The organism is Luteithermobacter gelatinilyticus (assembly GCF_005849285.1).
GTDB lineage: Bacteria > Pseudomonadota > Alphaproteobacteria > Sphingomonadales > Emcibacteraceae > Luteithermobacter > Luteithermobacter gelatinilyticus.
Genome location: NZ_CP040517.1, coordinates 1515861 through 1572186 on the forward strand (window position 1 = coordinate 1515861; position 56326 = coordinate 1572186).

Consider the following 56326-nt stretch of genomic DNA (forward strand, 5'->3'; position numbering starts at 1 on the left):
TGTCTGCGGGATGTCGTCTTTAGAGTGAATTGAGCCAATCTATTCACAATTCATTCTATATCGACACCCTTATATCGGCACCGGGGGACAGCCCCGGGGTCAGCTCTGGCGACGATTGGCCTTACGATCCAGAAAAACACTGAGATAGAAGCCGGCAAAAATGAAAAACTGCCCCGTCACCTGATAGGGTTGCAGGCGGTCGCCAAGAATTACATAACTCAGGAGTGCTACAAAAATCGGCATCATATAGAAAAAAGTCGCTGCGACCTGGGGACCAACAACGGCGACACCATTGTTCCAGAAATAAAAGGCAATAATGGACGGGAAAATCCCCATATAAAGAATGATGCCAATATTTTGCGTATTCAGCTCAATTCCCCCACAACAAGAAATTCCACTATATAAAAAGGCACCATCAAAGCGAGGCCGGCCACCACCAATACTGTCAGAAATGCCAGTGGTGGCAGCTCGGTCAGGGGATTTTTGATCAGTAGAACGCTGTAAAGTCCCCAGCAAAAGACAGCAAGCAACATCCAGAGGTTGCCAGGACTGGCTCCTATTGAAAGAAGATTGCCGGGTGTTCCCTGGCTGAGCAGAATCATGATGCCGATAAATGCCACGGCCAGACCGGCAAGCTGGTGGCGGCTTGGTTTTTTTCCCAAAACCAGCCAAGCTAGGAAAAATGTGGCAACCGGGCTGAAGGTCTGGATCATGTTGAGACTGATGACTGCGGCGGAATGCGCGCTAAGATACAACAAGGCATTAAAAATGCTGATCGACAGCGCCGCTTGAAACAGGACATATTTCCAGGCCCGAAGAATGGCCTGTTTGTGCTCCAGCAAAGTTCGATAGGTCAGAGGCAGAAGGATCAGTGCTGCTACCCCCCAGCGCCAGAAATTTCCGGTGATGGGCGGAATAGTGTTGTTCATCAGACTGGCTGCGATATAATTACCGGCCCAGCACAGGATTGTGGTGGTCAGCCCTAAATAGGCGGTAAGACGAAGTGACATGGATCGTATCAGTGTTGAGTATTTTGAGAAGATGTCGAGCTAACGGTGGCTTTTTCCAGCGCTTCGGCAGCTTCGCCATAAATCCTCCCTTCCAGGGAAAGCTCAAGAAAGCGTATATAATCCTTCTCGTTGGTGATTTTTTCGCGGGCCACGGAAATGATTTCCAGAGAAGACGATGCCTCAAGCTGATATGTCTGGATAAGCGTGAGCATTTCCGCGCTGATTCTGTCCAGCTCCTGGCGGATGGCGGTGAGGGTAAGTTCACTGGCTTTCAGCATGCTGCAATCCCGTCACATATATGGAACACATAAGTCCGCGTTCCCGGAAGTTTTGATTTTATTTACATTTTTCCGCTAAATATATTCATAACCAACCAAAAAGGCTGGGACATGTATAAACCAGGCATTCATTAATGACAACGTCGTTATCATTCCGGACACTGAGTGAAAAGCTGTCTCTGCTGGAAGAGCAAGGGAAGGGGGGGCACCCCTTCGACACCAAAGCCATACTGCTCAGACAACTGGCCTTTCTGGAAAAAGCCATGCTGCCTGCCGCGGTCAGCAGCCTGGTAATTGGTGTAATTTTTCTCAGCATTATCGCGCCGAGGGCTGACACTGTGGTGCTGGCGGTCTGGTATGCATGTCTGGTTCTCGCAGTGGTTCCCCGGTTTTTTCTGTCGCTTCTGAGGACCCGTTTCAGTTTTGAAAAGAAACCCTATTTTTGGCTGGGGATCTGCATCACCTCTTTCTCTCTTTCGGGGTGGTGTGGGGAAGTTCGCTGATTTTTGCACAAGAACCCGAGCCTGCCGCCAATTTTTACCTGGTTCTTGCCATGCTAGCCGGCCTCGGATGTGTGGCCGTGATCGCGGGGGCGGCACACAAATTCGTCATCTGGGCCTTTTTGGGGGCGATTTCCCTGCCGACCCTGGGGTTTATTTTTGCAACACCTTATGTTCCCTCATTGGCTATGGGATTGTCGGTTGTCATTTATGTTCTGGTGATTGGATATTGCGGGCATTTGGTTAATGACCTGTTGGTGAAAACGCTGACGCTGCAATATAAAAACCAGAAACTGAACCATGAAATTTCCGCGCTTTTGAACGACCATTATGAATCCCTGGAAAGCTTGCGGTTTCTGGTCAACCGCATGGGCTCCGGCGTTGCCATGTTTGATCAGAAAAATAACCTGGTCACCTGGAACAAGGCCTATGAAGATATTTTTGGCTATCCGAAAGACTTTCTTCAGCCAGGTGTTCCCTTGCGGGAATTGCTGGAATGGTATCTTAGCCGATTCGACAAAAACAAAGTCGAGATCAAAGCAGAAATCGCAAAAATCCTTGAAAAGCTAGATCGCGGCCGAAAGAAAAAATTCCTGAACACTGAATTTGATCTGCCGGATGGACGAATATATGATTTAAGAATAGATTATCTGCCCGATGGGGAAACCATTTACAGCTTCTCCGATGTCACGCATCGGGCCAAGGCCAGCACAGATGCGCTGGTTAAGATGACACAGCTTGATCCCCTGACCAGCATGCCCAACCGTTTGATGTTCCGGCGGGAGCTGAAAAAAAGACTGTTGCGTTCGGAAACAACGGGACGGCCCATCGCCATTCTTCTGGTCAATATAGACACCTTTAAGACCATTAACGAGATGTACGGCCATGCCACGGGGGACCGGGTCATCGTCCAGATGGGAGAAAAGTTGTGTTCGTTGGCAGAGCAAGACGATTTTGTTGCCCGCTTTGGTGGTGATGAATTTGCTGTGATTACGCAGCGCCTTACCACAAAGGACAAAGTCCTGGAATATGCTCGACAGGTGCAAAACAGCTTTCGTCAACCGATGAAACTTGGGGGGAAAGAAATCATTCTCGAACTTTCCATCGGGGCCACTCTCTATCCGGACGATCAGGGAAGCCCCGATCAACTGGTCCGCAATGCGGGCATTGCTTTAGGTAAGGCAAAACAGGAAGGCGGAACTGCCATCGTGATGTTCAATTGGCATATGCAGGAAGAACTGAAAGACAAAACCACGCTGGTGACGGATATCCGCACCAGTATGGAAACCAGTCAGTTTGTTCTGCATTACCAACCCCAGATTGACCTGAAAAGCCGGCAGATATGCGGGGTTGAGGCCCTGATGAGGTGGAATCATCCGCAACGCGGTTGGATTTCGCCGGGAGAGTTTATCCCGCTTGCGGAATGGTCAAAACAGATTATCCCGTTGACTGAACAACTTTTGCCGGAAGCCTGCATCCAGGCCCAGGTCTGGGCCGCACAGAGAATAAAGCCGGTGCCGATTTCCGTGAATATTTCCCCAATGCATTTTCATGATAAGGGATTTGTGGACTTCGTGCGTGAATGTCTTGAGGAAGCTTCTTTGGCGCCGGAACTTCTGGAGTTGGAGATTACCGAAGGTATTGTGATGAGCAAAACCGAAGATGTGATGTCCACATTGCGGGGGTTATCGGAGCTCGGGGTCCGGTTGTCCATTGATGATTTTGGCACCGGGTATTCATCCCTGACTTATCTGCGCCGCTTGCCCATCAGTAAACTCAAGATAGATCAGGCATTTGTGCGCGACATGATACAGGAAAAAGAAGCCCAGTCTGTTATTGAAGCCATCATCCGGCTGGGGCACAGTTTTAATCTTGAAGTGATTGCCGAGGGCATCGAAACGGCCGAGCAGCTTAAGATGCTTGCTGCCATGAACTGTGATCAGGCGCAGGGATTTTATATTGGACGCCCGCTTTCCGCGGCCGATATAACCGAATGGATCAGAACACATTCCGGATGAAACCATTTCCCACTGATGCGCGAGCAGGGGCGTTCGTGCAGGGCAGACCAGGACTGACCTAGATCAATTTTTTTGCTGACGCATATCAAGGTTTGTTTCTTCTGAAACTGTTAAGACTCACTCATTAACAGTAAGAGAGGAAACACCTAATGAAAAAATCTATCCTGAAGACGGCCGGCATTGCCGGAGCAACTCTGATCTGTCTGATGTCTTCAACTGCAATTGCCAAGGAAGCCGGGGACTGGCTGGTCCGGGCCCGCGGTGTTCTAGTCACGCCTGATGCCGGGGGCACCACGTCCATTGGTGGTGAGGTGGATATTGACAACAGCGTCGTGCCGGAACTGGATTTTACTTATTTCATCACGGACAATATCGGTGTCGAACTTATTTTGGCGACCACTAAGCATAACCCGGTGGTCAAGAACTCTGATCTTGGTGAAGTTCCCTTGGGCAGTGTGTGGTTGTTACCGCCGACGCTGACTTTCCAATATCATTTCGCTCCCAAAGAAGCCTTTAGCCCTTATGTGGGGGCTGGTGTGAATTATACATTTTTCTACAGCGAGGACACCTCCGAGGCTTTGGAAGGGCTTGGCATGACCAAAATCAATTATGATGACGGGTTTGGATTTGCCCTTCAGGCCGGTTTTGATTATGCCATCAACGAAAAATGGTCCTTTAACGTGGACGTTAAAAAGGTCTGGCTGAATACAGAAGTTTCTATTGCCAATGGCGCCGTTACAGCAGCGGATGTGGACATTAATCCGTGGCTGATCGGGGTCGGCTTCGGCTACAGTTTCTAAGAAACTTTGGTGACAGACGGGAGAAGGAATTTACTTTGCCTGGCAAAAGCGATAAACTTGTCCCGTCAACCTGATGAGAAAGGACTGCCAGGGGTGATAGTGAGAAGACCACCACGAGCGAGAATTCCGGATCCCGGTCCCGAGCTTATGTCCTTTCTTGTGTCAAAAAGCAACAATCAGCGCCTTCCTTTCGAGGAAGGCGTTTTTTGTTGTGTCTTCTCGCCTTTTCCTGTCCAACAAGATGAATGGAGACTGTAATGGGTAAAAGAGCCAGGCGTATGCGCAAAACTTCTGAGCATCAGAATATTCATAGCTCAAATATCCGACCTTTGTATCGGGAAGCGGCCTGGGACCCGCTCGATTCTGAGGAACAGTCGCGAGACAAGAGATACATTCGCAAAATAAAACCTCAAAGCGACAACCAGCAGCAGCTTCTGGAAGCAATTGACAGCTACAATGTTGTGATGGCGATCGGACCGGCTGGGACGGGAAAAACCTATCTGGCGGTGGCCAAGGGTGTAGAAGCACTGGAAGCCGGAGAGGTTAATAAAATCATTCTGTGCCGCCCCGCAGTGGAAGCGGGAGAAAGTCTGGGATATCTGCCGGGCGCGGTGGATGAAAAACTCGCGCCCTATTTGCGGCCGCTATATGATGCGCTGAGCGACCGCATGGGACTCAGAAAACTGAAAAAATATCTCCATGACGGCACCATCGAAATTGCTCCGGTCGCCTATATGCGCGGCAGAACCCTGAACAATGCCTATATCGTGGTGGATGAAGCGCAGAATTGCACCTATGGCCAGATCAAAATGTTACTGACCCGTTTGGGGTGGCAATCCACCATGGTTATGACAGGCGACCCGGGCCAGACAGATCTGCTTAACGGCCTGTCCGGACTTGCGGATATTGCCAATAAACTGGCCGGACTGGATGACGTGGCGGTGATCCGGCTGAAAGACAAGGATATCGTCCGTCATCCGCTGGTTGCGGCCATGTTAACCGTAATCTGACGAAAGAGGCAGAAGGCTTTCACGGGCGTTCACATATTCACGTCGTAATTGTTCAACAAGGGCCGCCGTGGTGGGAGCGTCCTTGATGCTCCCTAGTCCCTGGCCGGCGCCCCAGATATCACGCCAGGCTTTGGCCTTGCTGCCGCCACCACTGCCAAAATTCATTGTGTTCTTATCGGCTTCCGGCAGGTCGTCCGGGTCAAGGCCCGCCGCATGGATACTGGGTTTCAGATAATTCCCATGGACGCCGGTAAACAGGGAGGAATACACAATATCCTGCGCGTAATGGTCAATTAACATCTTCTTATAGGCCGGGTCAGCATTGGCTTCTTGGGTAGCGATGAACCGTGTGCCCATATAGGCGAGGTCAGCGCCCATTGCCTGGGCTGCCAGAATACTGCGCCCTGTGGAAATGGCGCCAGCCAGAAGAATCGTGCCGTCAAAAAATTCCCGAACCTCCTGGACCAGCGCAAAAGGGCTTAAGGTACCGGCATGTCCGCCAGCGCCTGCGCAGACCAGGATCAGCCCGTCAACCCCTGCCTCAGCAGCTTTGCGGGCGTGACGCAAACTGATCACATCATGAAACACCAGCCCCCCATATTCATGCACCGGGCCGACGATTTTGTTCGGCGCCATCAGACTGGTAATAATGATCGGCACTTCATGTTTGATACAGAGATCCAGGTCATGCGCCAGCCGGTCATTGGAATGGTGTATGATCTGATTTACGGCAAATGGTGCAACCTTTTTGTCCGGGTTGTCACGTTGATAATCCGCCAGTTCTCTTTTGATGCGCCACAGCCAGTCATCCAGCATTTCCTTGGGCCGGGCATTCAAAGCCGGGAAGGATCCGACGATTCCGGCTTTGCATTGCTCAATCACTAGATCCGGGTTGGAAATGATAAACATGGGGGAGCCGATCACGGGGAGTGTTAGGCTGTTTTCAAGGATTTTCGGTAACGCCATAAAAATCTCCATATATCTTAAAGATATATTAGAGGCAAATAAAAGATATGTCAATATGGCTCGCCCGGGGCATCCTCAAAAGGAAGGAGGGGACGAGTTTGGTTTAATTTTTGTTATTTTTTAGAAGCTGAATGGTTTCTTTGGCCCATTCAATATTCATGCGGGTTCCTTTGATGCCATAGTTAAGGGTTGCGCTAAGGTAGGTCATGCTGGTGACAGGTTGATTTGTTTGATCTGGCAAGGTCCGGTGGAAGCCCTCAAACATTTCAAGACGTTGTTTTTCATGTTCAAGAAAGTCTTGCAGATGTTTCAGGCTGGTTTCTACCCCGACATTATGGCCGAAAAATAGTTTGAGAAGGAGTTCGTTTCTATAGCCGCCATAATCGGCATTCTGTTTGATCCAGTCGGCCAATACGGCGCGTCCTTTGTCCGTGATGGCATAGCGCTGACGTTTGCGGGAGGAATGGGGGTCGGGGGGAAGTTTTTCTGCATATCCATCTTCAGCCAGTTTTTTCAGCATGGGGTAAATCTGGCCATAACTTTCGCTCCAGAAAAAACCAACACTTTTTTCAATGGCTTTTTTGATGTCATAGCCGGAACGGGGTTTGCTGGCAAGGAAACCCAAGATAGCGTAAACGGTTCTGCTTTTTCTTGTATTCATGAAACATCCGATTTTTCTAGAAAAATAACGCAATCACAATCAAAGAACAAACAGAACCGTCCGTCGGCGAATTCTTAAGGACGGGAAAATGTGAATATTCCGGAAAATATCATATTAATGTCACTTAAGATAAATCTGTCGGTCACAAATCAGGGATAGTTCTTTCCGTGATGAATAATATTCAATGTTTCAAAGGAAAGGTCCCATGACGTCTATCATTCCCCATTTGCTTCAGGATGACGAAGCCGCCTCACGTGTTGCCCGAGTTTTGTTACGCCATGTCAGGCCCCGAACCAAAGATGAGGCCCTGCATCTTCTGGACAGCAAACTGGGGGTTTATTTACAGGACAGAACCTCCCTGTCAAAGGAAGTTGATCAATATTTCAGGCCGTAACCCGATTGAGGATTGATCAACTTCCCAACAGACCGTTATGAGTTATCCTGCCCCGGTTCCAAAAGTCGATGCAGATGAACCACCACATATTTTGTCATGGCGTCATCTACACTGGCCTGGCTGGCACCTTTCCAGGCTTCTTTGGCCTTTTGATAGTTTGGAAAAATGCCAACAATATCCAGTTTGCTGGTATCTACAAATTCCAGACCTTCCGGGTCCTTGACTTTTCCCCGAACACAAGATGCAACAATTGTTCTGACATACCTTCACCTTCGTGTTGAATACACTTGTCATGCGCGCAGCTTTTCCAAAAATTCGGAATCCGGCTATGGCGCTCTTGTTTTATTTCGGTTATTTTCTAGAGTAAATGATGATGAGATTGACCCTAGAATAACGCACCGCCTTCAATAGCCTGTATCAGGATAATTCGCAATATGTCAAAAGCACCGTATACCACCGTTTTGATTTCCATTGTCAGCCCGGATCAGGTTGGTCTGATTGCTGCCGTTGCCGGACGGCTGTTTGAACTCGGGGTTAACCTGGCTGACACATCATTTGCCCAGTTAGGGGAGGGATGTGAATTTTCCTGCGTGGCGGAAATTCCGCTTGAGTTGTCGAGCCGGCAGCTTCAACAGGAATTACAATCTCTGGACTGTCTTGGAAACGCCGATGTGCTGGTGACGGATTTCCGATTCTCCACCGATAAGAATGAGGGTTGTGAAGTCACCCATATTATAGATGTCAGTGGTGGCGATCAGCCGGGGTTGGTGGCGCGTCTTGCAGAAGCCTTTATCGACTATGATGCCAATGTGGTCCATATGCATTCCACGCGCCGTTCCGCTCCGGAAGGCAAAGGAACCTATCATACCACCTTTGCCATATCTGTGGACAAAGCACGTGAGGAAGCCTGTCTGGCGGCCATATACAATACGGCAAGCCAGCTCCAACTGACCTGCCGTCATGAAACAGTGCAATAAACCTGGGCCATAAACCTGGAAATGGGGGTCAATCCAGTCTTTTTTTCTGGTTCATGTCGGGGGCTTCGACTTTATGCACTTCCTCTTCTTCGTCAGTATCCAGTTTGCCTTCAATAATGTCTTTCATATACTGGTTGAGGCCACTCATTCCGCTGTCCAGAACCCGTGAGGTAAAGTCATCACGCTGGGTACGGGCCATACTGATTCCTTCAATTTTAATGTCCAGAATTTTGTACCCACTGTCCCCATAGGGGCGAACCCGCCAGTCCACATCAAAGGTTTCGTTTTTGTCGTCAATCACCTGGCTACGGATAAACAAATCCTTGCTGCCGTGAGGAATGATCCGGCCGATGACAATATCTTTGGTTTCCAGCTTGCTCAGCCGTGTGGCATACACTTTGATCAAAAATTCTGGGAACAAATCATGATAAGTCTGAAGCTCCTGCGGTGTGGCTTTTTTCCGATGTCGGCCAAGCACCAGTTGACCGATCTTGTCAACGGCAAAACCATCATGCAGTATTTCCCTGAAATGCTGCTCTCTCTCTTCCTGTGGCATATCTGCATCACGCATGACTTCCAGAGCCCGCGCTGTGATATTTTCGATAAACCGGAGCGCTTCCTGCTGGTTGGCCGCATCCTGATTGTCTGTATTCTCAGCAAAAGCTTTGTGAGCGACAAAAAACGCAATCACCACAAACAGGGAAGACAGAGCGAAACCGATCCCTGTCCGAAAAGGAGAGGCTGTGGCAGTTTTGACCTTTGCCCGCTGAAGACGCATTTAATAAATCCTTCCCGTATATTGAGACTGAAGTATCCCGTCAAATCATGACCGAATGATGGCATATCATGTATGAGTTGGTGAGCAATATTCAAGAGAGTCAGAAAAAAGAACACAGCAAAAAGGGTTCCCTTAATGCTGGAACCCTTTTGCCGTTCAGAGATGTTTTGGACTGATTTAATCACTCAGGGATTTCAGATAAGCAATGACATCATCCCGTTCTTTTTCCCGTCTCAGGCCCGGAAAGGCCATTTTGGTTTTGGGAATAACTTTACGGGGGCTTTCCAGGTATTTATGCAGGTTTTCTTCTGTCCAGACTAAGTCGGAAGAAGCCATGGAAGAGGAATATTTATATCCTTCCACGGCGCCAGCTTTACGGCCCACTACGCCATAAAGGTTGGGACCGACCCTGTTTTTGCCGCCTTTATCTACGGTATGACAAGCCTGGCATTTCCGGAATACTTTCTTGCCGGCTGCCGCATCGCCTTCGGCATGCGCCACAGGCACAAGCGCAAGCGGGGAAAGAGCCGCGATAAGAACAAAACGAACTAATAATTTCATGATTGAGGTCCTTTCTTAAAAATACGCAACAATAACTCAGGCCTTGTTTCCCACGGGAGAGAGTTCTCCGCTTCTAATCCGATCCAGGAAAGAATTCAGTTCTTGTTTGACGACGGGCGCCAGGAGCACGACGCCAATCACATTGGGAATCGACATGGCGAAGATGGCTGCGTCGGAAAAATCGACGATTTTGCCCAAAGGCATCGTGGCACCAATGACCGTGACGATACAAAAGATGATTTTATACGTCATATCCATGGATTTGGTCCGTCCGAACAAGAATGTCCAGGATTTGAGGCCATAATATGACCAGGTAATCATCGTGGAAAAAGCAAATAACAGCGAGGCGACAGCCAGCACAATGGGGAACCAGTCAATAACGGTTGCAAAGGCATTGGATGTCAAGACCACCCCATTGGCATCACCGGCCTGATAGACGCCGGTAATCACAATCACAAGTGCCGTGGTTGTACAGACAATCACTGTGTCAATAAACGGCTCCAGCAAAGCCACAAGCCCTTCGGTGACAGGATATTCCGTCTTTACGGCGGAATGGGCAATGGGGGCGGACCCCACGCCGGCCTCGTTGGAGAATGTCGCCCGGCGCATTCCCTGGATCATCACCCCGATAATTCCGCCATACCCGGCTTCTGGTGTGAAGGCCCCTGCCAAAATAGTGGCGATGGCGTCGGGGATCAGGGCATTGAACTTGAACATAATGGCAAAAGCGGCCAGCATGTAAATGGCACACATTAGCGGAACAAGTTTGGATGTGACTGAGGCGATAGAGCGAATGCCGCCGATAATCACCACGGCCACCAGGCTCGCAACAACAACGCCAAATAGCCAGCGGTACTCGCTTAGCGGGCTGTTTTCACCACCGGTAATATTGATAAATTGTTCCAGGGCCTGGCTGATCTGAAAAATATTACCGCCCCCAAACGATCCGAAAATGCAGAACACAGAAAAAAGCCCGGCCAGGAAAAGTCCTATTTTGGGAAATCCTTTTTCGGCCAGGCCTTTTTTCAGATAGTACATCGGGCCGCCATAGACCACCCCCTGAGCATCAATTTCACGGTATTTCACCCCCAGCGTACATTCCGTGAATTTGGATGACATGCCCAGAAGCCCGACCACGATCATCCAGAATGTGGCCCCGGGCCCGCCCAGGCTGATGGCCACAGCCACCCCGCCAATATTGCCAAGCCCCACGGTGCCTGATAGGGCGGCGGAAAGTGCCTGAAAATGGCTGACTTCGCCGGCATCCTCTTTCTTGGTGTAAAGTCCCCGGACAATCCTGAGGGACAAGGCAAATCCGCGGATATTGATAAAGCGAAAATAAAGTGTGAAAAAAATCGCCGCTGAAAACAGCCAGACTACGATAACGGGTAGATCATTGCCGGCGATGGTGATGGAACTGAAAATCAGACTGGAAAACGTGTCGGTAAACGGGGCTACAGCGTTGTTGATTGACTGGTCAAACTCCCTAAAATCCAGTGCGAGAGCCGGCAGCACGCTAAACAGATACAAAACCGGGCTCATAATCAATAGTAATGTTTTTTTCATTGAATAGTCTTTCTCATCCCCTGATATTTTTCTGATTAATGACAGATGTTATAGCGCAAATTAACGTGAGTTTAACCACTTTTGTTGAAAATGTGACAAAGTAAAGCGCTAGGAACAACTTATTTTGCTTTCAATCTCTTGTGATGATGCATCGTGTATTTTCTAAAGGGCTGAAAACAAATATCTTTCATTAATAAAGGCGTGAGTTTCAATGACGACCAATCTGACCAATGCTGACGTGCGCAAACTGCTTGAGGATCCATCTGCGGAAAATCGTGCCGAAGCAGCCCAGAAAGTAAGCACCCATTTTTCCTCCGGCAAGATGACAGAGGCCGAAAGAAAAATTGCTGAAGACATCTTCAAGCTTATGGTTAAGGATGCGGAAATTCGGGTGCGTCAGGCCCTTTCTGCCAGCCTGAAGGATAACCCGGATATTCCCCGTGATGTGGCGGTCACACTGGCCAGCGACGTGGAAGAAGTGTCGCTGCCGATCCTGGAATTTTCAGAGGTTCTGACAGATGAGGACCTGATGGAACTGGTGGCCGGCAGCAGCGCCGAACGGCAGAAGGCTATTGCTCGGCGCAATAATCTGTCTGCGGATGTGGCGGATGCCATAGTTGAAAACAGTGACGACGAAGAGGTGGTGGCAACTCTCGTTGGAAATGAAACCGCGGCGCTGCGGGAAAACACCATGGAAAAAGTGCTGGACAAGTTCGGCGAAAGCGAAAAGGTCAACACGCCGCTGGCCCAGCGCGGCCAGCTTCCGTTGAAAGTCGCCGAACGGCTGGTTTATCTGGTGTCGGAAAAAGTTCGGGATCATTTGATGACCCATCATGAAATGTCGCCAGACATGGCAATGGATCTGCTGCTGAGCGCCCGGGAACGGGCAACCATCAGCCTTCTTGGCGATGGTGCCGATGTGATGGATGTGCGCCAGCTTGTTGATCAGCTTTATGACAATGGCCGTCTTACTCATACGTTGATCCTGCGGGCCCTGTGTATGGGCGATCTGGTGTTTTTCGAGGCGGCGATGGCCAAGTTGTGCCGTATCCCCGTCAGCAACGCCTATAAACTTATCCACGACCGGGGAGATCTCGGACTGAATGCCGTCTTCAAGCAAGCCAAAATGCCCGAAGGTTTGCATCCTCTGATCAGAGCGGCTCTTGACGTGGCAAAGGATATGTCTGTGAGTGCCGGTGAAGACAGAGAACGTTTCCGCAGCCGGATGATTGAGCGGGTTCTCACCTATTGCGAAAACGATGTGGACCCGGAAAATCTGGATTATTTTATCACCAAACTTGGAAATTCGGGAGCATCAGAAGCGGCCTGATGTTTTAAGACCGATTGCAAACAAGAAAAATCCCGCTGGTGAAAAGCGGGATTTTTTGTTCAAGAACCAGGAGAAAGTCAGGGTAGTTTCTTGATAAGGGCTCTGCTGCGCTCAGGACAGACGCCCAAGAGCCTGGGCAAGGGCCAGGTAAACTTTCCCCGCATCAGAAGAAATAAGGGCCACGCTGAAGGCTGCATTAGCGCTGTTGCCCATGACTCTGGACATCAGGTCCTCAAAGGTTTCAATATATTCCTGCACATGATGACGGAAGTCCGGCTCTGCCTTGCATTTCTCAGCAATTCTGGTGACGGTTTTTTTGTCAGCAACCTTTTTCAGACGACGCAAGAAAGCGTTTTTGTCACCGTTCACATAAAGTTTCCATAACTCGTCTGTTTCTTCTTCTTCAAGATAGCGCCCGATATCAATGGCGGCAGACTGAAGCTGTTCCATCACTCGTGAGGCAAGGGGGGCAAAACCACTGCTGGTTCTCTGCCCCAGCCGTTTTTCAATATTTTCGGCATCAGCAATAATGCTTTTGCTGGACATTTGTATGGCATTGATCAGTTGTTGGAAGTTCTGATTATGCTGATCAATGGCCTTGTTGGTTTCATCCGCCGCCTCAATAGCACTGGCAGAGGCCAGATAAATGCTCTCGGAAGCATGCATCAGCTCGTCGGCAAGGCGTTTGATGTTGCCTTCCGCGGTATCTGACACTTGATGATTTTCCTGCTCCAGAGTCTTGATGCGCGCAACAAGATCGTTCAGCCGCTCTAGTGTATCGGCACATTTTGCGTCAATGTGTTCTGCTGATCTGTGCCAGTCCTCACTTAAGCGCCCGGCTGTTTCTTCTACGGCGTGCAGATGGTCGCTCATACTGTCTTCTGCTGTCTGAAGTTCATGAAGCGCAGAGGCCGTTTTCTGGCGCATTTCTTCCATTTTATGGGCCAGCTGTTCTGTTTGCGCAATCAGGCTGTCGACCACCTGCTGGCCATGACTGCCCAGATCGCTGGAGCGTTCCTTCAGAGCGCCAAGGGCTTTTTCCAGGGCCTCAGTCACCAATGTGATATTGTGGGACAGCGTTTCCTGCTGGGTACGAAGCTGTTGTTCGGAACGGCGCATCTGATCGCGGAACCGGCCTGACAGGTCTTCAAATTGGCTGGTATGGTGTGCCATATGATCAAGGGTTTGCTCAAGGTGCTCCGCATTGCCCACAACGGTTTTGTGAATCTTACCGGAATGCTGTTCAAGATGTTGTAAGGCTTCTGCCATCTGACGGGTGAGAGTGTCATTATTCTCATTTAGAATGTTTCTGATTTCCTCACCTTGTTTTTTCAATCCTTGCCGGATGATTTCGGCCTGTTCCTCAAGCGCTTCCTGGGCATCCGAAATTCGTGCTGCCAGAGAGTGCTGGAGGCTTTCGCTCTGAGTGCTGAGCTTGTGGCTGGTCTGTTCAACCAGATGATCCAGATTTTGTGTGAAATCCGTGATCATTTGTCTGATGTGGTCTGCCTTGGAGGTCAAGGCCTCGCTCATTTCTTCAATATCGTCTTTACTGCGCCCAGTGACTTCCGCAAAGATACGTCCCATATCCTGCGCATGGATCTTGAAACTTTCTCCGGCTTCAGCCGTTTGAGCCAGGGCATGTGCTGCTGCGGCAGACAGCTCATGGGCCTGTTCGCGAATCAGGGCGGTAAGCTTGTCACTGTCGGTGACAGACCTGCCGGTTATCTCCTGGATGGTCTTGGCCTGGTCGTCCAGTTTCTGGCAAATTTCTTCGGTTCTTCCGGCCAGGCTGTCTACGCTTTCGGCCAGGGCATCCCGTTTGTCATCAAGTTGTGTTATCAGTGTTGTCAAACGATCTTCCGTATTCGTTGTCTGCTGATCAACCCTGTCACTCAGCTGATACAGCTTATCCCCGATAGCATTAAGCCGCTCTTCAATCTGCGCCGCCTTTTCGTCCAGAGTTTTTTTCTGGAAAACCATTTCGTTACTGACTTTCTCGGAATTTTTCCGGGTCAGATTGGTAATGCTTTCACTATCGAACTTCAACTGACTAAACAGCGTTTCCAGCTCCTTGACATGTTCAGTGATATCAGCGGCAAGCGTGGCGAGAGCCTCCCGTTCCCGGCTGAGCAATTCTTGAAACCCCTGCGCCTTGCTTTCTGCGGTGGTAGTCGCCTCGAACAGGGCAGAGATCTGCTCTTGAAAACGGGATTCCAGGTCACCGATCCGGCTTGTGGCGATATCCCCGGCGGCCTCTACACTGGCGATTTGTTTGTGAAGGTCAGCGACGATGATTTCGATACGTCTTTGAGCCATATCGAGCGGGGATAGCAAAGCCTCCAGGCCATGGGACAATGCAGCCTGTTCTTCGCGTACTGGGTTGAGCCGTAAAAAGGCTATGGTGACCATCCAGATGACAATCAAAGGCAGCATCGCGCCGCTCACAAGGCCGGCAATTTCATATAGCGGCATCCGGTCCAGATTGCGCTCGGACAGGATAAAGAGTGTGACACAGGCCCCGATCCACAACGCACTGAGCCCGCCCGATATCAGAATGGAACGATATGTTTTTATCCAACTGTTTTGTCCTTGCGGCGCTGACGTCTCAGGGCCGGCTTTACGCAGGGACGACGGATGCGGCGTCACCACATGGTCCATGTTTTTTTCCTGTGAGCTTGTTTCTTTCTGGTCAGGCTTGATTGGTGTCTGGTCGCTCATACGCTGCCTAATTTCTGAAATGGAGGGTCCCAACGAAAGGGCGCATTCTAACAGGCCCTTTCCGCGGCCGCAATATAACGGCCGACAAATGTTTATTGTACATACCAGATCCACAGCCCCACGCAGACCCCAGGCTTTTGCCGGGTATGGGGCCTTCTCTGACAGAGATAACCTTTGGGGAATCCGGTTTTTTGTTATAGTGTTCTTCTATTCTTCATATATGCCTGGCGAGAGCTTCAATCATAAAAAACGAAACCAAAAAATAACGGAACAGGTGAGGCAATGCGAAATTTTTTTATTGACCAAATGGCCATGTATTCGGCCTATCATACAGACCGGCGCAACCAACTGACCCATTATATAGGGGTGCCGTCAATTGTTTTTTCCCTGTTTATCCTACTATCCTGGGCCTCGCTCATGCAGGTGGGAGACATTGCCGTGAGCGCGGCGATGATATTTCTTGCCGTGATTTTGATTTTTTATCTACTTTCCGATTTTCTGATCGGCGTGATTGCCGCCTTGATATATATACCACTGTTGTATCTGGCCGATTATCTTTTTCCCCTGCCATCCCCCGAAGGGTGGGGAACTTTTGCGGTTCTCTTTATCGGGGGGTGGGTCTTTCAATTATGGGGGCATGTTTATGAGGGGCGAAAACCGGCTCTTCTGGACAATCTTTTTCAGATTTTTATGGCCCCGGCTTTCCTGATCGCCGAAGTTCTGTTTTCGCTGGGGGGGTGCCAGAGGCTAAAAGCACAGATCCAGGGCAGAATGACGAAATATACCGCAACGGGGCGCTGATGCTGGGGAAACCAGCATGCTTTCCCGTGGCGGCGGAAAAAAACCAAAAGTTTAGATTTTTTTTACCCTGTTTCGGGACTATGGGATATCAAAACAGGTAGTCAAAGGTAAAAGCATATTATGCAAACTCTGGATCTGAGCCGGATCAGTATTTTGGTGGTTGAAGACAGTCCGTTTATCCGTTCCCTAATTGTGAACAGCCTGCGGGTCCTGGGGGTTGGCACCGTGAAATCCGTAGATGACGGCGGAGAGGCCATAGAAGTTATCAAGGGCGTGGCCAATGACCCCATAAAGGCGGGCATGATGAATGTGGACATTGTTATCTCCGATTGGGAGATGTCGCCGGTCAACGGCATGATGCTGCTGCGTTGGATCAGGCGCCACAAAGAATCTCCCGATCGTTTCATGCCGTTTATTATGCTTACAGGATATTCGGAACCTAGTAGGGTCCAGGAGGCGCGGGATATGGGCGTGACCGAATTCATGTCCAAGCCGTTTTCTGTCAAGGCGCTGGCGGATAAACTGTATTCCGTCATCATGAAACCCCGCCAGTTTGTTCACACCAGTACTTATTTCGGTCCGGACCGCCGCCGGCAGGCCATTCCCATAGAAGGAGAAGACCGGCGCCGCTTAACAGAAGACAGTGAAGAAGTGGAGGTGGTTAATGGCTAAACCGGTTCGTGTGCGTTATTACCGCCTGAAAAATCGATTGAAAGAAAAAACCGCGGGGCTTGGCAAGGTCAATGCGGAAGATGTTTCCTTTGATGACGAGTTGTTAATGAAGGCGGAAGAAGCGCTTCAGGAAATGGCCGAGGATTATCCTGACTGGGTTTCCTCCCTCATTAACCAACTGGCCGAAGAACATCGGCGCTGTGTGGACAGTCCGGAAACCCGCAAGGCGCATTTTGAAAGAATTCATGCCATTGCCCATGACATGAAAGGGCAGGGGGGCACATTCGGTTATCAACTGATCACGGATTTTGCCGATGGGTTGTATAATTTTACCGGCCCCAATGCCGGGCAGACTGACAGTCACGTGGAAATCATCAAAGCCCACATCGACGCCATGCGGGTTGTGATCCGCGAACGTATTGACGGCGACGGGGGAGAAATCGGCAACGAATTAAAAGAATCCCTCACTCAGGCGATTGAAAAATACAGCAGCAAAACAGCATAACATTTAGAGTGAATTGCACATAGGTTGGCTCAATTCACTCCAGTGCGTCTCGCAACGGCTATGCCATCTCATCACAATTCAGCCTGGCTTCCCGTTACTCCAACAAACGGAAAACGCCTGTTGATCAGTGTCCTCCCCCTATCATTCAGGAAAACAGCAGGGGGAGGATGCTTCATCTGCTTTCTGGCAGTATTCCTCAATCCGGTTTGATTGCAAGAATATCCGTACGAAGGATTTTCAGGATCTTTTCACAGGTGCTGCCCAGAACAATCCGGGAAAGCCCCTTTCGCCGATGAGTGCCGAGTACCACAAGTTCTGCATGCAGCTTGCCGGCCTGGGACGGAATCACCTTGTTGGCTTTGCCGGCTTTGATGTGAATATTTTCCGGCGGGATACCATATTTGGCCACATAATCCTGCAGCTTTTTAAGTCTTTTTTCCTTAAAACGTTTCTGCATTTCGTTGGTGTTGATAATGTCCAGGTCAGCCAGAGCCGGATTATAAGTAATGACGTAACTGCAATGCAGGCTCGCGTCAAGGAGATCGGCAAAATACCGGGCCTGGGTGAGCACCTTGTCATTCAGTGCCATTTGTTCTTCATCATCATTGGAAAAATCCACAGTGGCGAGGACAACACGTTTGCTGCGCCAGCGGTGGGCATGGAGAATTAGAACCGGAATCTTGGGCAGGGTCAGCAGATGAAAGTCTGAGGGCCGGTGGAAAAGCGTTTCCGAACGGTGACCGGTTTTGATAATCAGGTCAAATTCCTCCTTTGCACAGGCTTTTTCGACTGCATCAATGAGGCTTTTGTTCCACTGGACTTCTCCGGTGATATTGTTCTTGCCCTCTAGGAGCTTGCTGAGCGCATATTTCTCTCTTGAGATCAGCGTATCTTTCAGGGCTTCGCGCTGCTCGTTGCTGATCAGTTCCTGCTGTTCGTAAAGGGAATCATGAACCACAGAGAGGACATGTACACTGACTTTTGCCCGCTCTGCAAAAAACAGTGCCTTGTCATAGGCTAAGCTGGGCTGGTCAGGAAGACGGTCGGCAATTACAAGTATTTTTTTCATCACAAAAGTCCCTTTGCTGTAGTCTAAATGCGAACTCTACCCTTATCATAGAGCGAAAAAAGATCGCTGAAAATGATGTACGTCAGGGTAAGGAGAATTTATTTTCTAACTTAAGGAAATAGGGGGCGGAACGGGTTATTTTTTTCGGCTCAATTCCTTCATGGCGTCTTCAAGGCCCCCAAGGGTGAGCGGATACATCCGATCCTGCATCAATTGCCGGACCATGCCGATGGAATGGGTATAATCCCAATATTTTTCTTTTACCGGATTCAACCAGACAGCGCTTTCATAAACGTTCAGCAGGCGTTTCATCCATACTTCGCCGCTTTCTTCATTCCAGTGTTCGACACTGCCGCCGGGATAAACGATCTCATAAGGGCTCATAGACGCGTCCCCGACAAAGATCACTTTATAATCGTGGGGATATTTATGCAGGATATCCCATGTGTTGATACGATTGGCATGCCGGCGCCGGTTATCTTGCCACACACTTTCATAAAGAAAATTATGGAAATAAAAATATTCCATATTTTTGAATTCTGTCCGGGCGGCGGAAAACAGCTCTTCACAGATCTTGATGAAGGGATCCATTGACCCGCCCACATCAAAGAAAATCAGCACCTTGACGGCATTATGGCGCTCCGGCACCATTTTAATATCCAGCCAGCCCTGCTTCGCCGTGGAATGGATAGTGTCATGCAGATCCAGTTCGCTGGCGGCCCCTTCACGGGCAAACTGTCGCAAGCGACGAAGTGCTACCTTTATGTTGCGGGTGCCCAGCTCAACAGAATCATCGAGATTTCGGAACTGACGTTTGTCCCACACTTTTACGGCACGGCCGTGCCGGCCTTCCTTCTGGCCGATACGGACACCTTCAGGGTTATAGCCATAGGCACCAAAGGGCGAGGTGCCAGCGGTGCCAATCCATTTGTTTCCACCTTGGTGGCGTTCTTTTTGTTCTTCAAGCCGCTTTTGCAGCGTTTCCATCAGTTTTTCCCAATCCCCGATGGCTTCTATTTTGGCCATTTCTTCAGGAGTGAGAAATTTTTCCGCCAGTTTTCTGAGCCATTCCTCAGGGATTTCGGCAACAAGGTCTTCTCCCTCCGGCGCTTCAAGGCCCTTGAAATGATGTCCGAATACCTGGTCGAATTTGTCCAGGTTTCGTTCGTCCTTCACCAGAGTTGCGCGGCTGAGATAATAAAAATCATCAATAGAATAATTGGCCAGCCCCGCCTTCATGGCCTCCATCAACGTGAGATATTCCCGTAAGGAAACGGGAACGCCATGTTCTCTTAAGGAAAGGAAGAAGTCCACAAACATGATTGGGGTTACCTGCCGTCCCGTTTGCTCATAAACGCCAGTCTTTCAAACAGATGCACGTCCTGCTCATTTTTGAGAAGCGCCCCATGCAGCGGCGGGATGAGTTTTTTCGGATCACGGCTTTTCAGCACCTCCAACGGCATGTCTTCCACCATCAGAAGTTTCAACCAGTCCAGAAGTTCCGACGTGGATGGCCGTTTTTTCAGACCCGGCACCTCGCGGATATCATAGAACAAGTTGAGCGCCTCGCGCACCAGCATTTGCTGAATATCCGGGAAATGAACCTGAACGATTTCCGCCATGGTTGTCTTGTCAGGGAACTGGATATAGTGGAAAAAACAGCGCCTGAGAAAAGCATCCGGCAATTCTTTTTCGTTGTTGCTGGTGATAATGACCAAAGGCCGCTGTTTGGCCTTGATCACTTCACCGGTTTCGTAGACAAAAAATTCCATCCGGTCCAGTTCCTGCAACAAATCGTTGGGGAACTCGATGTCCGCCTTGTCGATTTCGTCGATCAACAGAACCGGTGCTTCCTTGGCCTCAAAGGCTTGCCAGAGTTTACCCTTTTTGATGTAGTTACGAATGTCCTTGACTTTTTCGTCCCCCAACTGGGAATCCCGCAGACGGGATACGGCGTCATATTCGTATAAGCCCTGTTGTGCTTTGGTGGTGGACTTGATGTGCCACTCAATAAGCTCCTTATTGAGAGCCTTTGCCACTTCATGCGCCAGAACCGTCTTGCCGGTTCCCGGTTCCCCCTTGATCAGCAGGGGACGCTGTAAGGTCAACGCCGCATTCACCGCGACCATCAGATCCTCGGTTGCTATATAACTGTCGGTACCTGTAAATTTCATGATCAAACACCCGTTTTATTTCACCGCGCACAGAGTACTGCAGCGCAGCAAAATCGTCAAAGGATTTCGGTTACTGTCTCATCAGTTCCAACCATGCCGGTCCGGCATCATCGTTGCATATGCTGAAGATCAAGTGGTGAAGATAATGCCGCTTTTAGAGTGAATTGAGCCAACCTATGCACAATTCACTCTAGCCTTTGGTGGCTTTTATGGTTTCCAGCCAGGGACGAAATTCTTCTTCCGTAAAAACGGGGAAGAAATCCGCCCAGGTCATATCGGCCGGTTTAATGGTTTTTCGGGCCTTTCTGAACATGGGCGTCCCGCGTTCCTCACCAAAAGCATACCAGGGACGTCTTGTATGCAGCCACCAGGCCGGACAGCCGGAAGCGGCAGCCAACGGGAGCGGGGTAGTGGCCGGACCGATCACCAGATCAAGATTTTTCATCAACGCCGCAGTGCCTTCAAAATCATCCTTGAGATCCAGTTCCTCAAACCTGTGGATGGTTAGGCCGGTCTGCGCTTCGAACTCCCGGATTTCCTCTTCACAATCCCCATATTGCACATTGATGAAATTGATATTTTCATTGCGCAGCAGGGGGGCCCAATCCCCAAGACCGGCATAATGTTCCTTGCGTCGCGCTAACAACAGGCCGCTGCGCCAACAGATTCCCACGTTAATTTTATGCGGCAGTGTTGCCAGTTTTTGACGCCAATAGTCGGCCTTGTCTTCTGTGGGGTGCAGAAAACCGTCACTCATGTCCGGAATGTCCTCCAGGCGACGCCAGCAGTATCGTAACGCCTGCATATACAGGCACATATAATCCACCTTCTCTGGCTCAAGCCCGTCATATAGCCGTATTCTTAACCCCTCCTGGTTGAGTCCGCCCTTGTACCCCAGAACGGTGGCCTCTGGGAAACTGTGCCGGTACAGGTCGACCAGACGATGGTCGCAGCCAATGATCACATGTTTGGCGGTCCGGATTATCTCTGGATATAGGGCGGCAAACAGGATTTCGTCGCCGACGCCCTGTTCGGCTCCAATAAAGATGACTTTGCCGCGCAAGTCCTCTCCCTGCCATTGCGGAATGTCATAAGGCATAAAAACAGATTCCGCCGAGGCTGGATGATTAAGCATTTTCATAGCGGCAAAGGCTTCGTCAAATTTGCCGATTGCAAAACTGTTGTGCCATAACGCCTGATAGGCTTTGGGATCGTTGGGGGCCAGTTCAGTCGCTCTTTGTGCCAGCTCCCATGCCTTCTCATGCATTCCGAGATGAGAATAGGTAAGTGCCAGATTCAGGATCACCATGACACTGTCGGGATTCAAACGATAGGCTTCTTCATAAAAAACCAGGCTGGCCGGATAACCATCACGAAAGCTTACCGCCGCAGCCAGCGTATTCCACAGCATGAAATTGTCGGGAAACTGGGGGATAATGGATTTGAGAAGTTCGATGGAGTCATCGACCTGGTCATTTTCCCTCAACGCTGTAGCCAGGTTGTTATACCCCATGGGGTTCGAGGGGTTCTGCTGAATGTAGAGCTGATAACACTTAATGGCCAGATCATTCAAATCCATGGCCAGACAGGCCCCGCCAATAATTTCACAAATCGCCGGATTATCAGCATTCTGCGCCAGGGCATGTTCCAGCATCTGTATTGCTTTTCCCTTCATGCCGAGTTTGAACAGACACTGCGCCATGAAAGGCAGAATATTGGGAGAATAATCTTTATATCTGAGAGAGGAATTAAAATATCTGAGTGCTTCTTTGTAGTTGCCCGCTTTGTAGAATTTGGTGGCTTTTTTGACCTGCTTGTCATACTGGGCGGCCGTTTTGGGGGCAGGAAGCGGTTTGATGGTTTTTGTGTTACGTGTCATACAATCCTCACCTTAAAAACATCGCCATGATTTCAGAGTGGCATAGATGTGTCAATTCTTCTTAAAATCATTGTGTTCATGCGCCCTGTGCTGTTATCGTTAACCAACAAATTCATTATTTATTAATATTATTTGTAAAAAATGTCAGAACCTCATGAAAAAGAGGGGCAAAGAGAGAACTAGATGGCACTGAAACTGTCACTTAAACCGGGTGAGAAAATAGTCGTAAACGGGGCAGTCATTGTAAACGGGGACCGACGGTCAACCCTCGTGCTTCAGAACAAAGCATCGCTCCTCAGGGAAAAGGACATTATGTTGGCGGAAGAAGTGGATACGCCCGTCAAGCATGTCTATTTTCCCATTATGTTGATGTATATGGATGAAAAGGGGTTCAAAAAATATCATGAGGAATTTGTTCTGAGAATGACAGAACTTCTCGGGGTGGTGGAGAATCCCGAAGCCAAAACACTCTGTGTCGCCATCAGCAAGGATGTGATGGACGGAGAATTTTACAAGGCCCTGATGAAATGCAAGAAACTCTTTGAATATGAAAAAGTGAGATTGGCATATGTCCCTGAAAGCATATCAGACGACACAACAGGCGAGTGAAACAGCCAGCCAGACCGAATACCGTTTGTTTGCTGACGTTACGCGCGCATTGATGGAGGCCAAGGGGTTATCCAAACTGGATCAGAAACTCCACGATGCGTTGTATTGGAACCGTCGGGTATGGTCCACGCTAGCCACGGACTGTGCGCTGGAAGGGAATCAGTTGCCCGCGCAACTGAGGGCACAGATTATTTCTCTATCCATCTTTATTGGGAAATATAGTTCCCAGGTTGCGCGCGGCGAGCAGGACATCCAAACGCTGATCGACATTAACAAGAATATCATGGAAGGGTTAGCGATGCAGGCGCAGCGTCAGTCTCAGGCTTCTGAGGCTGCTTCCGAAGACAAAACGGCAAAAACACCGCCGTCTCAGGGCTTGTCCTATACCGTCTGACAAAAATTAATGAAAATGTTAACTGTTCGAGGACCCCGGCCGATCCTCTGCCGGGACATTCTTTGTAACCTTATGATATTTATAGATTTTTGAAAAAATATTTAAAAAATACGTTGTTAACCTTTTATTAACAGCTTATAGCTTAGGGTGAAAATGCAGGTGAAGCTGTCAGAAAGATGGTTTCTCCCAGTGATTTCCCGGGCAAAAGGCCCGGGGTTAAGGGCATAAGGCCCGCATGGAGCAAAATGCTCCATTAATGTACTCTCAGAATGGAGATTTAAGTTATGGCATTTTCAGTCAACACCAATGCAGGCGCTCTTTTCGCTCTGCAGAACCTCAATTCCACCAATTCCTCTCTTGATACTGTTCAGAACCGCATCAACACGGGCCTGAAGGTTGCCAGCGCCAAAGACAATGCAGCGGTTTTCGCCATTGCCCAGGGTCAGCGGGCCGACCTTGCCGGGCTGGAGTCAGTGAAATCTTCACTGGATCGGGCAACCAGCTCTGTTGACGTGGCGCTTGCGGCGGCCGAGGCCGTTTCAGACCTTCTGATTCAGTTGAAAGAAAAAGCAACAGCAGCAACTGACCCTGGAGCAGACGCCGACGCTCGTACGGCTCTGAATGACGAGTTCCAGAACCTTCTGAGCCAGATTGATACGGTTGTCAACAATGCCGAGTTTAATGGCGTGAATGCCGTGAAGACCGGTGGTGCAAATATTCAGGCTCTTGTGGCTCTGCCGACAGGCGCCAATACGGCTGGCGATTATTCTATTACCGTGACGGCTACGGATATTTCCGCAAGTAACGGTCTTGACCTGACATCAGGTTTGGCCATTACCACCGCTGGCGGGGCTTCCGGTGCTCTGGCCAAGATTACTGCCGCAGAAAGCACGCTGAACACGTTCTTGTCCAAACTGGGCGCTGGCGCAAAACGCGTGGAAATTCAGCGGACCTTTACGAACAAACTGGCCGACCAGATTGAAGTTGGTATCGGGAACCTGGTGGATGCCGATCTGGCTCGTGAAAGCGCGAACCTGCAATCACTGCAGGTGAAGCAGCAGTTGGGTCTGCAGGCGCTCTCCATTGCTAATCAGGCGCCGGGAACCGTACTCTCCCTCTTCCGGTAAGGGTTTCCTTATTATAACAATGGTCTGGCGGGGCTCCAGCGGCCCCGCCGATTTCCCGACCGCAAGCACAGCTGTTCTTATAAAATATGGGTATTCAATGCGTTTTTCAGAATTGATTTATAATACAGAACAACGTTATATGATGTGTATGCGGAAAAACCGGGGCAAAAATAAGAGGTTAAAATGGTTGACGGAATCGACACATATAGTCCGCTTTTTGCGCAGGCTGGTGTTGTCCGTGCAAACGAACAGCCAACGGGCAATGGGCCGGACGTAAAAGGGCCTGTCGGGACCGAAAGGCCCAGGACAGAGCAGACCAGCGGGGTAAACGAAACCGACGTTTCCGCCGCGATCAGAAAAGCAGCGGAAGAAAAACTCAATTCCTTAAGCGCGGGCAGCGTTGAAAAATTTCTCAACGCCGCGGAAGAATTTATCAATAAATCGCTTCCCAACAAACCACCCCAGACCCGGTTGCGTATCAATCAGGATGATGCAACGGGAGTGTTTGTGTATCAGGGGGTAGATGTAAATTCAGGGGAAGTAGTTAAACAGTGGCCGGCGGATGAAATTCTCAAATTCCTGGCGTTTTATCGCGAGAAGGAAGGGGCCGAAGGAATTGTTCTTGATGTTGATGCGTAAAAAAGACTGTCTTGTTTTAAGCTCTTGAAAAACCTGCCAACATTCTCGGCGGGTTTTTTGTTGTATATTCATGTGACAAGTGGGGGAGACGTTTCGACCGATCTGTTCTTTTTTTATCAGCCGTTCTGTTCTGGACAAAAGAAAGGCCGGCAAGTGCCGGCCTTTGCTGCCAGAATACAAATACGATTCTTCAGCCGCCAAACAGGTTGAGAATGGACTGTGGGGCCTGATTGGCGATGGACAGGGCCTGAACCCCCAATTGTTGTTTCACCTGTAGGGCCTGAAGATTGGCACTTTCCTTGGCCATATTGGCGTCCACCAAGTTTCCTATTCCCACTTCAAGGCTATCGGCAATCTTGTCGGAAAATACCCGCTGCGCTTCCAGGGACTTTCCGCCAGCACCAAGAGATGTCAGAACCGAATTCACATTGTCCAGTGCCGTATCCACAGTTGTGACCATGGCCGCGGCATCGGTCTGGGTCGTAATGGAATCCCCGGCCGTCAAAGTAATATTCGGGCCGCCCAAGGTTAGATTCTGGTGGGCAATGGTAATGGTTTGGGTGGCGTCCGGATTAGTGATGGCAACGATAATATCCGTGCCGCCGTCCAGAATATTCGTTCCGTTGAATTCCGCATTGTTGATGATGGTGGTGATCTGATCCCGAAGGGCTTCGAAATCTTCGGCTAGGGCATCGCGGCTTTTCTGATCGAGCCCTGCGTCTGCTGCTGCAACGGCTTTTTCTTTCATCTCAATCAAAATGTCTGAAATAGAGCCTGCCGCGGCCAGGGCAATATCTACCGTACTGATAGACCTGTCCAGACTTTGCTTAACCGCGTTATATCCCTTCAAATCCGCCCGTAATTGTTGGGCAATGGAAAAAATCGCCGCGTTATCCTTGGCAGTTGAAATTTTCAGGCCCGTATTGATCCGGGTTTGTACCGTTTCCAGATCTGTGGTCGTTTTGTTCAGGTTTTGTAGTGCGGACAAGGCACTGGCATTGGTGTTAACTGAGAAGGACATACCGCTCTCCTATTTAAATGTATTCTGACATACTGATAGAGTCATATGCTGCGTTTGTTTTACTTTTTCGATTGTAGTTAATGCATTTTTCATGCCATTCCTCAAAATACATGTAACTATTTGAAATATATTAGTTTTTAAAAGAAAACCATTTATCAAAACCTATGACTTGGCGGAAGCAGGGGAAAAAAATTCCCTGATCAACAGGTAAAGCCTGCAGGGCAGGGATAAAAAAAGCGGGGTCCAAAACCCCGCTAAAATTTTACCCGGAGATGGCCGGTTTATATGGTTTCATTCAGCGTTAATGTTGTTGGTGTTTTGGCCGTTTGGGGGTCTTTCAGCTTGGCATTAGCCCCATAAGCCTGACTTTTATTGGCTTGCCGGGCAATTTCATCTCCCACAGCCTTGATCATTTTTTCGGAAATGGTCTTTAGCGCCTTGAGCTTGCGTTTATGGTCCTCCAGGACTTCCTGAAACTCGCGAGTGACTTTTTTCAGCAGGCGCAGATGATCCGCAGATCCCGCAGTTTTCAAACCCCCAGCTTGTTGCAGCGCTGTCATTTGCTGGTGATAGGTCGCGGCCAGGCGATTTTTGTCTTCCGCAAGACTGGCAATATCCCCGGGACGACGGGCGTTAAGAAGGGAAATTTCTTTTTTGATAAGCGCCGTGAGGTCCCTGGTGACCTGTATCAGTGAAGGCAGATCCCCCTGTGAGAACTGCCCCCGTGAAACTTTTTCAGGCGAAAACTGTTCGGGGAAGAATTTTCTATCGTCTGACATGTTTCGTCCTCATTTTTGTGGGGAAAGGGAGGGGGCAGGGACATTGTCCTGCTGTCCGGCTTCCTGGGTTTTCAGTATTTCGCGATACACAGCATCGGAAAGCCCGATGCCACCATTGCGGCTGATTGTGTTGGCCATTTGTTCATTCAACAGGTCCCGGTATATGCCCTCACTGTGCCCGCCGCCAAACGGCCCATCGGTTTGCAGCCCCATCGACATATTTTTCAGGATTTCCGAAAGGAAGATGGCCTCGAACTCATTGGCGGCATCCCGGGCCGCTTTCTGGGCCTGGGTTTTGGGGCTCTCCACACTGTGCTGAACAACGTTTTTGCCCTGGATGTCAAAGACTTTCATTTCCATCACATCACCTCTATATCCGCATGCAGTGCGCCGGAAACCTTGAGGGCCTGAAGGATGGAAATCATGTCCCTTGGCCCGATTCCCAAGGCATTTAAGCCATCAACAAGATCTTGGAGATTCACTCCGGGTTTCAGTAGGGCGAGTTTTTTGCCTTCACCAGTGTCCACCTCAACTTCGGTGCGGGGAACCACCTGCGTCTCTCCGCCTTGGGCAAAGGGGGCGGGTTGGGATACCTGGGGTGTTTCCGTAACCCGAATGGTCAGGTTGCCCTGCGCGATGGCCACTTCACTGACCCGAACTTCCTGCCCAATCACAATGATTCCGGATTTTTCATCAATCACAACCCGGGCTTTCTGGTCCGGTTCCACATAAAATTGTTCAATTTCCGTCACCAAAGAAATCATATTTTTGGGATATCCCCGGGGTTTCTGCAACTGTACCGTTGCCGGGTCCACGGGGTCCGCCACATTAACCCCCAGTTCCCGGTTAATGGTTTCTGCAATCCGTTGCGCCGTGGTAAAATCCGGTTCTCTTAACGCAAGATGAAGAACATCAAGATCCGCCATACTGTAGTTGATTTCGCGCTCAATGATGGCCCCATTGGGAATACGGCCAGCTGTAGGAACGCCGGTTGTGATGTTTGCCGCATCGCCGCCCGCGGAAAAACCGGCAATCTGCAGCGCCCCTTGCGCGACGGCATAAACTTCACCATCGGCGCCGAGCAAGGGGGTGACGATAAGTGTCCCCCCCCGCAAATCTTCAGCGTCTCCGATGGCGCTGATGGTTACATCAATACGGCTGCCGGCACGGGCAAAAGGGGGCAGGCTCGCCGTGACCATAACCGCAGCAGTGTTGTCTGTTTTCATGGTGGCGTCGCGGGTGTTAACCCCTAAACGCTCCAGCATGGCCGTGATACTTTGCTGGGTAAAGGGGGCGTTGCGCAGTGTATCGCCGGTGCCATTCAGGCCAACCACAAGACCATAACCGACCAGTTGGTTTTCCCTCACGCCCTCTACGGCAACCAGATCCTTGATACGGGAAGCCGCAGAAACGTTTCCCGACACTGTTATAAAAACAGCGACAAAGAGGAGCAAAAAGACAACGCTTTTTTTCAGCGCCTGTTCTGAACTGATTTTACCCATTGTTTTTGACGATCCATTGTTGACAGACGTTCCACATCACAAGAATAAAAGCAAAATCCGTGCCAGGGTGAGACAACATGAAGAAAGTCTTTTAATGCATTGTAAATAAAGTTTTTTAATTATAAATTTCCCTGTCAGGTGCTCCCGAAGGGGTCTGTTATTCCACTCCATAAGAAAAATTTTCCGCCTTTTTTGACACACCGGCAAGCCTTGCCGGGCTATTTATCCGGAAATATTTTGCAGTTGTTGGCGTGCAGATTTTTATGCCCGGATTTCTCTTTTAAGAAATTCTCCCTCCAGAAATTCTCTAGGAACAGCAGCCCCGATCTGCTAAAAAATAAGAATATTAGTGCCTCATTCAGCAGAAGGATCTGATTTATGGAAATCAAAGGACCCGGAAAAATCTCCACGCCAGGAGTGAGCCGGAAAAAAGACAAGAAAGCGACAGATAAAGCCGGTTTCCAGAAACAGCTCTCCACCGAGGAAACATCCGCCAGCGCCGGGCTCAGTGGAACCGCACCGCTTACAGCGGTGACCTCTTTACTGGCCCTGCAGGAAGCGGGCACGGCCACCGATGGGCGGTCCCGTGGCGTCGCACGGGCAGAAGAACTTCTGGATCATCTGGAAGCCATCAGGACAGGACTGCTGATCGGGCAAATCCCCGTCCAGAAACTACGTGACGTTGCAAAAGTGGTCAATCAACAGCGCGGAGTCGTTAATGATAAAGCGCTGGAGAGCCTTCTTGATGACATAGAACTGCGGGTCAAGGTTGAACTGGCGAAACTTGAAATGATTGACTAAAAAGTTGATTCTAAAGGACTAATAATCCATTTTCCAGCTCTGATATTTCTCTTACCTTCTCGTAATACGCACAAAACGGAAAATTGCTTCAAATGCTTCTTGAAAAGTAGGGGGGAGTTGATTAGGTTGTGTGCGAAATTAACATAATAAGGTCAAAGATCAGAGGTGCTGGATGACAGTCGAGTTGCCTGAGGGATACAAACCGTCTGCAGATGAAGAGTTTATGAACCCTATGCAGGTTGAGTATTTTCGGCGGAAATTGCTCAAATGGAAAGAGGATATTCTGCGTGATTCCAAAGAAACGCTGAATCACCTTCAGGAAGATAGTCTCAAGGAACCTGATATTGCAGACCGCGCCTCGTCTGAAACAGACTGGTCTGTGGAATTGAGAACCCGCGACCGTCAACGCAAGCTGATTGCCAAGATTGACGCCGCCTTGGAGCGCATCCGCAAAGGTGAATATGGCTATTGTGAGGTGACCGGTGAACCCATCAGCCTGGAACGGCTGGATGCCCGTCCCATTGCCACCATGACCCTGGAAGCCCAGGAAATGCATGAAAAATACGAAAAGGTGCACCGGGACGACTGATCTTCGTTACACGTCACGGACCTTGCACCTACAAAACATTCTACCCTGTGGCGGTTGGAGTGCCCGCGGTTCTTTTTCATGTCATTCACAATTCATTCTAATAAAATATCCGGCAGTTGAATTTTCTACATCGGCACGGGCAGAGCGATCAGTCCTTTTTATGGATGGGGGTTGGTTTGTGATCTTCATTCAGGGCAACAAACACAAAATCCCCTTCGGTGACTTTGATTTCTTCTTTCAGGCCCCGACGCATCACCATAACCTCAATATGGATGGTGATGGAGGTGGTGCCGACCCGGACGATATCGGTATAGACACTGAGCCAGTCGCCCGGCAACACAGGGGCGTGAAATTTCATGGCTTCCACGGCCACAGTCGCCACGGGTCCGCCCACATATCTGATGGCTTCAATTCCCGCCGCCATGTCCATTTGCGATAAAATCCAGCCACCGAAAATATGACCATTGGCATTTAGATTGGAATAACTGGGGATGGTGCGAATGGTGGGCTGTCTATGAAATTTATCGTCAAAATCGCTCATTTTTCTATTTCCTGCTGTAACGCGCTGTTCTGATGGTGTTATCCTGATTCTGGTATCTTGTCCGGGGGTGGGCGTTCAGATTTTTCGGCCCATCCAGATGACCCGACCCAAAATATCCAGGCTCTCAGGTTCGCACCCCGACCAGCTTTCATAATGTGGATTGTCGCTTTTGATGCTGCATAGACCCGTGACGGGATTTAGGGATATTCTTTTGACCAGCAGCATATCATCATTGCGCAGGACATAAATGCCGTCATTACGGATTTTTTTTTCTGTCATGTCCACCAGAATATGATCCCCGTCAACCAGCGTTGGCGCCATTGAATCGCCTGATACCGTAATCACCGCCAGATCTTCTTCACTGGCATTCGAGCTATCGCGAATCCAGCTTTTCCGAAAAGCCAGTCGGTTATGCACGTCGTTGTTTTCGGCAAACGCACCGCTGCCGGCGGCGGCCTGGACATCATATACGTTAACCAGAATATAATCCGATGGTTGAAAATCTGCCGGAAAGTGAGGAGAAGCTTGTCCCGGCGTAGGAAAATCCTCCGGTGAACCAAAATAATCTGCCGGCAGATCAAAATGTTCAAGGATGGTGTTCAGGTCTTCCTGATTCAAACATTTGGGCACACCGCGTTTGATGAACTGCTGTATATAGGCGTGATTTTTTCCTATCAGCGCCGATATGGAGGCATAATCATCTCGGGAGCTTGTCCGGATCAGATGGTCAAGGCGCTCCCTTACCTGCTTGTAATAAGACGTATAATCCATGGAAGCTCCTGATCGAGAAGGGAAAGGCTTTATAGGACTATACCACATTATTCTCCAAAATACAGGAGATAGTAACGGGGCGGATAGGATTTAGAATGAATTGTGAATAGGTTGGCTCAATTCACTCTAGAACAAAGAATTACCGGGAATTATGGCCGCCGGCGATGAAGTTTTCTGCCTCAGAAGCGGGCAGGGGAGGAGCGATAAGGAACCCCTGTCCGGCATGACAGCCCAATTGGCGCAGGATCAGCAACTGTTCCTGCTGTTCAATCCCTTCGGCCACCAGATCAAGTCCCAGGGTTGTCGCCAGGTTGCTGATGATATGCACAAGTTTTTGGCTGTCCTCGTTACGGTTCATGTCCATAATGAAGCTGCGATCAATTTTCAATGTATCTATGGGAAAGCGGTGCAGATAGCTGAGGGATGAATATCCGGTGCCAAAATCATCAATGGCGAGTTGCAGTCCCAAGGATTTCAGATCGAGCAGAATATCCCGGGCCTGGTCTGCATTTTCCACCAAGCTGGATTCGGTAATTTCCAGTTTTAGATGGTGACCTTCCAGTCCGGAATGGCGCAACGCATCACGGGCAACCGCCATTACGTCATCCTGGGTGATTTGCATATTAGAAACATTCACATTGATCATCAGCGCCCCGGCTTCCGGATATTTTTTGATCCACTCACTGAGTTGCTGGCACGCGGTGGTCATACACCAGCGTCCCATTGGCAGAATCAGACCGCTTTCCTCGGCAAGCGGAATAAACTCTGCCGGAGAGACGGCACCCCGTTCCGGGTGGTTCCAGCGAGATAAGGCTTCAAATCCGATGAGGGTACCGCTGGCAAGATTGATAATGGGCTGATAATAAACTTCAAGTTCCCGGTTATCTATGGCCACGCCCAATTCTGTCTCCAGCTTCAGGATCGACTGGGCTCGGCTTTTGATTTCCGGTTTATAGACCAGGGTCCGGTCGGTGCTCAGCCCGTTAATGCGTTGCATTGCAGTATGGGCATCCTGGAGCAGTTCGATAAGGTTATGCAAGGTGGAGGTTCCGGAAGAAATGCCAATGGTGGCGGCCACCTGAATTTTCTGATTCCCCAGATGAATCTTTTTTGTCAGTTCATGATGAATTTGGCGAGCAAGGGCAACAGCTTCATTTTCCGCAGAATCATACGCCTCGTCATTTAAAAGTATGACAAATTTGTCGCCATCAAAGCGGGCCAGGAGTCCTTCGGGGGGCAGGCAGGACTGAATTTTCTGAGCAATCATTTTCAACAGCTCATCACCCGCTTCATAACCGTAACTCTCATTAATACGCTGGAGCTTGAAAATATTGATAAACAGAACAGCCGCGTCGCCGGGAGGCAGGTCATCGCCAAACCTGTCCTCTATCACCTGATAAAAATAATGTTTGTTTGGAAGATTGGTGAGACTGTCAAAATAATTGTAACGTTCAACTTCCTGCTCAAATTTCAGTTCCAGCCCTCTATCGGCACTCAACAACATGATCTTTTGAAGCGCGCCGTTCAATCCTTTGATCGGCAGAAGGCGACAATAAAGTGAACATTCCTGCCCGTCAGGTGTTTTGTACTGCCAATAAAAGTCTTGGGTTTCCTGCGTCCGGCAAACCAGATCCACTTGTTTTTGAAGTTGACCATGGTCCTGCAGCCAAATCAATTCGTCGAGTTTTTTTTCAAGAGGGGTATTTTCGCGGTAACTGAGGATCTTGAGAAGTTCATCATTACAGCAAGAGAAACAGAAATTTCTCTTATTCGCGCAAAGTGTAAGTTCCGCTACGCCATCAGCCAGGCGCCGTTTATTGAAACCGGCATTGTCTCTGACTTTGAAACGCGGCTTGTGATCCCTGAAAAGAAATGGCGCAGCAATCTTGTGCAGCATGCCTGTAGTTTCACCCCATCACAATACGAAGGAAGTTGTATTTGTTATCTTCGCCCCCATAAAGGACAGGGTGAACCCATTCGGTAAATATTTAGTAAAAATCTGTAATTACGAACATCCGCTTGTCGATCCGCAGGTATCGCATTTCAGACATGTACCGTTTCTGACCATGGTGAAGTTTCCGCATTCACCGCAGGCATCACCTTCATATCCTTTCATGCGGGCCTGAACGATCCTGTCGGTGACACTTTCCGTTACCCTTTGGGTGGTGGTCTGCACGACACCGGCATTGACCGCTGTGGTGGTGGTTTCCACGCTTACAGAAGCACTTATAGGGTCGCTTGCGGCCTGTTCACTGGCCTGTCCCTTGGTTTTCGTATTTAACACATACAGATTGCTTTTACGCACATAACCGGTGCTGGCCAGTTCCATCATGCGGTCAAGGTTTTTCCCCGATGCTTCGGCAGAAAACGCCGGTGCAGCGGATGCATCACCGGTGCCAATGGAATCAGGCAGCAGGTCTTCCGGATCCACATGCGCCAAATCATTCCGCCCCAGATAAGAAACGGCCAATTCACGGAAAATATAATCCAGAACAGAGGTGGCCATCTTAATAGCGTCATTGCCAACAACCTGGCCTGACGGTTCAAAACGGGTAAAGGTGAAGGCATCGACATATTCTTCGAGCGGCACCCCATATTGCAGGCCAATGGACAGCGCAATGGCAAAATTGTTCATGAGGCTGCGGAAAGCGGCGCCTTCCTTGTGCATGTCGATAAAGATCTCGCCCAGTCTGCCGTCATCATACTCGCCGGTTCTGAGATAAACTTTATGCCCTCCCACCATGGCTTTCTGGGTATATCCCTTGCGGCGACTGGGCAGTTTTTGCCGTCTGGCTGGTCCTTGCTGTTCGACAATACGTTCGACGATGCGTTCCGCCACAATCCGGGTTTTCTCAGCCTGGGACTTGTCTTCCGCCAGATCGTCTTCCTTGAGCAGGGAAGTATTCAAAGGCTGGCTGAGTTTTGAGCCGTCCCGGTATAGCGCATTGGCCTTCAAGCCCAGCCGCCAGGAGAGCATATAGGCCTTCTTGCAGTCTTCGACAGTTGCCGAGGCCGGCATATTGATGGTTTTCGAAATCGCCCCGGAAATGAACGGCTGGGCCGCCGCCATCATGCGAATATGGCTTTCCGCACTTAAGTAACGTTTGCCGATTTTGCCGCAAGGGTTGGCGCAATCAAAGACCGGCAGATGCTGTTCCTTCAGATGTGGCGCCCCTTCCAGGGTCATGGTGCCGGTACAATACAGATTGGCTTCCTCGATCTGCTTTTTACTGAACCCTAGAGCTTCCAGCATGTTAAAGGACAGATCATTCAGCTGTTCTTCTGAGAAGCCCAGCACATCCCGACAGAAGTCCTTGCCCAGAACCCAGTGATTAAAGGCAAAACTGATATCAAACGCTCCTTTGATATTCTCTTCCAAAATATCCAGCTGTGCTTCGGAGAAACCTTTTTCCTTCAGGCTTTCCGGGTTAATATGCGGGGCGCCATGCAGGGTGCCGTGACCAACCGCATATTTGGCCATTTCATCAATCTGTTTCGGGGTGTACCCCAGTGTTTTCAACGCCTGGGGCACCAGGCGATTGATGATCTTAAAATGTCCGCCGCCCGCGAGCTTTTTGTATTTCACCAGCGCAAAGTCCGGTTCAATGCCGGTTGTGTCGCAATCCATAACCAGGCCGATGGTGCCCGTGGGCGCGATCACCGTGGTCTGAGCGTTGCGATAACCGTGCAGGGTGCCGATTTCCAATGCCTGATCCCAGGCTGCCCCTGCTGCCGTGGCAATTTCAGGGAAGGGGCAATTGACAATATCGAGCGGCACCGGGATGGTCTGTAACTCTTCATAACCATCTGTTTTGCCCCAGGCGGCGCGACGGTGATTGCGGATTACCCGGAGCATAGAATCACTGTTTTTTTCATAGGCTGGGAAACTGCCCAGTTCCCGAGCCATTTCCGCAGAAGTGCGATAGGCCGCTCCGGTCATTAGCGCGGTGATGGCGCCACACAGGGCACGGCCTTCGTCACTGTCATAGGAATAGCCAGAGGCCATGATCAGACCGCCAATATTGGCATATCCAAGACCAAGTGTGCGGAAATCATAGCTGCGCTGGGCAATTTCCTTTGAAGGGAACTGCGCCATCAGCACGGAAATTTCCAGCGCCATGGTCCAAAGACGTACGGCATGTTCAAAAGAGTCCACATCAAAACGTTCCTCGCGCCCGCGGAATTTCATCAAATTGAGTGACGCCAAATTACAGGCCGTATCATCCAGAAACATATATTCGGAACAGGGGTTGGAGGCCCGGATTTCCCCTGATTCGGGGCAAGTGTGCCAATCATTGATGGTGGTATGAAACTGCAATCCCGGATCGGCACATTGCCAGGCCGATAATGCAATATCATCCCACAGCGCCTGCGCCTTGACCGTTTTGGCCACTGAATGGTTGCCCCCCCGGTGAATCAGTGCCCAGTCCCGGTCTTCTTCGACAGCCCGCATAAAATCGTCGGTTACCCGCACAGAGTTGTTGGAGTTCTGCCCGGAAACCGTCATATAGGCTTCAGAATCCCAGTCCGTATCATAGGTTTCAAATTCAATTTCCGTGAAACCTTGTCGGGCGAACTGGATCACCCGCTGGATATAATTTTCCGGTATCATGGCGTTGCGGGCGGCAATAATGGCGGTTTTCAGATGCGGATTTTTATGCGCCTCGTAACGATCCTCTTCGGAGAGGTCTTCCTGCTGGCAGGCGTTCATGACTTCCCTGAGGTGGTTGGCCGTGATTTTGGAGCCAGCCACCAGCGCGGCAACTTTTTGCTCTTCGCGAACTTTCCAGTTGATGAAATCCTCTATATCGGGATGGTCAATATCCACAATCACCATTTTTGCGGCACGCCGGGTAGTGCCGCCGGATTTGATGGCCCCGGCGGCGCGATCGCCGATTTTCAGGAAACTCATCAATCCGGAAGATTTGCCCCCGCCAGACAGAGGTTCGCCTTGCCCACGAATGTTTGAAAAGTTGCTGCCCGTGCCGGACCCGTATTTAAACAGACGCGCTTCACGTGTCCAAAGATCCATAATCCCGCCTTCATTAACCAGATCATCTTCGACGCTCTGGATAAAGCAGGCATGGGGTTGCGGGTGTTCGTAAGCACTCCTGGAGCGGGTTAATTTGCCTGTCTGATAGTCCACATAATAATGTCCCTGAGCCGGACCGTCGATGCCATATGCCCAATGAAGACCGGTATTAAACCATTGAGGAGAATTGGGGGCGCACATTTGTGTAGCCAGCATGTAGCGCATTTCATCAAAAAATGCCCGGGCATCCGATTCTTCCGTGAAATATCCCCCTTTCCAGCCCCAGTAGGTCCAGGTGCCGGCCAGGCGGTCAAACACCTGCTTGGCGCTGCGTTCCGGGCCATATCTTTTCTCTGCGGGCAACGCTTCAAGAGCTTCCTTATCCGCTTCATGCCGCCATAGCCAGCTGGGTACATCGGGCTCCTCAACCGCCTTCAAACAGGACGGCACACCGGCTTTGCGGAAATATTTCTGGGCAATGATATCGGTGGCCACCTGACTCCAGTCCGCCGGCACCTCAATATCTTTCAGCTCGAAGACGATACTGCCATCCGGATTGCGGATTTCGCTATTGGCAGAACGAAAGTCAAGCCCATGATAGGGAGACTGATCTGGTGAAGTAAAACGACGGTTGATTCTCATTCCTGTTCCCCGGAGTCTAGACAATGAAACTTCTGTAACGATGAAACGTCTCTAATTGTGACTTTTCGATGATGATTTCGAGACAAAAGTCTAACCAAGTTCGGTTCCGAATAACAGATTTTTTTCTTATATATTGTGGTTGACGGAAGTTTTGTTTCTATATCTTGTGTCTCGCGAGTCGGAGCACCAAAAGCGTTCCGCCCTTGGTATACGCTGCATCCAGGGGATTGGACCGGAGGCCATAAACATGGGCAGAACAGCAGCCAAGGAGACCGAACAGGACCGTTTTATGGTTGTTCTGTTTGCTTTGTCGCGGTATAGAAGGACAAATCCGGCAGTAGAGTGGAAATTAAGGACATGATATCCCTATTCAAACGTATTTTTACCTGGTGGAATGACAGCACCATTGGCACCATGCTTTTTACCAAAAGAAAAGGCGTCAAGGTTGGAGAGGACAATCAGGGTAATATTTATTACCGGGAAAAAGACGGCGACAAACGCTGGGTCATTTACAAGGGAGAAGTTGAGGCTTCCCGAATTCCGCCTGAATGGCATGCCTGGTTGCATTATACGATTGATGAAACCCCTGTGGAAAATCCGCCGCGGGTCAAGCCTTGGGAAAAAGAACATGAGCCCAACCCAACCGGAACGGTCAAAGCATATTTCCCCAAAGGCAGTCTGTACCGGGAAGGCCGCCGGCCGACAAGCAATGGCGATTATGAGGCTTGGACGCCCAATTAAGCCCCGTTTTTTTTAGAGGATTTTCTGGGAGTATACGAATGCGAAATAACCTGGTGGAAACCCTGATGGGGCTTGTGGTCTTGTTTGTGGCCGGAACATTCCTGTATTTCGCTTATACTCACGCCAATATTGCCAACAATGGCGGATATCTTTTAAAGGCCCGCTTTAATAAGGTGGACGGCCTTTCGGTGGGCAGCGATGTTCGTATCAGCGGCATCAAGGTTGGCACAGTGGTGCGTCAGTTCATTGACCCGGAAAGTTATTGGGCGGTAGTGGAGTTCACCGTGGATCCGTCCATTAAACTTCCGGAAGATACCTTCGCCAAGATTACTGCTGAGGGGCTTCTGGGCGGAAATTATCTGGCCCTTGACCCAGGGGGCAGTGATGAATATCTGCGGGATGGTGACGAAATCCTTGATACTCAAGGGTCTGTTGATCTCCTGGGGCTGCTGGATAAATTTGCCGGATCAGACGATGAATGAGCGTCTTGTAAAAAAGACCGGAATTCTTAGTGACCTGATGATCTTGTTCGTTGCTTTGATGCCCTTATGGCCGATCAATGCTCTTAGCCAGCCCGTGAAGGAATCCCCCTCGATTTTTAAGGAAACTAGAACACCGGTGGCGGTTCTGGGCGCGTTGGACAAGATTACCACTCGCCTATCCAGCATAGAAGCCCGGCAAAATGAAGTGGTCCGCTTCGGCACGCTGGAAATTGTCATGCGCTATTGTCGCAGCACGCCGCCGGAAGAAACCCCGGAAAGCGTGGCTTTCCTGGAAATCACTGATGTCGGCAATGACGCGCAGCGCAAAAAAGTGTTTTCCGGCTGGATGTTTGCCTCCAGCCCGGCCGTCTCGCCTTTGGAACATCCGGTTTATGACATTTGGCTGACCAGTTGCAAAATGGTATCCGGGGATACCTCTAAAGGCAGCGAATAGAAATCACCGGCCCTGTTCAGGGCTTCATTCAGACGTTTTCTGTATTCTTGCCGGGGAATTTCGATGGCCCCGAAACGGGCCAGGTGAGGGGTGATGAACTGGGTATCCAGAAGGCTGTATCCGCCATATCGCAACCGGGCGACAAGATAGACAAGTGCGACCTTGCTGGCATCGCTGACCCTGTGAAACATACTCTCCCCGCAAAAGGCCCCACCGATGGACACTCCATAGAGTCCGCCGACCAGAGTTCCCTGCTGCCAGCATTCCACGGAATGGCAGTACCCCATAGCGAACAGGTCTTCATAAAGACAGATGATATGGTCATTGATCCAGGTGTTTTCCCGTTCGCTACCGGGTATGGTTTCGGCACAAGCCCGGATCACCTGAGGGAAGGCGGTGTCTATGCGTATCTCAAAGGGGGATTTGCGAATCTTTTTGGCCAGTTTCGCCGGGACATGAAACCGGTCCAATGGGAAGATCCCCCGCATTTGGGGATCCACCCAATAGATTTCCTCCGCATCGGCCTGTTCGGCCATGGGAAATATGCCCTGACTATAGGCATGGAGAAGAAGTTCTGCGGAAATTTCGGTCATTTATCCATTGTATTCAGGAAATTCTCCAGCCAATGAATGTCATAAGCTCCATTGACGAAATCACTTTCCCGGATCAGGCGCTGATGCAGAGGAATGGTGGTTTTGATCCCGTCAATGACATACTCTTCCAACGCCCGACGCAACCGCATTAGACATTCGTTGCGGGTTTTGCCATGGACGATCAGCTTGGCGATCATGCTGTCGTAATAAGGCGGGATACTATACCCGCTGTATAACGCGGAATCCACCCGGACCCCAAGCCCGCCCGGGGTATGATAATCGCCGATCCGACCGGGAGAGGGGGCAAAGGTAAAGGGATCTTCCGCATTGATGCGGCATTCAATAGCGTGGCCGGAAAAGGAAATATCTTCCTGTTTGAAGGATAGCGGCAAGCCCGCCGCCACCCGGATCTGTTCGCGCACCAGGTCAATACCGGTGATCATTTCCGTCACCGGATGTTCCACCTGCAAACGGGTATTCATTTCGATAAAATAAAATTCCCCGTTCTCATACAGGAATTCAATGGTACCGGCGCCGACATAACCCAGCCCCTGCACAGCCTTGCGCACAACTTCCCCGATTTTTTCCCGTTCACTGGCATTCAGGGCAGGGGACGGGGCCTCCTCCAGGACTTTCTGATGGCGCCGCTGCAGGGAACAGTCCCGTTCCCCGAGATGCACGGCATTGCCATGTTTGTCCGCAATGATCTGTAATTCAATATGCCTTGGCAGAGTGAGGAATTTTTCCAGATACACGGCATCATCACCGAAGGCGGCCCTGGCTTCCTGTTTGGCGGTGCTAACGGCTTTTTGCAGTTCCTGTTCATTGTGGACCACTTTCATACCGCGTCCGCCGCCGCCGGCAGCAGCCTTTACGATCACCGGATAGCCAATATCCTTAGCGATTTTCATGGCTTCTTTGATATCGCGAATTTCGCCATCAGAGCCGGGCACCACGGGAATGCCCAGCTTCTTGACAGTTTCCTTGGCGGAAATCTTATCTCCCATCAGACGGATATGTTCCGCGGACGGTCCGATAAAGACGATGTTATGTTCTTCAACGATTTCCGAAAATTTATCATTTTCGGATAAGAAACCGTATCCGGGATGAATGGCATCCACACCGGTGATTTCAGCTGCGGCAATAATGGCGGGAATATTCAGATAACTTTCCGCCGAAGGCGCCGGACCAATACAGACACTTTCATCCGCCAGACGCACATGCATGGCGTCTTCATCGGCCACGGAATGAACGGCAACGGTATGAATGCCCATTTCCCGGCAGGCGCGATGAATGCGAAGAGCAATTTCGCCCCGGTTGGCAATAAGCACTTTATCAAACATCAGGAAAAGGCCTTTATTCAATGATCACCAGAGGTTCGCCATATTCAACGGGTTGCCCGTTTTCCACCAGAATCTGCGTGACAGTACCGGATTTGGGCGCATGAATATGGTTCATGACTTTCATGGCTTCCACAATCAACAGGGTATCCCCGCTGTTCACCCGGTCTCCCACTTTGATATAGGGATCGGCTCCTGGTTCCGGAGCTACATAGACAGTTCCCACCATGGGCGAAGTGACGGCACCGGGATGGGAACTCAGATCACTGCCGGCGCTGCTCTCAGCTGTGGGGGCGGCGGGCGCAGCAGCAACAGGAGCAGGAGCCACCGGTGCCGCTGCTGCAACAGCGGTTGCGGTGCGGGCTACACGAATTTTTCGTTCGCCGTCCTCAACTTCGATTTCGGTCAGGTCCGTTTCATTAAGCAGTGCTGCCAGATCGCGAATAAGTTCCTGATCGACGTGCATTTTTGACATCTGATGTAAATCCTTCGTTCTTTCTGATCTTATTGTTTTTGTGCGGTTATATCCGCCAGAGCGTCAAGCGCCAACAGATATCCCCGGCTCCCAAAGCCGCAGATTATCCCCCGGGAAGCCGGTGAAATATAAGAATGATGACGAAAATCCTCACGCTTGAAGATATTCGACAGATGAACTTCAATAATGGGCAGATTCACAGCAAGCAATGCATCCATGATGGCAATAGAAGTGTGCGTATAAGCGCCGGCATTAATGATAATGGCCTGTGCGCTCTCGCGCGCCTCGTGAATCCAGTCAATGATTTCGCCTTCTTGATTGCTTTGGCGAAAATCAACCTGCCAGGGTGTTGCGGAAGCATGCGTTTTCAGACGGTGCTCAATATCTTTCAGGCTTTCGCGACCATAAACTTCCGGCTCACGGCTGCCGAGAAGATTCAGATTGGGCCCATTGATGACCATGACAGTCTTCTTTGAGGTATTCGTCATAAAACAGTCCGTTTGTTTTATTTTGCCTGCTGCATTATTGCTGTGATCGTTCTATATAATGCCTTATACCCCGTTTGGAAATAGGAATTGTCTCTGGGGTCATGCCTCTTCTGGGCCGGGACGGTTCAAGGGCGATTGATTTGCCTGAAACCATTTGCGAACTATAGAGGATTGCTTTAATCCTGCATAGTACTTAAGAAGAAAAAGGGACAGACTTTGATTAACATAATCATTAACGGTGACCCCCACAAAGTCGAAGCAAATCAGGATCTTTACTGCCTCTTGGAAAATCTGGGTATTGATCCGTCAAAAGTTGCCGTCGAAAGAAACCTGGAAATCGTTCCCCGCTCCACATATCAGGATGTGATGATCAGGGAAGGGGACAAACTTGAAATTGTGCATTTTATAGGTGGTGGAAAAAGTGTCTGACAGTTTTGTAATTGCCGGCAAGGAATATACCTCCCGTCTGATTGTCGGGACCGGGAAATATCGTGACTTTGAACAAACCGCCGAGGCCGTAACGGCTTCCGGTGCCGAAATCGTTACAGTGGCGGTGCGCAGGGTGAATATCATGGACCCCGGAAAGCCCATGCTGGTGGATTATCTGGATCCCAAAAAGATCACCTATCTGCCCAATACCGCAGGCTGTTTTACGGCAGAAGAAGCCGTTCGTACCCTGCGCCTGGCGCGGGAAGCCGGGGGATGGAAGCTGGTCAAGCTGGAAGTTCTCGGGGATCAGAAAACCCTGTATCCCAATATGCCGGAAACCCTGAAAGCGGCTGAAACGCTTATTGCCGAAGGATTTGATGTGATGGTGTACTGCAATGACGATCCGATCCAGGCCAAGGTGCTGGAAGAGATGGGCTGTTGCGCCATTATGCCGTTGGGTGCGCCCATCGGCTCGGGGCTGGGCATTCAAAACCCGGTGCAGATTCGACTGATTGTGGAACAGGCCAAAGTGCCGGTGCTGGTGGATGCAGGGGTTGGAACAGCGTCTGACGCCGCCGAGGCCATGGAACTGGGCTGTGACGGCGTATTGATGAACACCGCCATCGCCGAGGCCAAGGATCCGGTCCGCATGGCCCGAGCCATGAAGCTTGCGGTGGAAGCCGGTCGGGATGCCTATCTTGCTGGGCGCATGCCGCGCAAAATGTATGCCGATCCGTCCTCGCCGCTTGCAGGCCTGATTTAGAGTGAATTGTGCAGAGGTTGGCTCAATTCACTCTAGGCTTCATCTGCGCTGAGAGCCCCAAGAAGTTGACAAAACATAATGTCCCTCCAGAAAAAGTTCGGGAGGGACATCGCATTTGTTGATATTGCAAGCCTTAATCTGTCAGCGAGAGGCCTTTTGCGGTACGTCCTTGCGCGCCTTGGCGACAGTTTTCTTCAACTCTTCATAAGGCAGGGCTCCTGGAATAATGGTGTTCCCAATAATAAAAGCTGGCGTGCCGGTAATATTCAGCGCCCGGGCCAGGGCAGTATTTTCCTCTATGGAACGGCTGATGGCCGGATCTGTCATATCGACGGCAAGCTTCTGCTCATCAAGGCCTACATTACGCGCGATGGAAAAAATAAGCTCTTCATCCAGCGGCTTGCGGTTTTTCATCAGAGCCTTATGGAATTCTTCATATTTTCCCTGTCGGATTGCCGCCAGTGACGCCTTGGCCGCCGTTACCGAGGATTCCGCCAGAATGGGAAATTCCTTATAGATGATGCGCAGGCCCTTATCCTCTTTCAGCAACCGGTTCACTGTGGACATCGCCTTCTTGCAATAACTACAGTTGTAATCAAAAAATTCGATAATGGTGAGATCCCCATTGGGGTTGCCGCCCACATAGCTGATCCCATCATTATAAAGCGGTTCGTGGTACTGGGCCAGAACGTGAGCGATCTGACGGGAACGCAAAATGTCAATCGCTTCCGGAATGATTTCCGGATTTTCCAGGATATACTGTCGCACGACGTCACGAATTTGTTCTTTTTGCACGTCCGTAAAACCAGATGTGTCCGCTTGGGCTTCTGCCGGCTTTAATGACAGTCCGATGGTTAAAACCACACAGATTGGCAGGAAAACCGTCAAAAATATTCTTGTATGTTTCATCAAAGTTCCCTGAATTTAGGATCGTTTATCGGGCCGCCCTGCTGGGGACGGCCGTTTGGTGTATAGTTATGTTCAATTGCCCCGATTCTTGCCTGCTTTATCTTTGCCTTGGCCGTCTTTTTCATCCGGCAGAGGCGGCAGATCCTTGCCCCGGCCCTGGGCTTCCAGATTGGCGCGCGTAACGAAAAGAATATCCTGGGCCCGAAGCCATTGCGGCGTATTTTTCGGCAACAAGTCCACGGCGTGTTTGGCATTGACCATAGCGCCGCGAATATTGCCACTCAACAGAAATCGTTCGGCAGTGGCATAGCGGGTCATGGCATCATTGCCCATACGATGATAGGCCACGGAAGCCTGATGCCAGGCAAAGGCATTGTTCGGGTCGCGCGACAGGGCGTATTCCAGGCTTTCTATGGCTTCCGGCAGATAATCATTATTTTCCGTCGCAATCAGAGCCTGGGCAAAGGCTACGCGGATCAAAGGCTCTTCCGGTAAATTTTTCACAGCCATGCGATAGGCAGGAATGGCTTCTTCAATTCGCCCGTTTTCAAACAGAATTTGGCCCTTTGTTTCATAAAAATAGGGGTCCTGCGGCGCTGAGGCGATCAGGGCGTCGACTTCCTGCAGCGCTTTTTCCACCTGATGCATCTTGTGATAAGCAAAGGTTCGGGCGTACCGCGCATAAAGGCTTTGATCCTCTGGTGGATATTTGTTCAACGTCGCATACCCCGGCTTCAGATACCCGTATAATTTGGCCTGAAGGCGCTTGAACTCAGTCTCGATTGTTGGGTCAGGTGCTTTCCCGTAATAAGGCGACGTGGTGACGCGTTGCCTGAGCCGGGCAACTCGTTCAACGCTGACCGGGTGAGTCCGAGCATAGGGATCCTGCTGATAGGAACTCAACAGTTCCTGATCACCAAGATGATCGAGAAAATCAATCAGGCCTTCTCCGCTTTGTTCGGTTTTTTCAAGAAGTGTCAGTCCCGCTTGGTCGGCGGCAGATTCTTGGGTGCGGCTGTATTTCAGGAAGGTCCGGGTTCCGAGGTGCTGTCCGCCCATCATCAGCGCCATGCCCGCATCCCCCGACCCTGCGGCAATAGCCGCTGCCCCGAGAATGGCTCCGAGAAGCGTCATGGCCGTCGCCCCCTTAAGGCCATCCGTAAATCGGGTCAGGTGCCCCCCGGTGATATGCCCGGTTTCATGGGCCAGAACACCGATTACCTGATTGGAATTTTCGGCCGCAATCAGCAGTCCGGAGTGAATAAAAATATTCTGTCCGCCGGCCACGAAGGCATTCAGGGTGTTATCGTTAATGAGATAGGTCCTGACAGAACCTGGATCCAGTTCCGCTGCAACAAACAAGGGTTCCGCCATATTGCGAATATATTTTTCGATTTCCGCATCCCGTAAAATTGCCAGACCGCCACGTCTTTGCGCATGGGCCATGGGGCTCATCACGAAAGACAAAACAAGCAGAACGCTCAGAATTCTGTAAAACCCGCCAGGGCGATGAAAAAAGCTCATGACGTCAGATTATTTTCCACCTTTCGCAGCGTCAAATGAAAAGCCTGATTTCTCAGAATAAAGGACTTTCCTGTATGCCGGATGAACAACATCCTTGTCGGAAATCTTATGTAAAAAAATAAGGCCCGAAAATGTCCGGGCCTTATATTTAAGAGAAAAACCGTTTCTTTCAATCACCAAAGGCGCGCTGCCACCATCCTTTTTTACCAGAACCGGACTTTTTCTTGTCTTCTTTGGTATCCTTACCCACTTCGATGACATTGACATAAGGAGACGGAGTTGGGGAAGGTGTCTCGGCTTCGGCTCCTTCTGCCGCAGGTGAGGGGGCATCGACCTGTTCTTTCTCCTTATCCCGTTCGCGTTCACTTTGGTCGGCGTCCTTTTCGGGTGCCGCCATCGGCTGTTGCTCTGCCCCCTTCTCTTCAGAAGGCGCATTTGCAATAGCCGCCTCCTGAGAGTCAGGTTCAGTGCTTTTGGCCGCTGTCTTTGTGCGACGGGGACGGCGGCGGCGTTTGGGTTTTTCCTCTTCTGCCGGTTTTGTTTCTTCGGCTTTTTCCGTTTCTTCCACAGTTGGGGCTTCTGCCAGAGCCGTTTTTTCGGCCCCCGTATCCTCTCCCCCTTCTTCTATCTGCGGTTTTTCCTCACTCACCTCGGCCTTTTTCCGGGCGCGGGAAGAACGACGGCGGGACCGTTTCTCGCTTTTAGGGGCAGTATCCTCCTGAACGGTTTCCTCAGAGGTCACCTCCGCTGAAGCGGTTTCCGGATCGCTGATTTTTTCTTTCTCAGCTGAAGTCTCGTCCTGAGCCGGCTGTTCCTGAGTTTCCTTCATCTCGACGGCAGCAGCTTTATCCTTACGGCTCCGTCTGCGGGAACGCCGCTTGCGACGGCGTTTGGGTTGCTGGTCGCCTTCTTCTTCACTGCGGCTTACATCCTCTTCACTCACATCCGCCAGAGTAGGTGTGGGCACCGCAGCTCCAAGCTGCAGGGAGTTCCGCGCTTCGGTCTTCATGGCGCCGCCATCTGTGCGTTCCAGACGATAGCCATTTTCTGTCAGACTTTCGTCAATGGAAATTCCGATGGAGAAGCCATAGCGGTTTTCCAGTTCAAGAAGTTGCTGGCGTTTATTATTCAGAAGGTAGATGGCCACATCGGCCGGCAGATAAACCACAATACTGCTGCTGCGGTTGCGGATCCCTTCTTCTTCGATAACCCGGATGATATGCAACGCCTGGGAATCAACGGAACGAATGGTGCCAATGCCTTCACAATGGGGGCAAACGCGGGTGCTGGATTCAAGAACACCGGGCCGCAGACGCTGCCGGGACATTTCCATCAGCCCAAAGCTGCTGATCCGACCGACCTGAATGCGGGCGCGATCGGCTTTCAGGCATTCTTTCATTTTCCGTTCCACAGCACGGATATTGCCACGGTCCTCCATATCAATGAAGTCGATGACAATCAGCCCGGCCATATCCCTGAGGCGCAGCTGTCGGGCAATTTCTTCGGCTGCTTCCAGATTGGTCTTGGTCGCCGTTTCCTCGATATTGTGTTCTTTGGTGGCCTTGCCGGAGTTCACATCAATGGAAACCAGCGCCTCCGTAGGATTAATGACAATATACCCACCCGACCTAAGCTGGACAGTGGGGTTATACATGGAGTCCAGATGGTTCTCCACCTGGAAGCGCTGAAACAACGGGATTGTATCCTGATAATGCTTGACCTTCTTGGCATGGCTTGGCATCAGGAGTTTCATAAAATCCTTTGCCGTTCTGTAGCCGTTTTCCCCTTCCACCAGCACTTCGTCGATCTCACGGGTATAGAGGTCACGGATACTGCGCTTGATTAGGTTACCTTCTTCATAAATCAGCGCCGGGGCGATGGACTTCAGGGTCAGATCCCTGATCCCTTGCCACATCCGATTCAGATAATCATAATCGCGCTTGATTTCCAGCTTGGTCCGGTTGTATCCGGCTGTACGAATAATACACGCCATGCCTTCGGGCATATTGAGTTCAGCCAGCAGGGTTTTCAGACGCTTGCGGTCCTTGGCGCTGGAAATCTTCCGACTCACGCCGCCGCCATGGAGCGTATTGGGCATCAAAACACAATACCGCCCAGGCAAAGACAAATAAGTGGTCAGCGCCGCCCCCTTGTTGCCCCGTTCTTCTTTGACCACCTGAACCAGGATTACTTGACGTTTTTTGATAACTTCCTGGATTTTGTATTTGCGTCGCAGCCGCCGCGCCATTTGCAGGCGGATCCGGGCTTCTTCTTCTTCGTCATCTTCGTGTAGGGATTCGACGATTTCGGCCTCGTCCGGGTCCGCGCCGTTTTCATCGTTTTCCGTATCCTCGGAAATGGTTTTGGCGCCATCGGAGTCTAATGCCGCGCCAGTGTCACCAGCAGGCGTTTCCGTGTCCGCCACATCCTGCTCAAGGATATCGGCGTTGGCTTCCGATTCTTCGGCGATCAGGGCCTGTCGGTCTGCGACCGGAATCTGGTAATAGTCAGGGTGAATTTCGCTAAATGCCAGAAAACCGTGACGATTGCCGCCATAATCAACAAAAGCGGCCTGCAGTGACGGCTCAACCCGGGTTACCTTGGCAAGATAGATGTTTCCTTTAAGGGGTTTGCGAGCGGCGGACTCATAATCGAACTCCTCCACTCGGTTTCCACGAACGATGGCCACACGGGTCTCTTCTTCGTGTGATGCATCGATTAACATACGTATCGGCATTAAAATGTACTCCATCGCAAAGACCGCTCAAGCTTGGCTGAAACAAGGGGTTCCGCAAGCGTGCTGGTCTTGTGCTGTTATATTTTTGATTGGGAAAAACTGTGTCCACAGCATACCCCGGCCAGTGGAGCCCGGAGAACAGGGAGAGGGGCCTTAATGATGTAAAAGAGGCCTGCTGTTCCCTGTCGTTTCTGTGTCTGTGTACACTAAAAATCATGTGTTCTTAACTGTGTTATGTTTTATTAAAACATTGTTGTCCCGCACTCGGCGGTCTGTCATGCCGACAGCGCCGTTAAGGAATACAGTCACCTGAAATTCCTCTTTGGCGGGAACATATCATGTCATTTGGCAGCGTTCCCAGAATGTTCAATGACATCTACAGGAGTCCCAAATTGACATGGTTTAACATAATCCTCACTTTCGCCCTATACAATAGGGAATATTTAAAACGACGAAAAAACTTTAGACCAACGGCATTTTATATTAAAACTAACAGTCAGAATGGACCAACATCACATTAAGTATCGGGCAGAAAATGCGTTTTTACAGAATGAAGATTCTGGTTTTGCTAATCCTGGCGCATCTGGGGGGGTGACAGGGTTTTCTGCACCGGCGCAGGCCGCCATTCCCGAAGTGACAGAAGCGCGGATCGGAAGCAACCAGACCCGCACCCGTTTTGTTCTCGAACTGACTGGTAAAGTTGGATTTTCCATATTTACGCTGGCAGATCCCAACCGGGTGGTTGTTGATCTTGATGAGGTGGACTGGAAAATCGGCCCGGGGGGAAACGAAGGGGAAGGGCTGATCGACCGGTATCGTTATGGCCTGTTCAAACCCGGCACCTCGCGTATTGTGCTTGACGTTACCGCCCCGGTTAAGGTGGACAAAGCCTTTATCCTGCCGCCCAAAGGTAAATATCCGCACCGCCTGGTCATTGATTTGAAAAAAACCAGTGTAAAAAATTTTGTTGCCGGAGTGAGGAAACCTACGCCCATCAAAAAGACAGTGGCCACACGCCCACCCGAAGACATTGTGGATGATATCCGCGCCCAGCGCCAAAAAAAGCTGATTGTGATTGACCCCGGCCATGGTGGACACGACCCCGGCAATTTGGGTATTCCCGGCAAAACCAAATACCCGGAAAAGACTGTAACTCTTTTTGCCGCCCAGGCCCTAAAAAGAGAATTGGAAAGAACCGGGCGCTATGAGGTGATCCTGACCCGGGATCGGGATATTTTCCTCAATCTGCGGGCCCGCCCCAGGATCGCCCATGTCCATCAGGCCGATCTGTTTATTTCCATCCATGCCGATGCCATTAAGGATAGGCGAGTGAGGGGGGCGACGGTTTATACGTTGTCGGAAAAAGCCTCAGACCGCGAGGCCGCTGCCCTAGCTCGACGGGAAAACAAATCGGATATTATCGCGGGCATCGACCTGGAGGCCGAAACCGATGAGGTGCAAACCATTCTGATTGATCTTCTGCAACGGGAAACCATGAATTTGTCAAGTCGTCTGGCCGCAGAAATCGTACCCCAGTTAAAACGCGTGGTCACCGTGCGCACCCGCCCGCACCGCACCGCCAATCTGGCAGTTCTCAAGGGGCTGGATGTGCCTTCCGTCTTGATCGAACTGGGCTATCTCACCAATGAAACGGACGCCCGTCTGCTGATGCAGAAGGAAACGCAACAAAATATCGCTCGGTCTTTGGTGCGGGCCATTGACCGTTATTTTCAGAAAAACTTTGTTGCTTATTAGACTGTGTCCTATACTTTGCCAGAGGCGAACAATCTGGTAAGTTCCCGGCCAAAGGGGGAGTTAAAATCATATTGGCCATAATGGCCATAGAGCTGACATATTCGCGAATTAGGGTCAACTCAGGATTTGAACCGGGTGATTTATTTAGAGCCTGGTGATGATGCATAGGATTATGCTTGACTAGTATGTTAAAAAGCAAAAAATTCTGGATCAACCTGCTTGGGGCTACGACGGCTTTGATTCTTCTGGGATCAATTCTGGCCGCGGGGATCGGGATATATATTCTGACGACCTATGGACGGGAATTGCCGGATTACCATCAGCTGGCCGATTATGAGCCGCCGGTCGTGAGCCGCATTTATGCCGGCGATGGAAGTTTGCTTGCCGAATATGCCCGCCAGAAACGTCTGTTTGTGCCGATTTCTGCTATTCCCCCCAAACTGATCCAGGCTTATTTGTCTGCCGAGGATAAAAATTTCTATACCCATGGCGGTATAGATTATCTCGGGCTGATGCGGGCCGTTCTGGTTAACATCAAAAACAGCCTGTCTGATCGCCGACCTGTGGGCGCCTCTACCATCACCCAACAGGTGGCCAAAAACTTCCTGCTATCGGGAGTGATCAGTTATGAGCGCAAGATCAAGGAGGCCATCCTTGCCTATCGTATCGAGCGCGCTTTCAGCAAAGACAAAATTCTCGAACTTTATCTAAACGAAATTTACCTGGGTGCAGGATCATATGGGGTGGCCGCCGCCAGTCTGTATTATTTCAACAAGGCGCTGGATGAATTGGCGCTTGAGGAAATGGCATATCTGGCGGCCTTGCCCAAAGCCCCCAACAATTACCACCCGGTACGCAATTATGAGGCGGCTGTGGGGCGGCGCAACTGGGTGCTAAACCGAATGGCCGAAGAGGGATACATCACAGAAGAGGAAGCCAGGGCGGCCAAAGCCAAGCCTCTGGTTATTCAAAAGCCGCAAAAAACTAACATTTTCAAGGCGGAATATTTTACTGAAGAAGTCAGGCGCGAACTGAAAAGTCTTTATGGGGACAAGGAACTGTATGGCGGCGGACTGTTTGTGCGCACCACGCTTTCCCCCCGTCTTCAGGCCATTGCCGAACGTGAACTGAAAAAGGGCCTCATCGCTTATGATCGTCGTCACGGGTATAAAGGCCCCCTGCGGCGTCTTGGCGCCTCCGACGATTGGCTGGCGGAACTAAACAAAATGGAGGTGTCCCTGGGGATGGACAGCTGGCAGCTTGCGGTGGTCCGTGAGGTCACGAAGACCGAGGCGTCTATCCTGACCCGGGACGGCACTTTGGGCGTAATCCCCCTGGAAGAAGTCAAATGGGCTCGCCGGTGGCTGAAAGGCGAATATCTCGGCCCGAAAATCAAGGCCGTGACCGAAGTTTTGACGCCCGGTGATGTGATTATTGTGGAACCGGTCCGTTCCGATGCCGGGAGAGATAAAAAAGACGAAAATGCGCCCTTCGGGACTTATGGTTTGCGGCAGATTCCCGAAATCAACGGCGCCATTGTAGCCATGGACCCCCACACCGGACGAGTGCTCGCCATGTCAGGCGGTTTTGATTATCGCCTGAGTGAATATAACCGCGCCACACAGGCCATGCGCCAGCCGGGTAGTGCCTTCAAACCGTTTGTTTATGCTGTTGCTCTGGACAAAGGGTTCACGCCCTCAAGCCTGATCCTGGATGCCCCCTTTGTGATGGAGCAGGGCCATGGGCTTGGCAAATGGAAACCCAAAAATTCCAGCGATAAATTTTATGGCCCGAGCACCCTGCGGCTGGGGCTTGAAAAATCCCGCAACCTGATGACCGTGCGCCTGGCCCAATACATCAAAATGGACGGCATCGTGGACATTGCCAGCCGCATGGGCATTAATCCGCGCTTAAAACCCATGCTGTCCATGGCACTGGGCGCAGGGGAGACAACATTGATGCGTCTTACCGCGGCCTACGGCATGATTGTCAATGGTGGCAAGAAAATCACCCCGACCCTGATTGACAAAATTCAGGATCGTTGGGGAGAAACCATTTTCCGGCATGATCAGCGCCCGTGTCCCAACTGCCTCGCCCAGGAATGGCGCTGGCAGGAAGAACCCAAGCTGCCGGACCAGCGCAAACGTGTTCTGGATGAAGTGACCGCTTATCAACTTGTTTCCATGCTGGAAGGAGTGGTACAGCGGGGCACCGGGATACGGATCCGGGCCCTGGGCCGTCCGCTGGCGGGAAAAACCGGCACATCGAATGACAGTTTCGATGCCTGGTTTATCGGATTTTCCCCGGACCTGGTCGTGGGGGTCTTTGCCGGTTTTGATACACCACGCTCCCTGGGGCGGGGTGAAGAAGGGTCCAGCATTGCCGTACCTATTTTCCGGGATTTCATGAAAGCCGCGCTTCAGGACGCTCCCCCCATTCCGTTCCGCGTCCCCCCGGGGTACGGCTGGTCCGCGTCAACCCCAAAACCGGACTTTTGGCTCAGGCCGGGGAAAAGAATACAATCCTCGAAGCTTTCCGACAGGGGACTTTTCCCACAAAAAATGCAGAAGTTCTTGACGGATTAAATTCTCTGGTGCAAACAAAGACAAAAATCACCACCGGGACCGGTGGGATTTACTAACTCTTTGAAATATAAGACCTATAGACGTAGTAGTTAAAAAAGAGTCGAAAAAAATGAAAGCCGAAACCCAACATCATGTTGACAAAATCAAGCAGTCTCTCGCACTGCTGAGGAGGCATCTTTGACTGGGATGTCGCCCTTGACAGACTGGAAGAGTTAAACGCGCTCGCCGAAGACCCCAATCTCTGGGACAATCCTGACAATGCCCAGAAACTGATGCAGGAACGCACAAAACTGGATCAGGCCATATCCCTATGCCGTGAGGTGGAACAGGAGCTCAATGATAATATTGAGCTTATTGAACTGGGCGAAATGGAAGGCGACGAAGAGGTGGTTGCCGAAGCCGAAAAAGCCATCGAAAAGCTGACGGAAAGGGCTGGGGAACTGGAATTCCAAACCCTGCTCAGCGGTGAGGCCGACAGCAATGATACCTATCTGGAAATCCATTCCGGCGCCGGCGGTACGGAAAGCCAGGACTGGGCCAGCATGTTGTTGCGCATGTATACCCGTTGGGCCGAACAGCATGGCTTCAAGGTGGAGGTGATCGAATATCACGCCGGCGAAGAGGCTGGAATCAAGTCGGCCACCTTGCTGATCAAAGGCGAAAATGCCTATGGCTGGCTGAAAACCGAAAGCGGCGTGCATCGGCTGGTGCGTATTTCACCGTATGATTCCAATGCCCGCCGCCATACCAGCTTTGCCAGCGTCTGGGTTTATCCCGTGGTGGATGATAATATTGACATTGAAATCAATGAAAGCGACCTGCGTATTGATACATACCGGGCTTCAGGCGCCGGCGGACAGCATGTGAACACCACAGACAGTGCGGTGCGTATCACCCATATCCCAACCAATATCGTGGTCCAGTGTCAAAACGATCGGTCCCAGCACAAAAACCGCGCTACGGCGATGGCTATGCTGAAAGCCCGTTTGTACGAAGCCGAGTTGCAACGGCGCGAAGAGGCCGCCAATGCGGAAAACGCCGCCAAAACCGAAATCGGCTGGGGGCATCAGCTGCGGTCTTACGTGTTGCAGCCTTACCAGATGGTCAAGGACTTGCGCACTGGCGTCGAGAGCGGGCAGCCCGACAAGGTATTGGATGGAGATCTTGACCCGTTCCTTACGGCCGCTCTTGCCGCCCGTGTGCATGGCACCACCAAAGAGGTCGAAGACATTGATTGAGGTGTGATTGCTGAGGCGCGAATTTCTGGTTACATATGGAAAAGTCAGAAATCAAAACAACAAAAAGCCCTCTCCTGCATTGGGGAGGGCTTTTTAATATCTCACTTTAAGTAATACGTTTAAGCGCTTTTCTGCTCAGCCGGTTTGCCTTCCAGAGGCTTGACTTTGGGATCTGTTGTTTTGGGGCTAACATTCCCGGCCTGCACCGGGTTTTCCTTATGGCTCAAATTGCCTTCGATAAACGCGCCGGCTTCCACGCTCAGGGTCTCATGCATAATATCGCCTTTGACCTTGGCGGTTTTTTCAAGGCGGATATTACGCCCTTTGATCTGGCCGGAGACCGCCCCTTTGATAATCACATTATTGGCAATGACGGACCCGTTCACGGCGCCATGCTCCCCGATAGTCAGGGAATCGCTTCTCACATCTCCTTCGACGGTACCATCAAGCTGTATTTCACCATGTGTGGTAATGTCGCCGGAAATGGTTACATCTGAACCGATGATAGAGGGAGCGGAATTGGGGGCTGGTTTCATATTTCTCACTTCGTTAACTTGTGGAACGTCTGTCGTAGTCTTGTCGTTGGATCTTGAGAACATCTTCTGCTGCCTTGAATAGCTTCAAAGGGTTGATAGCCTTGCCGTTAAACCAGATTTCATAGTGGAGATGCGGACTGGTGCTGCGTCCGGTGCTGCCCATCAGTCCGATTTCCTGATCCATGGAAACCTGCTGGCCACGTTTCACCTTTATCTTCGAAAGATGGCCATATCGTGACTTAAATCCGTTTCCGTGATCAATTTCGATAAAATTGCCATAGGCGCCGTTGCGCCCGGCCTTGGTCACCACGCCGGCGGCTGTGGCATAGATGGGGGTTTTCCACCATCCTGCCATATCCACGCCGTAATGGCGCGCCCAGGTCTTCTTGAATGGGTCCTTGCGCACGCCGAAACCGCTGGAAATATAATATTTACGTACTGGCTTGGTGACCGGCATGTTTTGGATTGCAGCTTCCAGATCAATAAGACGGTTGTAATGCGCTTGCAACCGGGCAAAGGGCTCATCCGGCAACATTTCCGCATCAATATGATCCGAAAATACGATCAGCGGGCCGCCCTGACCGGACAGGACGGGCGCCTCCGCCAGGAGGGAAGGGCGGTCCTTGATGACTTCGATGAGCCTATCGCTGGGCACCCCCGACTTTTCCAGCGTTTTATCAATATAATCAAGCTTGGCGGCGATTTTTCGAATCATGACTTCCGCAAAATTACGCTGCTGTTGCTCCAGGCGTTTCAGGTTAAAGCTCAGGTCACGCAGTTCTTCGTTGCGCGCGGCAAACTCAGCTTCCTGGTGCGGGGAGCCGAACTCAAAGGAAATTGTCTGTTCGGTATTTTCCTCGCCAGCAGGCAATTGGGGGTCATGCTCTTGCCCCTGTCCTTCCAATGTCTCCTGCATGGGCAGGATCCCCAGGGCTTTTTCCGTTTCCATCAGCTGCTGAAGATAAATTTGCCGTTGTTCAAGGTTGCGAGCCGTTTCCTCAATATCGGACTTGAGGGTATTAAACTGTTGTTCCATCAGTTCATACTGGCGCAGAGCTTCACGCACTTCTGCATCCTTGGCGGCAAGGATTTTGGATTCCATTGTGACAAAAACAGAGGCGAAAACAAGCCAGCAGGCCAGACCGAAAAGGCCGGCTGCGATCAAAAGCTGTGTGCGTTCAGAGAGGGTGACAAAACGAACGACGCCATTGGTCCTGAAATACATCTGGCGTTCAGGAAAATATCTGGCGCTTAACTCTCTCAGCTTTTTGGCAAACTCTCGAATGGTTTCTTCCTCTGTTTGCTGGCCCTGTTCATTTGCCCCGTATTTTGAGCCTAATCTTGTTAGAGTCCTTATTTTATACGCCGCATTTCATACCAAAAGGTAAAATAATGCAACGGTTTTTAAATATCAATTCCGCGAAAGCGGCAGATAAAATTCTTCCTGCAAACCGGCCGCATCACGCGCCGCCGTGTTAAACGGCGGTTTCAGGGCGCCTTTGAAATGGGTTTTGACCAGATGATGGTATTGTTTTTTGGGGCAAACACCGTCCTGCTCACAAAGATAAGTGAACCAGACCCATCCCGCCCTGACATGACTGACTTCTTCTTCATAAATGACTTTAAGGGCCGCTGCGCTCTTAGCATCGTTAAATCTCTCCAGACGTCGAATCATGGCCGGCGTCACATCCAGCCCCCGGGCCTCCAGGACCAGGGGCACAATCGCCAACCGCGCCATCAGATCATGGCGGGTATCATAGGCAGCCTGCCACAGCCCGTCATGAGCGGGCAGGGCACCGTAAAAAGCGCCAAGAGCCCGCAACCGTTCCTCAATCATCATAAAATGGCGGGCTTCATCATCGCCGATGCGCACCCAGTCATCCGTGAAGGGGCGCGGCATAACATGGGAAAACCGTGCCACCAGATCCCAAGCCAGATCAATGGCGTTAAGTTCGATGTGAGCCACGGCATGGAGCAGGGCAATCCGGTTCTCCAGACTGCCGCCTTTGCCTCGTTTGGGCATTTCTCTGGGAAGTCTCAGCTCCGGTTTGGGCGGGCGGGCAGGACGATCATCGGGAAACGCCCGGGGCCCAAAATCAAGCTTTCCCGTCTGCCACAGATTGGCCATATGGCGACTGACTTGCGCTTTTTGTGTGGCAT

Annotated in this window: 55 protein-coding genes and 2 pseudogenes (2 of these 57 only partly in view); 25 read left to right on the plus strand and 32 right to left on the minus strand. The window is 50.6% G+C overall.

Annotated features, from left to right (window positions below):
- On the plus strand, window positions 1-33 hold the 3' portion of the coding sequence (gene thpR / locus FE788_RS06840) for an RNA 2',3'-cyclic phosphodiesterase (protein WP_138379925.1). 552 nt of this gene lie to the left of the window's left edge; 33 of the gene's 585 nt are visible here — the last part of the coding sequence; its start codon lies off the left edge, out of view; its stop codon occupies window positions 31-33.
- A gap of 66 nt (window positions 34-99) precedes the next feature.
- Here thpR and FE788_RS06845 read toward each other — a convergent pair whose 3' ends face one another.
- From FE788_RS06845 to FE788_RS06855, 3 genes are read right to left on the minus strand one after another with little or no spacing between them, the layout of a single operon-like run.
- Entirely contained in the window at window positions 100-336 is a 237-nt protein-coding gene (locus FE788_RS06845) for a DMT family transporter (protein ID WP_138379926.1), read from the minus strand.
- Between the two features lie 29 nt (window positions 337-365).
- On the minus strand, window positions 366-1010 hold the full coding sequence (locus tag FE788_RS06850) for a DMT family transporter (protein WP_138379927.1): 645 nt from the start codon (window positions 1008-1010) through the stop codon (window positions 366-368).
- An 8-nt stretch (window positions 1011-1018) separates the two neighbouring features.
- Window positions 1019-1288: a hypothetical protein gene (locus FE788_RS06855; RefSeq protein WP_138379928.1), complete on the minus strand. Its 270-nt coding sequence runs from the start codon at window positions 1286-1288 to the stop codon at window positions 1019-1021.
- 134 nt (window positions 1289-1422) lie between these two features.
- Here FE788_RS06855 and FE788_RS06860 point away from each other — a divergent pair, with 134 nt between their 5' ends.
- The 4 genes from FE788_RS06860 (at window position 1423) to FE788_RS06875 (ending at window position 5616) form a co-directional block, all read left to right on the plus strand.
- Window positions 1423-1791: a hypothetical protein gene (locus FE788_RS06860; RefSeq protein ID WP_138379929.1), complete on the plus strand. Its 369-nt coding sequence runs from the start codon at window positions 1423-1425 to the stop codon at window positions 1789-1791.
- Window positions 1731-3806 carry a putative bifunctional diguanylate cyclase/phosphodiesterase gene (locus FE788_RS06865; RefSeq protein ID WP_138379930.1) on the plus strand — a complete coding sequence of 692 codons (2076 nt, stop codon included), beginning with the start codon at window positions 1731-1733 and terminating at the stop codon, window positions 3804-3806. The genes FE788_RS06860 and FE788_RS06865 overlap by 61 nt, the downstream gene beginning before the upstream one ends.
- 149 nt (window positions 3807-3955) lie before the next feature.
- Window positions 3956-4606: an OmpW/AlkL family protein gene (locus FE788_RS06870; protein WP_138379931.1), complete on the plus strand. Its 651-nt coding sequence runs from the start codon at window positions 3956-3958 to the stop codon at window positions 4604-4606.
- A gap of 278 nt (window positions 4607-4884) precedes the next feature.
- Complete coding sequence (locus FE788_RS06875; RefSeq protein ID WP_210414186.1) at window positions 4885-5616, plus strand: PhoH family protein; 732 nt, start codon at window positions 4885-4887, stop codon at window positions 5614-5616.
- Here FE788_RS06875 and FE788_RS06880 read toward each other — a convergent pair.
- Both FE788_RS06880 and FE788_RS06885 read right to left on the minus strand, forming a co-directional pair.
- Window positions 5602-6582 carry an NAD(P)H-dependent flavin oxidoreductase gene (locus FE788_RS06880; protein ID WP_138379933.1) on the minus strand — a complete coding sequence of 327 codons (981 nt, stop codon included), beginning with the start codon at window positions 6580-6582 and terminating at the stop codon, window positions 5602-5604. The genes FE788_RS06875 and FE788_RS06880 overlap by 15 nt on opposite strands.
- 103 nt (window positions 6583-6685) lie before the next feature.
- A complete protein-coding gene (locus FE788_RS06885) occupies window positions 6686-7243 on the minus strand; it encodes a PadR family transcriptional regulator (protein ID WP_138379934.1) in 558 nt (185 codons plus the stop codon).
- A 205-nt stretch (window positions 7244-7448) separates the two neighbouring features.
- Between FE788_RS06885 and FE788_RS06890 the strand changes: the two genes are divergently transcribed.
- Entirely contained in the window at window positions 7449-7637 is a 189-nt protein-coding gene (locus tag FE788_RS06890) for a hypothetical protein (RefSeq protein ID WP_138379935.1), read from the plus strand.
- A gap of 35 nt (window positions 7638-7672) precedes the next feature.
- Here FE788_RS06890 and FE788_RS06895 read toward each other — a convergent pair.
- Window positions 7673-7899, minus strand: a pseudogene (locus tag FE788_RS06895) (DUF4170 domain-containing protein).
- Window positions 7900-8071: 172 nt separating this feature from the next.
- Between FE788_RS06895 and FE788_RS06900 the strand changes: the two are divergent.
- Window positions 8072-8614 carry a glycine cleavage system transcriptional repressor gene (locus tag FE788_RS06900; RefSeq protein WP_138379936.1) on the plus strand — a complete coding sequence of 181 codons (543 nt, stop codon included), beginning with the start codon at window positions 8072-8074 and terminating at the stop codon, window positions 8612-8614.
- A gap of 28 nt (window positions 8615-8642) precedes the next feature.
- Here FE788_RS06900 and FE788_RS06905 read toward each other — a convergent pair whose 3' ends face one another.
- The 3 genes from FE788_RS06905 to FE788_RS06915 all read right to left on the minus strand — a co-directional run bounded on the left by FE788_RS06905 (window position 8643) and on the right by FE788_RS06915 (window position 11519).
- Window positions 8643-9392, minus strand: coding sequence for an MlaC/ttg2D family ABC transporter substrate-binding protein (locus tag FE788_RS06905; RefSeq protein ID WP_138379937.1), 750 nt, complete (start codon window positions 9390-9392; stop codon window positions 8643-8645).
- A 177-nt stretch (window positions 9393-9569) separates the two neighbouring features.
- Window positions 9570-9953, minus strand: a complete 384-nt coding sequence (locus FE788_RS06910; protein ID WP_138379938.1) for a c-type cytochrome — start codon at window positions 9951-9953, stop codon at window positions 9570-9572.
- A 36-nt stretch (window positions 9954-9989) separates the two neighbouring features.
- Window positions 9990-11519: an alanine/glycine:cation symporter family protein gene (locus FE788_RS06915; protein WP_138379939.1), complete on the minus strand. Its 1530-nt coding sequence runs from the start codon at window positions 11517-11519 to the stop codon at window positions 9990-9992.
- Window positions 11520-11730: 211 nt separating this feature from the next.
- Between FE788_RS06915 and spbR the strand changes: the two genes are divergently transcribed.
- A complete protein-coding gene (spbR, locus tag FE788_RS06920; RefSeq protein WP_138379940.1) occupies window positions 11731-12849 on the plus strand; it encodes a SpbR family protein in 1119 nt (372 codons plus the stop codon).
- Window positions 12850-12960: 111 nt separating this feature from the next.
- On the opposite strand, the gene FE788_RS06925 is transcribed toward spbR, so the two are convergent.
- Complete coding sequence (locus tag FE788_RS06925) at window positions 12961-15510, minus strand: hypothetical protein (protein ID WP_138379941.1); 2550 nt, start codon at window positions 15508-15510, stop codon at window positions 12961-12963.
- Between the two features lie 342 nt (window positions 15511-15852).
- On the opposite strand from FE788_RS06925, the gene FE788_RS06930 reads away from it, so the two are divergent.
- The 3 genes from FE788_RS06930 to FE788_RS06940 all read left to right on the plus strand — a co-directional run bounded on the left by FE788_RS06930 (window position 15853) and on the right by FE788_RS06940 (window position 17548).
- On the plus strand, window positions 15853-16371 hold the full coding sequence (locus tag FE788_RS06930) for an Mpo1 family 2-hydroxy fatty acid dioxygenase (RefSeq protein WP_138379942.1): 519 nt from the start codon (window positions 15853-15855) through the stop codon (window positions 16369-16371).
- Between the two features lie 120 nt (window positions 16372-16491).
- Entirely contained in the window at window positions 16492-17043 is a 552-nt protein-coding gene (locus FE788_RS06935; protein ID WP_138379943.1) for a response regulator, read from the plus strand.
- Window positions 17036-17548 carry a hypothetical protein gene (locus tag FE788_RS06940; RefSeq protein WP_138379944.1) on the plus strand — a complete coding sequence of 171 codons (513 nt, stop codon included), beginning with the start codon at window positions 17036-17038 and terminating at the stop codon, window positions 17546-17548. Before FE788_RS06935 ends, FE788_RS06940 begins: the two co-directional genes overlap by 8 nt.
- A 196-nt stretch (window positions 17549-17744) precedes the next feature.
- Here FE788_RS06940 and FE788_RS06945 read toward each other — a convergent pair whose 3' ends face one another.
- The 4 genes from FE788_RS06945 to FE788_RS06960 form a co-directional block, all read right to left on the minus strand.
- Window positions 17745-18617, minus strand: a complete 873-nt coding sequence (locus FE788_RS06945) for a universal stress protein (RefSeq protein WP_138379945.1) — start codon at window positions 18615-18617, stop codon at window positions 17745-17747.
- Window positions 18618-18752: 135 nt separating this feature from the next.
- Entirely contained in the window at window positions 18753-19937 is a 1185-nt protein-coding gene (locus tag FE788_RS06950; RefSeq protein WP_138379946.1) for a vWA domain-containing protein, read from the minus strand.
- An 8-nt stretch (window positions 19938-19945) separates the two neighbouring features.
- Entirely contained in the window at window positions 19946-20791 is an 846-nt protein-coding gene (locus tag FE788_RS06955; protein WP_138379947.1) for an AAA family ATPase, read from the minus strand.
- Between the two features lie 190 nt (window positions 20792-20981).
- Complete coding sequence (locus tag FE788_RS06960; RefSeq protein WP_138379948.1) at window positions 20982-22670, minus strand: tetratricopeptide repeat protein; 1689 nt, start codon at window positions 22668-22670, stop codon at window positions 20982-20984.
- Between the two features lie 183 nt (window positions 22671-22853).
- Here FE788_RS06960 and flbT point away from each other — a divergent pair, with 183 nt between their 5' ends.
- From flbT to FE788_RS06980, 4 genes are all read left to right on the plus strand, one after another.
- Window positions 22854-23279, plus strand: coding sequence for a flagellar biosynthesis repressor FlbT (flbT, locus tag FE788_RS06965; protein WP_138379949.1), 426 nt, complete (start codon window positions 22854-22856; stop codon window positions 23277-23279).
- A complete protein-coding gene (gene flaF, locus FE788_RS06970) occupies window positions 23239-23673 on the plus strand; it encodes a flagellar biosynthesis regulator FlaF (RefSeq protein WP_138379950.1) in 435 nt (144 codons plus the stop codon). The genes flbT and flaF overlap by 41 nt, the downstream gene beginning before the upstream one ends.
- A 284-nt stretch (window positions 23674-23957) precedes the next feature.
- Window positions 23958-24800 carry a flagellin gene (locus tag FE788_RS06975; RefSeq protein ID WP_138379951.1) on the plus strand — a complete coding sequence of 281 codons (843 nt, stop codon included), beginning with the start codon at window positions 23958-23960 and terminating at the stop codon, window positions 24798-24800.
- A 183-nt stretch (window positions 24801-24983) separates the two neighbouring features.
- Window positions 24984-25439, plus strand: coding sequence for a flagellar protein FlaG (locus tag FE788_RS06980; protein ID WP_138379952.1), 456 nt, complete (start codon window positions 24984-24986; stop codon window positions 25437-25439).
- Between the two features lie 190 nt (window positions 25440-25629).
- On the opposite strand, the gene FE788_RS06985 is transcribed toward FE788_RS06980, so the two are convergent.
- The 4 genes from FE788_RS06985 to FE788_RS07000 form a co-directional block, all read right to left on the minus strand.
- Window positions 25630-26460: a flagellin gene (locus FE788_RS06985; RefSeq protein ID WP_138379953.1), complete on the minus strand. Its 831-nt coding sequence runs from the start codon at window positions 26458-26460 to the stop codon at window positions 25630-25632.
- A gap of 281 nt (window positions 26461-26741) precedes the next feature.
- Entirely contained in the window at window positions 26742-27239 is a 498-nt protein-coding gene (locus tag FE788_RS06990) for a hypothetical protein (protein WP_138379954.1), read from the minus strand.
- Window positions 27240-27248: 9 nt separating this feature from the next.
- Window positions 27249-27599 (minus strand): rod-binding protein, encoded by a 351-nt coding sequence (locus tag FE788_RS06995; protein ID WP_138379955.1) that lies wholly within the window; start codon window positions 27597-27599, stop codon window positions 27249-27251.
- Complete coding sequence (locus FE788_RS07000; RefSeq protein WP_138379956.1) at window positions 27599-28741, minus strand: flagellar basal body P-ring protein FlgI; 1143 nt, start codon at window positions 28739-28741, stop codon at window positions 27599-27601. The genes FE788_RS06995 and FE788_RS07000 overlap by 1 nt, the downstream gene beginning before the upstream one ends.
- Before the next feature lie 378 nt (window positions 28742-29119).
- Between FE788_RS07000 and FE788_RS07005 the strand changes: the two genes are divergently transcribed.
- Both FE788_RS07005 and dksA read left to right on the plus strand, forming a co-directional pair.
- Window positions 29120-29542 (plus strand): flagellar assembly protein FliX, encoded by a 423-nt coding sequence (locus FE788_RS07005; RefSeq protein ID WP_138379957.1) that lies wholly within the window; start codon window positions 29120-29122, stop codon window positions 29540-29542.
- 172 nt (window positions 29543-29714) lie between these two features.
- Window positions 29715-30131 carry an RNA polymerase-binding protein DksA gene (gene dksA / locus FE788_RS07010; RefSeq protein WP_138379958.1) on the plus strand — a complete coding sequence of 139 codons (417 nt, stop codon included), beginning with the start codon at window positions 29715-29717 and terminating at the stop codon, window positions 30129-30131.
- Window positions 30132-30279: 148 nt separating this feature from the next.
- Here the strand turns inward: dksA and FE788_RS07015 are convergent, their stop codons facing one another.
- From FE788_RS07015 to FE788_RS07025, 3 genes are all read right to left on the minus strand, one after another.
- Entirely contained in the window at window positions 30280-30672 is a 393-nt protein-coding gene (locus FE788_RS07015) for an acyl-CoA thioesterase (protein WP_138379959.1), read from the minus strand.
- Window positions 30673-30747: 75 nt separating this feature from the next.
- Window positions 30748-31443 carry a S24 family peptidase gene (locus tag FE788_RS07020; RefSeq protein WP_168190310.1) on the minus strand — a complete coding sequence of 232 codons (696 nt, stop codon included), beginning with the start codon at window positions 31441-31443 and terminating at the stop codon, window positions 30748-30750.
- 139 nt (window positions 31444-31582) lie between these two features.
- Window positions 31583-32941: a putative bifunctional diguanylate cyclase/phosphodiesterase gene (locus tag FE788_RS07025; protein WP_168190311.1), complete on the minus strand. Its 1359-nt coding sequence runs from the start codon at window positions 32939-32941 to the stop codon at window positions 31583-31585.
- Window positions 32942-33046: 105 nt separating this feature from the next.
- On the opposite strand from FE788_RS07025, the gene FE788_RS14080 reads away from it, so the two are divergent.
- Window positions 33047-33427, plus strand: coding sequence for a hypothetical protein (locus FE788_RS14080; RefSeq protein ID WP_168190312.1), 381 nt, complete (start codon window positions 33047-33049; stop codon window positions 33425-33427).
- Window positions 33428-33448: 21 nt separating this feature from the next.
- Here FE788_RS14080 and FE788_RS07030 read toward each other — a convergent pair whose 3' ends face one another.
- Complete coding sequence (locus FE788_RS07030) at window positions 33449-37117, minus strand: vitamin B12-dependent ribonucleotide reductase (protein WP_138379962.1); 3669 nt, start codon at window positions 37115-37117, stop codon at window positions 33449-33451.
- Between the two features lie 357 nt (window positions 37118-37474).
- Between FE788_RS07030 and FE788_RS07035 the strand changes: the two genes are divergently transcribed.
- The 3 genes from FE788_RS07035 to FE788_RS07045 are packed head-to-tail and all read left to right on the plus strand — an operon-like array spanning window position 37475 to window position 38794.
- Complete coding sequence (locus tag FE788_RS07035) at window positions 37475-37858, plus strand: NADH:ubiquinone oxidoreductase subunit NDUFA12 (RefSeq protein ID WP_138379963.1); 384 nt, start codon at window positions 37475-37477, stop codon at window positions 37856-37858.
- A gap of 38 nt (window positions 37859-37896) precedes the next feature.
- Window positions 37897-38340, plus strand: coding sequence for an outer membrane lipid asymmetry maintenance protein MlaD (mlaD, locus tag FE788_RS07040; RefSeq protein WP_138379964.1), 444 nt, complete (start codon window positions 37897-37899; stop codon window positions 38338-38340).
- Window positions 38333-38794, plus strand: coding sequence for a DUF2155 domain-containing protein (locus FE788_RS07045; protein WP_210414187.1), 462 nt, complete (start codon window positions 38333-38335; stop codon window positions 38792-38794). Before mlaD ends, FE788_RS07045 begins: the two co-directional genes overlap by 8 nt.
- On the opposite strand, the gene aat is transcribed toward FE788_RS07045, so the two are convergent.
- Genes aat through aroQ form a run of 4 tightly spaced genes read right to left on the minus strand, consistent with a single transcriptional unit; the run spans window position 38731 to window position 41690 of the window.
- Complete coding sequence (gene aat, locus FE788_RS07050; protein ID WP_138379965.1) at window positions 38731-39387, minus strand: leucyl/phenylalanyl-tRNA--protein transferase; 657 nt, start codon at window positions 39385-39387, stop codon at window positions 38731-38733. The genes FE788_RS07045 and aat overlap by 64 nt on opposite strands.
- Complete coding sequence (gene accC / locus FE788_RS07055; protein WP_138379966.1) at window positions 39384-40730, minus strand: acetyl-CoA carboxylase biotin carboxylase subunit; 1347 nt, start codon at window positions 40728-40730, stop codon at window positions 39384-39386. Before accC ends, aat begins: the two co-directional genes overlap by 4 nt.
- 13 nt (window positions 40731-40743) lie before the next feature.
- Entirely contained in the window at window positions 40744-41202 is a 459-nt protein-coding gene (accB, locus tag FE788_RS07060) for an acetyl-CoA carboxylase biotin carboxyl carrier protein (RefSeq protein ID WP_210414188.1), read from the minus strand.
- A 29-nt stretch (window positions 41203-41231) separates the two neighbouring features.
- On the minus strand, window positions 41232-41690 hold the full coding sequence (aroQ, locus tag FE788_RS07065) for a type II 3-dehydroquinate dehydratase (protein WP_138379967.1): 459 nt from the start codon (window positions 41688-41690) through the stop codon (window positions 41232-41234).
- Between the two features lie 219 nt (window positions 41691-41909).
- On the opposite strand from aroQ, the pseudogene thiS reads away from it, so the two are divergent.
- Window positions 41910-42882, plus strand: a pseudogene (gene thiS, locus FE788_RS07075) (sulfur carrier protein ThiS).
- A 141-nt stretch (window positions 42883-43023) separates the two neighbouring features.
- On the opposite strand, the gene FE788_RS07080 reads toward thiS, so the two are convergent.
- The 3 genes from FE788_RS07080 to FE788_RS07090 form a co-directional block, all read right to left on the minus strand.
- Window positions 43024-43791, minus strand: a complete 768-nt coding sequence (locus FE788_RS07080; protein ID WP_138379970.1) for a DsbA family protein — start codon at window positions 43789-43791, stop codon at window positions 43024-43026.
- A gap of 72 nt (window positions 43792-43863) precedes the next feature.
- Window positions 43864-45315 carry a M48 family metalloprotease gene (locus FE788_RS07085; RefSeq protein ID WP_138379971.1) on the minus strand — a complete coding sequence of 484 codons (1452 nt, stop codon included), beginning with the start codon at window positions 45313-45315 and terminating at the stop codon, window positions 43864-43866.
- Between the two features lie 169 nt (window positions 45316-45484).
- Entirely contained in the window at window positions 45485-48052 is a 2568-nt protein-coding gene (locus FE788_RS07090; protein ID WP_138379972.1) for an Rne/Rng family ribonuclease, read from the minus strand.
- 591 nt (window positions 48053-48643) lie between these two features.
- On the opposite strand from FE788_RS07090, the gene FE788_RS07095 reads away from it, so the two are divergent.
- From FE788_RS07095 to prfB, 3 genes are all read left to right on the plus strand, one after another.
- The gene (locus FE788_RS07095; protein ID WP_210414189.1) at window positions 48644-49807 is read left to right on the plus strand and encodes an N-acetylmuramoyl-L-alanine amidase; all 1164 of its coding nucleotides are present in this window, start codon (window positions 48644-48646) and stop codon (window positions 49805-49807) included.
- A 185-nt stretch (window positions 49808-49992) separates the two neighbouring features.
- On the plus strand, window positions 49993-52392 hold the full coding sequence (locus FE788_RS07100; RefSeq protein ID WP_210414190.1) for a penicillin-binding protein 1A: 2400 nt from the start codon (window positions 49993-49995) through the stop codon (window positions 52390-52392).
- A gap of 109 nt (window positions 52393-52501) precedes the next feature.
- Window positions 52502-53630, plus strand: a protein-coding gene (gene prfB, locus FE788_RS07105; RefSeq protein ID WP_138379974.1) for a peptide chain release factor 2 whose coding sequence is annotated in 2 segments (ribosomal slippage) — window positions 52502-52570 and window positions 52572-53630 — 1128 coding nt in all. Because the reading frame shifts where the segments join, the coding sequence is not laid out codon by codon here.
- Window positions 53631-53749: 119 nt separating this feature from the next.
- Here prfB and FE788_RS07110 read toward each other — a convergent pair.
- The 3 genes in view from FE788_RS07110 to FE788_RS07120 are tightly spaced (at most 54 nt apart) and all read right to left on the minus strand, a layout consistent with a single transcriptional unit that may run on beyond the window.
- A complete protein-coding gene (locus FE788_RS07110; protein WP_168190313.1) occupies window positions 53750-54166 on the minus strand; it encodes a bactofilin family protein in 417 nt (138 codons plus the stop codon).
- Between the two features lie 13 nt (window positions 54167-54179).
- Window positions 54180-55523: a peptidoglycan DD-metalloendopeptidase family protein gene (locus FE788_RS07115; protein ID WP_342779558.1), complete on the minus strand. Its 1344-nt coding sequence runs from the start codon at window positions 55521-55523 to the stop codon at window positions 54180-54182.
- A gap of 54 nt (window positions 55524-55577) precedes the next feature.
- Window positions 55578-56326, minus strand: the 3' portion of a protein-coding gene (locus FE788_RS07120; protein WP_138379977.1) for a ferritin-like domain-containing protein. Its footprint extends 55 nt past the window's final position; the window shows 749 of its 804 coding nt (coding positions 56-804); its start codon lies beyond the right edge, outside the window; the stop codon is at window positions 55578-55580.

What these genes read in the sequence shown, in the direction of transcription:
- FE788_RS07080 (WP_138379970.1), bottom strand. Translation starts at nt 43,791, where the DNA reads ATGAAACATACAAGAATATTTTTGACGGTTTTCCTGCCAATCTGTGTG.
- dksA (WP_138379958.1), top strand. Translation starts at nt 29,715, where the DNA reads ATGACAGTCGAGTTGCCTGAGGGATACAAACCGTCTGCAGATGAAGAG.
- FE788_RS06875 (WP_210414186.1), top strand. Translation starts at nt 4,885, where the DNA reads ATGCGCAAAACTTCTGAGCATCAGAATATTCATAGCTCAAATATCCGA.
- FE788_RS06855 (WP_138379928.1), bottom strand. Translation starts at nt 1,288, where the DNA reads ATGCTGAAAGCCAGTGAACTTACCCTCACCGCCATCCGCCAGGAGCTG.
- FE788_RS06950 (WP_138379946.1), bottom strand. Translation starts at nt 19,937, where the DNA reads ATGTTTGTGGACTTCTTCCTTTCCTTAAGAGAACATGGCGTTCCCGTT.
- FE788_RS07030 (WP_138379962.1), bottom strand. Translation starts at nt 37,117, where the DNA reads ATGAGAATCAACCGTCGTTTTACTTCACCAGATCAGTCTCCCTATCAT.
- FE788_RS06995 (WP_138379955.1), bottom strand. Translation starts at nt 27,599, where the DNA reads ATGGAAATGAAAGTCTTTGACATCCAGGGCAAAAACGTTGTTCAGCAC.
- FE788_RS06890 (WP_138379935.1), top strand. Translation starts at nt 7,449, where the DNA reads ATGACGTCTATCATTCCCCATTTGCTTCAGGATGACGAAGCCGCCTCA.
- FE788_RS06900 (WP_138379936.1), top strand. Translation starts at nt 8,072, where the DNA reads ATGTCAAAAGCACCGTATACCACCGTTTTGATTTCCATTGTCAGCCCG.
- mlaD (WP_138379964.1), top strand. Translation starts at nt 37,897, where the DNA reads ATGCGAAATAACCTGGTGGAAACCCTGATGGGGCTTGTGGTCTTGTTT.
- spbR (WP_138379940.1), top strand. Translation starts at nt 11,731, where the DNA reads ATGACGACCAATCTGACCAATGCTGACGTGCGCAAACTGCTTGAGGAT.
- FE788_RS06985 (WP_138379953.1), bottom strand. Translation starts at nt 26,460, where the DNA reads ATGTCCTTCTCAGTTAACACCAATGCCAGTGCCTTGTCCGCACTACAA.
- FE788_RS07035 (WP_138379963.1), top strand. Translation starts at nt 37,475, where the DNA reads ATGATATCCCTATTCAAACGTATTTTTACCTGGTGGAATGACAGCACC.
- FE788_RS07020 (WP_168190310.1), bottom strand. Translation starts at nt 31,443, where the DNA reads ATGGATTATACGTCTTATTACAAGCAGGTAAGGGAGCGCCTTGACCAT.
- accB (WP_210414188.1), bottom strand. Translation starts at nt 41,202, where the DNA reads ATGTCAAAAATGCACGTCGATCAGGAACTTATTCGCGATCTGGCAGCA.
- accC (WP_138379966.1), bottom strand. Translation starts at nt 40,730, where the DNA reads ATGTTTGATAAAGTGCTTATTGCCAACCGGGGCGAAATTGCTCTTCGC.
- aroQ (WP_138379967.1), bottom strand. Translation starts at nt 41,690, where the DNA reads ATGACGAATACCTCAAAGAAGACTGTCATGGTCATCAATGGGCCCAAT.
- FE788_RS06915 (WP_138379939.1), bottom strand. Translation starts at nt 11,519, where the DNA reads ATGAAAAAAACATTACTATTGATTATGAGCCCGGTTTTGTATCTGTTT.
- FE788_RS06905 (WP_138379937.1), bottom strand. Translation starts at nt 9,392, where the DNA reads ATGCGTCTTCAGCGGGCAAAGGTCAAAACTGCCACAGCCTCTCCTTTT.
- FE788_RS07090 (WP_138379972.1), bottom strand. Translation starts at nt 48,052, where the DNA reads ATGCCGATACGTATGTTAATCGATGCATCACACGAAGAAGAGACCCGT.
- FE788_RS07005 (WP_138379957.1), top strand. Translation starts at nt 29,120, where the DNA reads ATGGAAATCAAAGGACCCGGAAAAATCTCCACGCCAGGAGTGAGCCGG.
- FE788_RS06845 (WP_138379926.1), bottom strand. Translation starts at nt 336, where the DNA reads ATGGGGATTTTCCCGTCCATTATTGCCTTTTATTTCTGGAACAATGGT.
- flaF (WP_138379950.1), top strand. Translation starts at nt 23,239, where the DNA reads ATGTCCCTGAAAGCATATCAGACGACACAACAGGCGAGTGAAACAGCC.
- FE788_RS06975 (WP_138379951.1), top strand. Translation starts at nt 23,958, where the DNA reads ATGGCATTTTCAGTCAACACCAATGCAGGCGCTCTTTTCGCTCTGCAG.
- FE788_RS07000 (WP_138379956.1), bottom strand. Translation starts at nt 28,741, where the DNA reads ATGGGTAAAATCAGTTCAGAACAGGCGCTGAAAAAAAGCGTTGTCTTT.
- FE788_RS06935 (WP_138379943.1), top strand. Translation starts at nt 16,492, where the DNA reads ATGCAAACTCTGGATCTGAGCCGGATCAGTATTTTGGTGGTTGAAGAC.
- aat (WP_138379965.1), bottom strand. Translation starts at nt 39,387, where the DNA reads ATGACCGAAATTTCCGCAGAACTTCTTCTCCATGCCTATAGTCAGGGC.
- FE788_RS07015 (WP_138379959.1), bottom strand. Translation starts at nt 30,672, where the DNA reads ATGAGCGATTTTGACGATAAATTTCATAGACAGCCCACCATTCGCACC.
- FE788_RS06945 (WP_138379945.1), bottom strand. Translation starts at nt 18,617, where the DNA reads ATGAAAAAAATACTTGTAATTGCCGACCGTCTTCCTGACCAGCCCAGC.
- FE788_RS06940 (WP_138379944.1), top strand. Translation starts at nt 17,036, where the DNA reads ATGGCTAAACCGGTTCGTGTGCGTTATTACCGCCTGAAAAATCGATTG.
- FE788_RS06925 (WP_138379941.1), bottom strand. Translation starts at nt 15,510, where the DNA reads ATGGACCATGTGGTGACGCCGCATCCGTCGTCCCTGCGTAAAGCCGGC.
- FE788_RS06960 (WP_138379948.1), bottom strand. Translation starts at nt 22,670, where the DNA reads ATGACACGTAACACAAAAACCATCAAACCGCTTCCTGCCCCCAAAACG.
- FE788_RS06930 (WP_138379942.1), top strand. Translation starts at nt 15,853, where the DNA reads ATGCGAAATTTTTTTATTGACCAAATGGCCATGTATTCGGCCTATCAT.
- FE788_RS06990 (WP_138379954.1), bottom strand. Translation starts at nt 27,239, where the DNA reads ATGTCAGACGATAGAAAATTCTTCCCCGAACAGTTTTCGCCTGAAAAA.
- FE788_RS06910 (WP_138379938.1), bottom strand. Translation starts at nt 9,953, where the DNA reads ATGAAATTATTAGTTCGTTTTGTTCTTATCGCGGCTCTTTCCCCGCTT.
- flbT (WP_138379949.1), top strand. Translation starts at nt 22,854, where the DNA reads ATGGCACTGAAACTGTCACTTAAACCGGGTGAGAAAATAGTCGTAAAC.
- FE788_RS06870 (WP_138379931.1), top strand. Translation starts at nt 3,956, where the DNA reads ATGAAAAAATCTATCCTGAAGACGGCCGGCATTGCCGGAGCAACTCTG.
- FE788_RS06880 (WP_138379933.1), bottom strand. Translation starts at nt 6,582, where the DNA reads ATGGCGTTACCGAAAATCCTTGAAAACAGCCTAACACTCCCCGTGATC.
- FE788_RS07045 (WP_210414187.1), top strand. Translation starts at nt 38,333, where the DNA reads ATGAATGAGCGTCTTGTAAAAAAGACCGGAATTCTTAGTGACCTGATG.
- FE788_RS06885 (WP_138379934.1), bottom strand. Translation starts at nt 7,243, where the DNA reads ATGAATACAAGAAAAAGCAGAACCGTTTACGCTATCTTGGGTTTCCTT.
- FE788_RS07110 (WP_168190313.1), bottom strand. Translation starts at nt 54,166, where the DNA reads ATGAAACCAGCCCCCAATTCCGCTCCCTCTATCATCGGTTCAGATGTA.
- FE788_RS07100 (WP_210414190.1), top strand. Translation starts at nt 49,993, where the DNA reads ATGTTAAAAAGCAAAAAATTCTGGATCAACCTGCTTGGGGCTACGACG.
- FE788_RS06955 (WP_138379947.1), bottom strand. Translation starts at nt 20,791, where the DNA reads ATGAAATTTACAGGTACCGACAGTTATATAGCAACCGAGGATCTGATG.
- FE788_RS06850 (WP_138379927.1), bottom strand. Translation starts at nt 1,010, where the DNA reads ATGTCACTTCGTCTTACCGCCTATTTAGGGCTGACCACCACAATCCTG.
- FE788_RS06980 (WP_138379952.1), top strand. Translation starts at nt 24,984, where the DNA reads ATGGTTGACGGAATCGACACATATAGTCCGCTTTTTGCGCAGGCTGGT.
- FE788_RS06860 (WP_138379929.1), top strand. Translation starts at nt 1,423, where the DNA reads ATGACAACGTCGTTATCATTCCGGACACTGAGTGAAAAGCTGTCTCTG.
- FE788_RS07085 (WP_138379971.1), bottom strand. Translation starts at nt 45,315, where the DNA reads ATGAGCTTTTTTCATCGCCCTGGCGGGTTTTACAGAATTCTGAGCGTT.